This window comes from Candidatus Hydrogenedentota bacterium, assembly GCA_012730045.1.
Taxonomy (GTDB): Bacteria; Hydrogenedentota; Hydrogenedentia; order Hydrogenedentales; family CAITNO01; genus JAAYBR01.
The window spans coordinates 1-57,671 of sequence record JAAYBR010000002.1 but is presented as its reverse complement, the minus strand read 5'-3'; the positions used below and the strand labels follow the sequence as shown (position 1 = coordinate 57,671).

The 57,671-nt window shown below is 67.6% G+C and carries 45 protein-coding genes (1 of these 45 running past the window's edge); 20 read left to right on the top strand and 25 right to left on the bottom strand.

Going from position 1 to position 57,671, the window contains the following annotated elements:
- Positions 1-642, bottom strand: the beginning of a protein-coding gene (locus GXY15_00500; protein NLV39697.1) for a Gfo/Idh/MocA family oxidoreductase. Its footprint begins 684 nt before the window's first position; 642 of the gene's 1,326 nt are visible here — the first part of the coding sequence; the start codon lies at positions 640-642; the stop codon falls past the left edge of the window.
- Between the two features lie 758 nt (positions 643-1,400).
- On the opposite strand from GXY15_00500, the gene GXY15_00495 reads away from it, so the two are divergent.
- The 4 genes from GXY15_00495 to GXY15_00480 are packed head-to-tail and all read left to right on the top strand — an operon-like array spanning position 1,401 to position 5,072.
- Positions 1,401-2,012 (top strand): penicillin-binding protein activator LpoB, encoded by a 612-nt coding sequence (locus tag GXY15_00495; protein NLV39696.1) that lies wholly within the window; start codon positions 1,401-1,403, stop codon positions 2,010-2,012.
- A gap of 50 nt (positions 2,013-2,062) precedes the next feature.
- A complete protein-coding gene (locus GXY15_00490; GenBank protein ID NLV39695.1) occupies positions 2,063-3,775 on the top strand; it encodes a hypothetical protein in 1,713 nt (570 codons plus the stop codon).
- Between the two features lie 29 nt (positions 3,776-3,804).
- Positions 3,805-4,227 carry a YcfL family protein gene (locus GXY15_00485; GenBank protein ID NLV39694.1) on the top strand — a complete coding sequence of 141 codons (423 nt, stop codon included), beginning with the start codon at positions 3,805-3,807 and terminating at the stop codon, positions 4,225-4,227.
- Positions 4,228-4,238: 11 nt separating this feature from the next.
- Positions 4,239-5,072 (top strand): hypothetical protein, encoded by an 834-nt coding sequence (locus GXY15_00480; protein ID NLV39693.1) that lies wholly within the window; start codon positions 4,239-4,241, stop codon positions 5,070-5,072.
- Between the two features lie 310 nt (positions 5,073-5,382).
- On the opposite strand, the gene GXY15_00475 is transcribed toward GXY15_00480, so the two are convergent.
- Complete coding sequence (locus GXY15_00475) at positions 5,383-6,321, bottom strand: 1-phosphofructokinase family hexose kinase (protein NLV39692.1); 939 nt, start codon at positions 6,319-6,321, stop codon at positions 5,383-5,385.
- Between the two features lie 714 nt (positions 6,322-7,035).
- On the opposite strand from GXY15_00475, the gene rsgA reads away from it, so the two are divergent.
- From rsgA to rplL, 3 genes are all read left to right on the top strand, one after another.
- The gene (rsgA, locus tag GXY15_00470; GenBank protein NLV39691.1) at positions 7,036-8,064 is read left to right on the top strand and encodes a ribosome small subunit-dependent GTPase A; all 1,029 of its coding nucleotides are present in this window, start codon (positions 7,036-7,038) and stop codon (positions 8,062-8,064) included.
- A 361-nt stretch (positions 8,065-8,425) separates the two neighbouring features.
- On the top strand, positions 8,426-9,118 hold the full coding sequence (locus tag GXY15_00465; protein NLV39690.1) for a 50S ribosomal protein L10: 693 nt from the start codon (positions 8,426-8,428) through the stop codon (positions 9,116-9,118).
- A gap of 63 nt (positions 9,119-9,181) precedes the next feature.
- Positions 9,182-9,568 (top strand): 50S ribosomal protein L7/L12, encoded by a 387-nt coding sequence (rplL, locus tag GXY15_00460; GenBank protein NLV39689.1) that lies wholly within the window; start codon positions 9,182-9,184, stop codon positions 9,566-9,568.
- A 72-nt stretch (positions 9,569-9,640) separates the two neighbouring features.
- Here the strand turns inward: rplL and GXY15_00455 are convergent, their stop codons facing one another.
- The gene (locus GXY15_00455) at positions 9,641-10,951 is read right to left on the bottom strand and encodes an NYN domain-containing protein (protein ID NLV39688.1); all 1,311 of its coding nucleotides are present in this window, start codon (positions 10,949-10,951) and stop codon (positions 9,641-9,643) included.
- 205 nt (positions 10,952-11,156) lie between these two features.
- On the opposite strand from GXY15_00455, the gene aspS reads away from it, so the two are divergent.
- Positions 11,157-12,935 (top strand): aspartate--tRNA ligase, encoded by a 1,779-nt coding sequence (gene aspS / locus GXY15_00450; GenBank protein ID NLV39687.1) that lies wholly within the window; start codon positions 11,157-11,159, stop codon positions 12,933-12,935.
- 9 nt (positions 12,936-12,944) lie between these two features.
- On the opposite strand, the gene GXY15_00445 is transcribed toward aspS, so the two are convergent.
- Positions 12,945-14,936: a hypothetical protein gene (locus tag GXY15_00445; GenBank protein ID NLV39686.1), complete on the bottom strand. Its 1,992-nt coding sequence runs from the start codon at positions 14,934-14,936 to the stop codon at positions 12,945-12,947.
- A gap of 314 nt (positions 14,937-15,250) precedes the next feature.
- Here GXY15_00445 and GXY15_00440 point away from each other — a divergent pair, with 314 nt between their 5' ends.
- From GXY15_00440 to GXY15_00420, 5 genes are all read left to right on the top strand, one after another.
- A complete protein-coding gene (locus GXY15_00440) occupies positions 15,251-15,400 on the top strand; it encodes a hypothetical protein (protein NLV39685.1) in 150 nt (49 codons plus the stop codon).
- Between the two features lie 98 nt (positions 15,401-15,498).
- Positions 15,499-16,227 carry a glycosyltransferase family 39 protein gene (locus GXY15_00435; GenBank protein NLV39684.1) on the top strand — a complete coding sequence of 243 codons (729 nt, stop codon included), beginning with the start codon at positions 15,499-15,501 and terminating at the stop codon, positions 16,225-16,227.
- Positions 16,167-17,615 carry a tetratricopeptide repeat protein gene (locus GXY15_00430; GenBank protein NLV39683.1) on the top strand — a complete coding sequence of 483 codons (1,449 nt, stop codon included), beginning with the start codon at positions 16,167-16,169 and terminating at the stop codon, positions 17,613-17,615. The genes GXY15_00435 and GXY15_00430 overlap by 61 nt, the downstream gene beginning before the upstream one ends.
- 243 nt (positions 17,616-17,858) lie before the next feature.
- Positions 17,859-22,637 (top strand): hypothetical protein, encoded by a 4,779-nt coding sequence (locus tag GXY15_00425; protein ID NLV39682.1) that lies wholly within the window; start codon positions 17,859-17,861, stop codon positions 22,635-22,637.
- A gap of 165 nt (positions 22,638-22,802) precedes the next feature.
- Positions 22,803-23,741, top strand: coding sequence for an ABC transporter permease (locus tag GXY15_00420; protein ID NLV39681.1), 939 nt, complete (start codon positions 22,803-22,805; stop codon positions 23,739-23,741).
- Here the strand turns inward: GXY15_00420 and GXY15_00415 are convergent.
- From GXY15_00415 to GXY15_00340, 16 genes are all read right to left on the bottom strand, one after another.
- Complete coding sequence (locus GXY15_00415; protein NLV39680.1) at positions 23,731-24,483, bottom strand: rRNA pseudouridine synthase; 753 nt, start codon at positions 24,481-24,483, stop codon at positions 23,731-23,733. The two genes, GXY15_00420 and GXY15_00415, sit on opposite strands and share 11 nt — an antisense overlap.
- Positions 24,476-25,081 carry an SMC-Scp complex subunit ScpB gene (gene scpB / locus GXY15_00410; protein NLV39679.1) on the bottom strand — a complete coding sequence of 202 codons (606 nt, stop codon included), beginning with the start codon at positions 25,079-25,081 and terminating at the stop codon, positions 24,476-24,478. Before scpB ends, GXY15_00415 begins: the two co-directional genes overlap by 8 nt.
- 22 nt (positions 25,082-25,103) lie before the next feature.
- Complete coding sequence (aroF, locus tag GXY15_00405; GenBank protein NLV39678.1) at positions 25,104-26,108, bottom strand: 3-deoxy-7-phosphoheptulonate synthase; 1,005 nt, start codon at positions 26,106-26,108, stop codon at positions 25,104-25,106.
- Between the two features lie 114 nt (positions 26,109-26,222).
- A complete protein-coding gene (locus GXY15_00400; GenBank protein ID NLV39677.1) occupies positions 26,223-26,834 on the bottom strand; it encodes a class I SAM-dependent methyltransferase in 612 nt (203 codons plus the stop codon).
- Positions 26,807-27,757, bottom strand: coding sequence for a metal ABC transporter permease (locus GXY15_00395; protein ID NLV39676.1), 951 nt, complete (start codon positions 27,755-27,757; stop codon positions 26,807-26,809). Before GXY15_00395 ends, GXY15_00400 begins: the two co-directional genes overlap by 28 nt.
- Positions 27,646-28,389: a metal ABC transporter ATP-binding protein gene (locus tag GXY15_00390; protein NLV39675.1), complete on the bottom strand. Its 744-nt coding sequence runs from the start codon at positions 28,387-28,389 to the stop codon at positions 27,646-27,648. The genes GXY15_00395 and GXY15_00390 overlap by 112 nt, the downstream gene beginning before the upstream one ends.
- Positions 28,386-29,231, bottom strand: a complete 846-nt coding sequence (locus GXY15_00385; GenBank protein ID NLV39674.1) for a zinc ABC transporter substrate-binding protein — start codon at positions 29,229-29,231, stop codon at positions 28,386-28,388. The genes GXY15_00390 and GXY15_00385 overlap by 4 nt, the downstream gene beginning before the upstream one ends.
- Positions 29,231-30,187 (bottom strand): DUF1559 domain-containing protein, encoded by a 957-nt coding sequence (locus GXY15_00380; protein NLV39673.1) that lies wholly within the window; start codon positions 30,185-30,187, stop codon positions 29,231-29,233. The genes GXY15_00385 and GXY15_00380 overlap by 1 nt, the downstream gene beginning before the upstream one ends.
- Positions 30,188-30,339: 152 nt before the next feature.
- Positions 30,340-31,272 (bottom strand): diacylglycerol kinase family lipid kinase, encoded by a 933-nt coding sequence (locus GXY15_00375; GenBank protein ID NLV39672.1) that lies wholly within the window; start codon positions 31,270-31,272, stop codon positions 30,340-30,342.
- A 22-nt stretch (positions 31,273-31,294) separates the two neighbouring features.
- Positions 31,295-32,731, bottom strand: coding sequence for an adenylosuccinate lyase (locus GXY15_00370; protein NLV39671.1), 1,437 nt, complete (start codon positions 32,729-32,731; stop codon positions 31,295-31,297).
- Positions 32,732-32,793: 62 nt separating this feature from the next.
- A complete protein-coding gene (locus GXY15_00365) occupies positions 32,794-33,441 on the bottom strand; it encodes an IMP cyclohydrolase (protein ID NLV39670.1) in 648 nt (215 codons plus the stop codon).
- 95 nt (positions 33,442-33,536) lie between these two features.
- Complete coding sequence (locus GXY15_00360; protein NLV39669.1) at positions 33,537-34,781, bottom strand: glycosyltransferase; 1,245 nt, start codon at positions 34,779-34,781, stop codon at positions 33,537-33,539.
- An 81-nt stretch (positions 34,782-34,862) separates the two neighbouring features.
- Positions 34,863-35,378, bottom strand: coding sequence for a hypothetical protein (locus GXY15_00355; protein NLV39668.1), 516 nt, complete (start codon positions 35,376-35,378; stop codon positions 34,863-34,865).
- Positions 35,359-35,682 (bottom strand): hypothetical protein, encoded by a 324-nt coding sequence (locus GXY15_00350; protein NLV39667.1) that lies wholly within the window; start codon positions 35,680-35,682, stop codon positions 35,359-35,361. Before GXY15_00350 ends, GXY15_00355 begins: the two co-directional genes overlap by 20 nt.
- A 121-nt stretch (positions 35,683-35,803) precedes the next feature.
- The gene (locus tag GXY15_00345; GenBank protein NLV39666.1) at positions 35,804-36,946 is read right to left on the bottom strand and encodes an MFS transporter; all 1,143 of its coding nucleotides are present in this window, start codon (positions 36,944-36,946) and stop codon (positions 35,804-35,806) included.
- 481 nt (positions 36,947-37,427) lie between these two features.
- On the bottom strand, positions 37,428-38,744 hold the full coding sequence (locus tag GXY15_00340) for an MFS transporter (GenBank protein ID NLV39665.1): 1,317 nt from the start codon (positions 38,742-38,744) through the stop codon (positions 37,428-37,430).
- Positions 38,745-38,938: 194 nt separating this feature from the next.
- Here GXY15_00340 and GXY15_00335 point away from each other — a divergent pair, with 194 nt between their 5' ends.
- The gene (locus tag GXY15_00335) at positions 38,939-40,273 is read left to right on the top strand and encodes an MFS transporter (GenBank protein ID NLV39664.1); all 1,335 of its coding nucleotides are present in this window, start codon (positions 38,939-38,941) and stop codon (positions 40,271-40,273) included.
- Between the two features lie 73 nt (positions 40,274-40,346).
- Here GXY15_00335 and GXY15_00330 read toward each other — a convergent pair whose 3' ends face one another.
- Positions 40,347-42,866, bottom strand: coding sequence for a TolC family protein (locus GXY15_00330; GenBank protein ID NLV39663.1), 2,520 nt, complete (start codon positions 42,864-42,866; stop codon positions 40,347-40,349).
- 257 nt (positions 42,867-43,123) lie between these two features.
- Here GXY15_00330 and GXY15_00325 point away from each other — a divergent pair, with 257 nt between their 5' ends.
- From GXY15_00325 to GXY15_00315, 3 genes are all read left to right on the top strand, one after another.
- On the top strand, positions 43,124-44,266 hold the full coding sequence (locus tag GXY15_00325) for a hypothetical protein (protein ID NLV39662.1): 1,143 nt from the start codon (positions 43,124-43,126) through the stop codon (positions 44,264-44,266).
- A 487-nt stretch (positions 44,267-44,753) separates the two neighbouring features.
- On the top strand, positions 44,754-45,374 hold the full coding sequence (locus tag GXY15_00320; protein NLV39661.1) for a lytic transglycosylase domain-containing protein: 621 nt from the start codon (positions 44,754-44,756) through the stop codon (positions 45,372-45,374).
- 90 nt (positions 45,375-45,464) lie between these two features.
- Positions 45,465-46,613 (top strand): hypothetical protein, encoded by a 1,149-nt coding sequence (locus GXY15_00315; GenBank protein ID NLV39660.1) that lies wholly within the window; start codon positions 45,465-45,467, stop codon positions 46,611-46,613.
- An 18-nt stretch (positions 46,614-46,631) separates the two neighbouring features.
- On the opposite strand, the gene GXY15_00310 is transcribed toward GXY15_00315, so the two are convergent.
- The gene (locus tag GXY15_00310) at positions 46,632-47,903 is read right to left on the bottom strand and encodes a Gfo/Idh/MocA family oxidoreductase (protein NLV39659.1); all 1,272 of its coding nucleotides are present in this window, start codon (positions 47,901-47,903) and stop codon (positions 46,632-46,634) included.
- Between the two features lie 328 nt (positions 47,904-48,231).
- Here GXY15_00310 and GXY15_00305 point away from each other — a divergent pair, with 328 nt between their 5' ends.
- Positions 48,232-49,530, top strand: coding sequence for a DUF2157 domain-containing protein (locus GXY15_00305; protein ID NLV39658.1), 1,299 nt, complete (start codon positions 48,232-48,234; stop codon positions 49,528-49,530).
- Positions 49,527-50,117 (top strand): GDYXXLXY domain-containing protein, encoded by a 591-nt coding sequence (locus GXY15_00300; GenBank protein ID NLV39657.1) that lies wholly within the window; start codon positions 49,527-49,529, stop codon positions 50,115-50,117. The genes GXY15_00305 and GXY15_00300 overlap by 4 nt, the downstream gene beginning before the upstream one ends.
- A gap of 685 nt (positions 50,118-50,802) precedes the next feature.
- Here GXY15_00300 and GXY15_00295 read toward each other — a convergent pair.
- From GXY15_00295 to GXY15_00285, 3 genes are all read right to left on the bottom strand, one after another.
- The gene (locus GXY15_00295) at positions 50,803-52,632 is read right to left on the bottom strand and encodes a hypothetical protein (protein ID NLV39656.1); all 1,830 of its coding nucleotides are present in this window, start codon (positions 52,630-52,632) and stop codon (positions 50,803-50,805) included.
- A gap of 174 nt (positions 52,633-52,806) precedes the next feature.
- Positions 52,807-54,972 carry a hypothetical protein gene (locus GXY15_00290; protein NLV39655.1) on the bottom strand — a complete coding sequence of 722 codons (2,166 nt, stop codon included), beginning with the start codon at positions 54,970-54,972 and terminating at the stop codon, positions 52,807-52,809.
- A 59-nt stretch (positions 54,973-55,031) separates the two neighbouring features.
- Complete coding sequence (locus GXY15_00285; GenBank protein ID NLV39654.1) at positions 55,032-56,306, bottom strand: Gfo/Idh/MocA family oxidoreductase; 1,275 nt, start codon at positions 56,304-56,306, stop codon at positions 55,032-55,034.
- Positions 56,307-56,604: 298 nt separating this feature from the next.
- Between GXY15_00285 and GXY15_00280 the strand changes: the two genes are divergently transcribed.
- Positions 56,605-57,282: a discoidin domain-containing protein gene (locus tag GXY15_00280; GenBank protein ID NLV39653.1), complete on the top strand. Its 678-nt coding sequence runs from the start codon at positions 56,605-56,607 to the stop codon at positions 57,280-57,282.
- Positions 57,283-57,671: the final 389 nt, after the last annotated feature.

Below are 57,671 nucleotides of genomic sequence, written 5' to 3'. Positions count from 1 at the left end.
CCAGAGGTCCCAGTCGAGCGTCTCGGGCGCGTCCGAGTCCGGCTCGTTGCCGATGGCGCCGCGGTTCCCGTTCTTGTAGCCGAGGCCGCGGGCCATGTACAGCGGCCCGATGATCTCCCCCGACTGGAGCAGCGCGATGTCGCGCAGCCACTGCCTGTCCGAGCGCGACTGCGTGCCGTGCTGGATCACCACATTGTACTTCTCCGCCGCCGCCACCAGCTGCTGGCCCTCGTAGATGTTGTGCGTCGCCGGCTTCTCCACATAGACATGCTTGCCCGCCTGCGCCGCCCAGACCGCCGCCAGCGTGTGCCAGTGGTTCGGCGTGGCGATGCCCACCGCGTCCACATCCGGGTCCGCGAAGGCCTCCCGCATGTCGCGGTAGGTCTTCGGCTTCTTCCCGGTCTCCTTCTCCACCTGCTTCGCCACGCGCTCCAGCACCCGCGCGTCCACGTCGCACAGCGCCACCACCTCCGAATCCGGGCTCTTGCTGAACCCCTCAATGTGCGAGCCGCCGCGGCCGTTCACGCCCACGACGCACACCCCGATCTTCTCGTTGGCGCCCCAGACGCGCCCGTGCGCCATGACGCCCGCCGCCAGCACCGCCGCCGACGAGTTAAGAAAATGCCTGCGGGAAATCTCCATGTCCTGTGTCTCCTTGGGTTGTCCGGCGGAAACCCCCGCCGGAAATGGCCACCGGATGCCCGGTCCCTTGCACCCCCTATTCTGGCGCATGCGCCCGCCGATTGCAAGAGCGGCAAATCGGATGGGTCCAGGATCGTCGGATAAGCGATGGCCTATGTGTTCGCTCCAGGGCGCAACAAGTGGCTCCCCTGCAAGCGGGTTGCCCGGCGTTTTCGTGTGTGCCGAGGCATAGGCAGGTAAGGGCCACCGCTTGCCGCGCCCTCTTCTTTCCCGGCAGGATCGTCCTACCTGGCGGGTGAGGGGCATCCCTTTCTCGCCAGCATGAATTCCTCTGCGCGTTAACACAACGCGCCTGATTCCGTTCCCCGCCGTATCCGGCGGGAGGGATGGGCGTTCCCTATTGACATTGCGGATATATTCTGCTAAATTGGCGCGTATGGTGAGGTTCTTGGAAAAAGTAGCCGTCCCCGTGGGGCTGTGTGCCACTCACAGCGGATATATCGGTTCGCATTTCTTTCCCGGGGACTGCCGGTGCGCGGGGGAGCGGTCAGACGGGTCGCTGGCGGCTCCTTCTGGGAGGCCGAGGCTTTTGGGGGAGAGCCTCTCTGGAGACATGCCCGTTCTTTCCCCCTTGGCGGAAGGGGCGAATCGGGAGAGCACCCTTCCAGACGCAGAACAGCAGAAGCGAGCGAATCTCATGGTGAATGTCGCCATGTGTTGCAGGGAGTCCCAACTGTTTTAGAGGAGTGAATAAGGTCATGAGAAATTTGGTCGCGTTGGCGTTGTGTCTGGTTGTTGCGATGATATGCGGTTGCGCCACATCAGGGGTCGACAACCCCGGAGGCATAGGTCCGCGCAGGGTTGATCCGAGCCAGCCGAGTAAGGGTGAGGGCACTGGGGTGGGATCACAGGATCTTCAGGAAGTGAGCGACAAGATGGCTAGGTCTGTTCTTTCAACCCCCGCGATTGCCAACGCCCAAACTCCTCCGGTTATAGGATTGCTTCCGGTGGTGAACGACACGCGATTTCCAATCAACAAGGACATATTCAATAAACGTATAAAAGCCTTACTTAACACCCAATGCAGGGGGGCGGTTCAGTTTGTCGCACGTGACCGGATAGAGGCGGTGGAGAGAGAGCGAGAGATGAAGCGCGAGGGCATGGTCGGGTCTTCGGGTGAAGGTATTATGGCGGGAGTCGATTACTTTCTTACGGGAGAGCTTACGGGGCTTTCGCAAGCTTCTTCCACAGGTCAATCTGACTACATTCTCTATACATTTAGGCTGATTAATGCGGAAACGGGGATAGAGGAGTGGGAAGAGTTCTCTGAAATAAAAAAGGAAGGTGTTGAGGACGCAGCCTATAGGTAACGGCCCCCTCATAAATATTTGTGCGATTCATCACAAAAAGGAGATTAGAAATGGGTTCCACTTCAGCATTGAAGTCAATACTGTTTTTCATTATTTCGATCGCTCTTTTTTCGGTTTCAGCAATTGCCGATTCTGCGGACGACTATATGAAAAGAAATAAGCAAAAGAAGAAAGACGAGCAAAAGGCAGCTATAGAGCAAGTGCAGGACTGCATGCCGCCTAATCTTTCGGAGATGCCGCCAGAACTCCAAGCGGAATATAAATCTCTTGAGGAAGTCGGAAACCGCGGCGCTGTGCTAGTTCTCTGGCATATCTACCATCAGCAACTCGCCGCGAAAAACATGGAAGAGGCGACTCGCGTTCTTGATCTGATTCTGACACGAATAGGGGGCTCCAGTGCTGGCGATGAAAGTGCCAAGAAAGCCCGCTCCACTTTCAAAGGCGAGGATGAGAAGAACTTCCGCGGTGAACCATATGAGCAGGCCATGATCTACCTCCAGCGAGGGCTTCTATACATGTGCGCAGGTGATTATGAGAATGCCCGCGCTATGTTTAGGTCGGGTGCTCTTGTTGATCGCTCCTCTGAAGATGCCAAAAAGGATGAGGAGTATCACGATGATCTTGCTGAGATGGACTATTGCGAGGCGGTATGCAACACGATGCTCGGCTTGCAGGACCGTTCCGATGAGTGCCTAAAAGTGTCTCGGGAGCATGCGAGAAGTGAAAACGCCGTGTTGCCGATTCCTGATGGCGTTAATTCCCTTTTGGTTATTGGTCTTGGTGTCGGTCCAAAAAAATACGCGACAGGAGAATATGCCCAGTTTCTGCGTTTCAATTCGGGAAGTGGCGCGTCTGGTCCACTCGATGTCCTGATTAATGGAACTTCCGTTGCAACCATGGACGGTCCGCTGGACAACATGTCTTTTCAGGCCATGACGCGGGGGGGGAGGGCTGTTGATGCCATTCTCAAGGGAAAGGCCCAGTTCAAGAAGGGGGCCAGCGTGGCGGGCGACCTTGCTATCGTTTCCGGGGCTTTGGCCGCCGGCGTTGGGGACAGCGACTCAGCGCCGGGGGTGGGAGCGGGGTTAATGGTGCTAGGTCTGATTTCCAAGGGAATATCCGCCGCAGCCAATCCTGCGGCCGATATTCGAATGTTGTCTGTTCCAGATGATATCTACATCATACCACTGAACCTCTCCCCAGGCACCCACACTATACAGATAAAATGCACGGAAACGGGGACGGTCACTGATGGTCAGATTACACGAAGCGACCAGCCATTTGATGTCTTAACTGCATGGGATCCAAGTTTTGGCGTCCAGGTCAACAATGTGCGCTTCGCCAAATACACCGAAGAGGGCGCATCTCTGATTGGTAACGCGTCTGAAAGATGGACAGGCGGTTGGGGAAAGAAGAAAGAGCAGGTTAACATTGAACTGGCAGTCATTTCTAGGCAGGACGAGACCTTCGCTGGTTACGTCAAGACAACAGGTGGGGGGTGGCCTGAAGGAGTGTTTCCCTGTTCGGGTGCAATTGATAAAAAAGCCATGCGAATTGAATATCACTGCACCCCTGACAAGTCCATGCATCTGCTGTTGACAGGAAAGACATCGAAGAGTTCCACAGCCTCCACGGGGACAGCATACTTTGTAAGTGCATCAGGAATGTCCGAAATCGGAAAGTACAAGATATCTAAATCTGTTGGGAAGAACGACGAGAGCACTCCGAAGTCGTCTTCCAAAAAGTCGCGAGAAAAAACATGAACAACGTGAACACATCAAGGAGAATTACTATGAAAACTAACGTTCAATATGCGGTGATGACTCTCATTCTAATTGCATTCCTGCTGGTTGGAGTGGGATGTCAAACGCAAGGTCCCTACGCACCCCTTAAACGTGGGACAAGCCTAGAAGGAACAGAGTCTCTGGTTCTGCTTGACAAGCCCCTGCAGAAACTCATCAGCGTAGACGCCCAACGTGCCAGCTACACTACTGAAGGTCGGATTATCGCCGAGGCAATTCTCAGAAACAATTCCGACAATGCGGTGAACGTCCAAGCGCAGACAGTCTTCAAGGACGATGCTGGATTTTCTTCTGGTGATGAGACGGCCTGGGTGACACTCATTCTCCCGCCTAACGGCCAGTCCACTTACAAGGCGGTCGCTCTGAACGAAAGATCACAACAATACTCCATTCGCATCAGAATGGAGCGATAGGAGGTTCGGTCATGGTGGTACATATAAGGATGCTGGCTTTCATGGTCGTGTCGGTTTGCGCCTTCCAGGGCGTGGCCATGACGCAGTCTTCCAACACGGTGGTTGCTCCTTCAGCAGAACTACCCCAGAGGCCGCATGTGGTGCCTTCACCTGACCGCCCCCCACTTGCGCAGCAAATTGACAGGCGAACCCCGACCATGTCGGAAGAGGCGAGGGACGGAATAGAGGCATTCAGGACGGCATTTTCAGGGAAAAAAGCCCCACGAGTCATAGTCTTGGTGAACCGTGACATGCAGGATAACGATGATCGGACGATGCAGAAGGTGCTGAAGGTGACGGGAGCGGCATCGGTCACTGCGGAGTCAAGCCAAGAAGGAACCTTTAAGGCCCGTGGCGAGTCGGTGGAGGAAGTCTATGTTCCCAAGGGACCCGGCGCAAACGACTTCACGGAAGACGAGCTTGAATCTATTCAGCACAGTCTGGAGCGCCCCTTCATGGATGGCGGCGCGGTGCTGGTTGACCGGAGCGTGGCGATCGGCCTGTCAGGTATCGATGTGGACGCTGTTTTCGCTAATCCGGAGCTGCCACAGGCGCAACAGGCGCAGGTGGCGTCTGTAAAAGAACATGCGGACATTGTGGTTAGTGCCCGGGTGAAGAAGGGCCAAAGCATGGTGCGGAAAGTCTCCGGAGACTATGCGGTTGAAGTGCCCGTGATCATTGCCAAGGCCATTTCCCTTTCCGATGGGCGGGTCATGGCTTCGGCGACCACCGAGGAGGTTAAGCTTGGTTCAGCAACTGAGGTTGCCACCCGTGTGGCTTTGCTGCTGATGAGCCGGATTAACTAGCCGGACCGCATCTTGTATACAGGCCTTACGCAGGGCTAGCGATAGCGCGCAAGCAGGTAGTCAGATGCCCGCGCGGGGCGTGGGTCTCTGTCGATCAGGAGCACACCGTACACAAGTCCAGGGTACTCTCTTGCCTGGTGGGCCTTGCCTGATTACGAGCACGAAGAAACGCTCACTAGCGTGCGATTCGAGGTGGAAAAGGGTTCCTGTGGACAGACGGCGTCTTGTGGATTCGATGGGCCTGTAGTCGGTTCAGTGATGAGAGTGTTGCGGTCTGTCTATACCAACCTCTGTGTTGCGTCCAAGAGGCTTAGACTATCGCCGCCACCCGCACGCGGGCGGCGAGCTCCTCCACCTCTTTGGCGGTGAAGTGGCCGATGTCCCAGGAGAGGGCGTTGGCGGTGCCGCAGGCGACGGCGAGGCGGGCGGTTTCGTCGAGGGGGAGACCGCGCTCGATGCCGACGGCGAACCCGGCGACGAGCGCGTCGCCGGAGCCGACGGGGTTGACCTCCTCGATGGGGGGCGGGGTCACTTCGAGGCGGGTGCCGCCTTTCCGGGAGACGAGCGCGCCTTCAGCGCCCAGGGACAGGACGACGAGCGGCACGCCCATGGCGTGGAAGGCGTCCACGGCGGCCCAGCAGTCGGCGCGGGTCTCCAGTTTCCGCCCGAGCAGGCGCTCCGCCTCCTCGCGGTTCGGCTTGACCATGTCCGGCCCGGCGGCGATGCCGCGGCGGAACTCCTCGCCGTAGGAGTCGAGGATGGTGAAGGCGCCGGCCTCCCGCGCGAGGGGGATGCACCGGACATAGAGGTCCACGAGGGCGGGGTCGGGCACGGAGCCGTTGAACGTGGCGACGGCGGCGCCGCGCACCTCGCGGCCGAAGGCGGCCGCCACGGCGTCCCCCTCTGCGGCGGTCACGGGGGAGCCGGGGTCGAAGAGGGCGGTCTGGCGGTGGACGTCCGTCTCCAGCACCGTGGTGATGACGCGGGTCATGCCGGCTACCCACACGGGCACGCAGCGCACCCCGTCCTGCTGTTCGATCATGTCCACCACGTGGCGGCCCGTGTGCCCGCCCACGATGACCAGGGCCGCCGTGTCGCCGCCGAGGGCCTTCACGGCACGCGACACGTTGGTGCCCTTGCCGCCGGGGATGTGGGTGCATTTCGGGCTGCGGAAACGCCCGCCGGGCTCCAGGCGCGCGATGAAGACCGTCTTGTCCACGCAGGGGTTCGGGGTGACTGTGAGGATCATGCGGGGGCGTCTTTCTGCCGTTGTGCGGGGGCCATTTTACCAGACCGGCGGCGTGGGCGGCGTGTGGGACCGTGGCGCCCCAGTCACCGGACAAGCGACGGCTATCGTGCCCGCGCCCGGGCGCGGCAAGCAGCGCCCCTACGGGCGAGTGACCGGGTATTTGTCATGCACACAGGGCGCGGCAAGCAGCGCCCCTACGGGCGAGCGACCGGGTATTTGGCATGCGCACAGGGCACGGCAAGCAGCGCCCCTGCGGGAGGATGACCCGGTGTTTCGCGCATGCCCAGGGTACGGGCATGTAGGGGCGCCGCTTGCCGCGCCCTCTTCCTTCTTGCGCTTACAGTTTGCACCGCGCCCCCGCATGCACTACAATATCCCCCGTTGAATGAACCGGGGTCGCCCTTGTTGGAGGGCCCAACCAACCATGGAGGCGTTATGGATATTGCCGTGCAGTGTGCGATGCCGCGCTTCCGGTCCGGCCGCTGAGGGCTGGGGTAGTTTCCTTTCCCGCCTTTTCGCCGCCCGTCCGGGGTGGCTGTGTGTCTTCAGCCCGCGCCGTCGCACGTTTTCCGTTCTTTCCCTGATGAGAGAAGTGTGCCTTTTCAACGGAGAACAGCAATGAGCATCCCTCATGATGAGCCTTTCGGGGACGATTCCGTCCCCGTGTGTCCGGCGCTGGCGGCCCTTGGCTGGGACGCCCGGTGGGCCGGGCAGATGGAACCGTATCTGGGGCGCGGGTGGGAACCCGCGCGGGTGGTGTGCGAGCACCGCGAGGCGTATGTGGCGGCCGGGGCGTCGGGCGACCTCTGGGCGGAGCTTTCCGGCCGGTTCCGCCATGAGCACCCGGCGCGGGCGGAGTGGCCCGCCGTGGGCGACTGGGTGGCGGTGTCGCCGCGCGAGGAGGAGGACGCGGCGACGGTGCACGCGGTGCTTCCGAGGCGGAGCCGCTTTTCGCGCACCGCGGCGGGTGACCGCACGGAGGAGCAGGTGGTCGCGGCCAACGTGGATGTCGTGTTTCTGGTGACGAGCCTGGACGGCGACTTCAACCTCCGCCGTCTGGAGCGCTACCTGACGGTGGCGTGGGACAGCGGCGCGCGGCCGGTGGTCGTGCTGAACAAGGCGGACCTCTGCGGGGAGGTGGACGCCCGCGTGGCCGAGGCCGAGGCCGCGGCCCCCGGCGCGCCGGTGGCCGTGCTGAGCGCGGCGACGGGACGCGGTGTGGACGCGCTGCGCGCGCTGCTGCCGCCGGGCGCCACGGGGGCCCTTCTCGGGTCGTCGGGTGTCGGGAAGTCGTCGCTGGTGAACGCCCTGCTCGGCCGGGAGCGCCAGGCCGTGCGGGCCGTGCGCGCTGACGACAGCCGGGGCCGCCACACAACGACGCAGCGGGAGCTGATCCCGCTGCCCGGGGGCGGCCTGATCATGGACACGCCCGGCATGCGCGAGCTGCAGATCTGGTCGGACGACGACGGGCTGGAGACGGCCTTCGCCGACGTGGAGGCCCTGGCGGCGCAGTGCCGGTTTGCCGACTGCACGCATGAGAACGAGCCCGGGTGCGCGGTGCGCGCCGCGCTCGAGGGCGGCACGCTGGATGGGGGCCGCTTCCGCAGCTACGAAAAACTGCGGCGGGAGATCCGGTACCAGGAGCTGCGCCAGGAACAGAGCGCCCGCCAGATCGAGAAGACCCGTTGGCGGGGGATCGCGAAGGAGATCCGAAGGATTGAGCGGGACAAGGGCTGGCGGTAGTCCGGAAACCGCACGGACGGACACGGACGGACCCGGGGCTTTCCGACGAAGGGTTTTCGTGGCGGCCCGTAGCGTAGGTCGAGGCGTTGGCGGGAACGAGATTGCCGCGCTTCGCTCGCAATGACTGCGGAAATACGCGTCATTGCGAAGGCGCGCAGCGCCTGAAGCAACCTCGTTCCCGCCTCGGCGCCGGTTTTCACGATGTCTTGTCCGTGGATCAGGGGCGGTGCGTCGTTTGTCATCCGTCCGTGTCTTGCATCGGACGGCGTGTTTTTGGTATTCTTAGCCCTGTCCCCGCGAAGTTTTGCGGGACGCGTGTCGCAGACAGCCGGTGGCCGCAGGGCCTTAATACCCAGCCGAGATGCGGACTAGTCCATGCCGCAGGGCATGGCGGGGCGGAAACGCCCCGGCAGGTTTGGAATGCCAAGTCCCCGCGCTGTCACCCACGGCGCGGGGATTTTTTTACCTGGCGCGGCCGTTGCCGCGCCGCGCGCGCGAAAGCGCGGTTCTCTTGAAAGGAGGTGAATGCGTTTTGCCAACACAGCAGAAAATTGACGCGGTCGCCGAGATGACCCAGCGTTTGGAAGGCTGCCAGATTGCGGTCGCCGCGAAGTATGTGGGGATCAATGTGGCGCAGGCTTCCGAGCTGCGGAACCGCCTCCGGGCCGCCGGCATCGAGTTCAAGGTCTACAAGAACACGCTGGCCCGCCGCGCCCTGCGCTCGCAGGGGATGGAGGCCGCCGCGGACTTCATGGAGGGCCCGACGGCGTGGGCGTTCAGCAAGGACCCCGTCGCCCCGGCGAAGATCCTCAAGGAGTTCGGCAAGGAGGTTTCCTTTGTGTCCATGGTCGGAGGCGTGCTTGAGGGGAAGCCGGTCACGGCGGCCCAGCTCGAGGCGCTTGCCGGTCTTCCGCCGCGCGAGCAGCTCATTGCCCAGGTCGTCGGGACCATGGCGATGCCGCTCCGCAACACCGTCGGCGTGCTTGCCGCACTGCCGCGCAACCTGGTCAACGTGCTCGACCAGATTCGTCAACAGAAGGAACAGGCCGCCTAAGACGGCGGATGACAGAAAACAACACGGCCGCCCCGGGCGGCCATACAAGAGGAAAAGTGACCCATGTCTGAGAAGCTTGATGCGATTATCGAGAGCGTGGCCAACCTGACCGTGCTTGAGCTGAGCGAGCTGGTGAAGGCCCTTGAGGACAAGTTCGGCGTGACGGCCGCCGCCCCCATGATGATGGGCGCGATGCCGGCCGCCGAGGCCGCCGCGGCCCCCGAGGAGCCCTCCTCCTACGACGTGATCCTGAAGGACTTCGGCGCCCAGAAGATCGGCGTGATCAAGGTCGTGAAGGACCTCGGCGGCTTCGGTCTGAAGGAAGCCAAGGACCTGGTCGAGAAGGCCCCGACGCCGATCAAGGAAGGCCTGACGAAGGAAGAGGCCGACAAGTTCAAGACCTCCCTCGAAGAGGCCGGCGCCACCGTCGAACTCAAGGGCAACGTCTGATCCCCGCCCCGCAGACTCTTGCGCCGCGCGCGGTTTCACGCCGCGCGCGGCGTTTTTCTTTTCTCCGCCGGGTCAGAGGGACTGCTTGATCCAGGTCTTCAGCAGGCGCGTCTCCTTGTCGCTCAGGTTGAACTGCGCGCCGCTGCAGAGGGTCGCGGTGTTCTGGATGAAGAGGTCGGCGAGTTTCGCCGCCGTGTCCTGCGTCTTGCCGAAGCGGTGCCCGCCGAAGGTGATGCCGCGCACGATGAAGTTCACGGCCTGCCGCCCCACGGGGATGCCCGTCTCGCGGCACTTGTCCCGGACCTTTTTGGCCAGCTCGCTCAGGCTCTCGTAGGAGGGGCCCGTCTCCTCCGCCATGGCGCGCAGGACGAAGGCGTAGTCCTCCGGCATCAGGAAGGGGGTGTCCGTGAGCTGGCTGATTTTTCGGGCCAGCGGCTCCAGGTCGGGGTGCTTCGTCCGGAACGTCTCCTCGTATTCGGGCAGGGCGTCCTTGGGCGGCGCGTGCCGCGCCGGGTCATAGATGTGCCCGGGGGACGCGCTGGAGATTTCCAGGCCCGTCAGGTCCAGTCCCGCGAGAAACTGCTTGAAGGTGCTGTGGGCGCCCCAGGTGTCCCCCAGATCGGGGAACTGATGCCGGAAGGACGCGGCCAGCGTCGCCATGGCGATGGGCTCCGACGCCGCGTCCACGAGGACCCGCAGGTACTCGGAGAAGGGGTCCTTCTCCCGTTTGGCGGCGGGCTCGGCGGGGGCCGCCGGACGCGGGGCGGGCCTGCGGGCGGGCGGCGGGGCCGTCTCCCCGCCCAGGGGTTCCGGCGCGGGCGGCTTCGGGCGCGGGGGCGCGGTGCGGCGGGGCCGCTGCTCCCCCACCGCCTGGAGCGCCAGGTCCACAAAGACGTCCTGGTCCACGACAATGTCGGCCGCCGCGCGGTAGGCCGCCGCCGAGGGGCCCACGGCCACCACCACGGTGCGCAGGTCCCACTTGCGCAGTTTCAGGAGAACCGGCGTGAAATCGGCGTCTGCGGACAGGAGGATGACCTCCTCCGGCCGCACCTCATAGTTCAGCAGTTCCAGAATGTCCAGCACCATGTGGACATCCGCGCTGGTCTTTCCGTACGTCGTGAGGACGGGGCAGTCCACCGTCTCAAACCCGGCGCGGATGAAGTAGGGGCGGTAGTCGCCGAACTGCTTCGGGTTCAGGTAGCACCGGCGCACCAGAATGCGCCGCTGGCCCAGGGCCGGCGTGCCCTCGTGGAGGGGCAGTGATTTTTCAAACCATTCCAGCCACTTGAGCGGGGCCGTCGCGAAAGACCGCGCAAGCGCCTCGTCCTGGGCGTTCAGGCCGATGAAGACATTGTCGAAGTCAACAAATATCGCGCTGCGCATGGCGGGAACCCTCCGCCCGCCCGCCTGCCGGGGCAGGGCACCCCATCATAAGCCCGCAGGGAAGCCCCGCGCCACCTTCCGTCCCGCGCGGTTTGACATTTTTCGCGGGGATTGCTACCATTCCGAAAGTTCCGCGTGGACGCGGAAACGCCTGTCGCACTTGGAATAAGGGCCGGAAGGCCCGTTTTTCTTCTGGAGGCCCCCCATGCACCCCTTTCGCACCCATACCTGCGGCGCCCTGAGCAAGACGGACGCGGGCACGACGGTCAAGCTCTCCGGCTGGGTCCACCGCAAGCGGGACCACGGCGGGGTGGTCTTCATTGACCTGCGCGACCATTACGGCGTGACCCAGGTGGTGGTGAACCCCGGCAGCCCGTGCTTTGCCGAGGCCGAGCGCGCGCGCAACGAGTATGTCGTGACGGTGACGGGCGCGGTGGTGGCGCGTGCGGCGGAGACGGTGAACCCGAACATGGCCACCGGCGACATCGAGGTCGTCGCCGACGCCTTCCTCGTGGAGTCCACGGCGGAGACGCTGCCCTTCCCGGTGAACCAGGAACTGGACTGCCCCGAGGAGACGCGTCTCGAACACCGCTTCCTCGACCTGCGCCGCGACCACATGCACCGCAACATCCTCCTGCGCTCGCAGACCGCCGCGCTGGTGCGCCAGCACCTGGTCGAGCGGGGCTTCACGGAGTTCCACACGCCCATCCTCACGGCGTCGTCCCCCGAGGGCGCGCGCGACTACCTGGTGCCCAGCCGCCTGTACGCGGGCGCCTTCTACGCCCTGCCGCAGGCCCCCCAGCAGTTCAAGCAGCTCCTCATGGTCTCCGGCTTCGACAAGTACTTCCAGATCGCCCCGTGCTTCCGCGACGAGGACTCCCGCGCGGACCGCAGCCCGGGCGAGTTCTACCAGATTGACATCGAGATGTCCTTCATCACGCAGGAGGACCTGTTCCTGGAGCTGGAGAGGCTCCTGGTCCGCGTGTTCAGCGAGCTGTCGTCCAAGCGCATCCAGAACCCCGTGTTCCCGCGCGTGACCTACCGCGACGCCGTGGAGCTGTACGGCACGGACAAGCCGGACCTGCGCTTCGAGATGAAGATGACCGACTGCACCGACCTGTTCGGCGCCTGCGAGCTGAAGGTGTTCAGCGCCCAGGTCGAGACGGGCGGCGCGGTGAAGGTGCTCAACGCCAAGGGCGCGGCCGACCAGCCCCGAAAGTTCTTCGACGACGCCGAGCGCCACGCCCGGTCCGAGGGGGCCAAGGGCCTCGCCTGGCTGGCCCTGCGCGGCGGCGAGTTCAAGGGCCCCATCGCGAAGTTCCTCAGCGAGGACGAGAAGCGCGGCCTCATCGCGCGGACCGGCGCGGAGGACGGCGACGCCCTCTTCTTCGGCGCGGGCAAGCGGGCGGAGACCAACGGGCTCATGGGCAAGGTGCGCGCCTATCTCGGCCGCAAGCTGGACCTGATTGACCCGTCCCTCGCCGCGTTCTGCTGGATCGTGGACTTCCCCATGTTCGAGTGGAACGAGGACTTCAACAAGGTGGACTTCTGCCACAACCCCTTCTCGATGCCCCAGGGCGGCATGGACGCCCTGCTGAACCAGGACCCGCTGGAGGTGCTGGCCTACCAGTACGACATCGTGTGCAACGGCATCGAGCTGTCGTCCGGCGCCATCCGCAACCACCGGCCCGAGGTCATGCTGAAGGCCTTCGAGATCGCCGGGTACCCCGAGAGCGTCGTGAAGTCGAAGTTCCCCGCCCTGTGGAAGGCCTTCCACTACGGTGCCCCCCCCCACGGGGGCATCGCCCCGGGCCTCGACCGCATCGTCATGCTGCTGGCCGACGAGCCGAACATCCGCGAGGTCATCGCGTTCCCGCTCAACCAGCGCGCGCAGGACCTGCTCATGGGCGCGCCCGGCACGGTGGAGCAGCGCCAGCTTGACGAGCTGCACCTCGTGGTCAAGTACCCGCCCGACCAGGCCTGAGCCGCCGGGTCACAGGATCATGTCGCCCTCATAGTCCGCGGGCACCGACGCGCCCAGGGCGCGCAGCGCCGTCACGCCGAGGTCCTGGATGTTCGGCGCGGTCTTCGCCAGTTTGCGGTTGCTGAACAGCATGCCGGGGCACAGCGAGCACTCGGTCGAGGCGTGGTCCCCGCTCCACTTGTCCGCGTTCGGCTCGAACAGCTTTTCGCCCACGCCGCCCTTCGCCGCCGTCTTGTGGTTCTGGTAGGCCGCGGCGTAGCCCAGCACAAGGTCCGGCGCGTCGGCCATGGCCTCGCCCCGGTACGCCGACCCCGGGTGGACCTTGTCGAACACCTTCGCGCCCGTGTCCGGGTCCTTGACCTCCAGCAGCGCGGCGGCCAGCTCCTGGACCTGCCGCTCCGCGTCCGCCTTCGCCACGACGCCGCGCGTCTCGCGGCCCTGGAGGTTCAGGTAGACCGAGCTGAGGCCCACGGCGTAGGCCCGCGTCTTTGCCCAGTCAATCCCCTGGAGGAAGCCCTCGCCGGCCTTCGCCGGATCGGCCACGGCCAGCCAGCCCCGCTCCTTGAGCCACGCGTTCACGTCGAAGCCCGTCCGCCACGTGCCGAAGCCGTGGTCCGACAGGACGAACAGCGTGTCCTCCGGCGTGAGGCGTTCCATGACGCGGCCCGTGGCCTCGTCCGCGCGGCGGTAGGACGCCTCCAGCGCCTTGGCCCACTTCTCCGGGGCGTCCGGCTGGTAGAGCGGGTGTTTCGGGTCGCGGAACCGCCAGAACATGTGGCCCACCCGGTCCGTGGCGGTCCACGCGCTCACCAGCATGTCAAAGCCGCCCCGGTCCAGCTCGTCCAGCGTCAGCCGCTCGCGCCATGCCATGGTCTGGTCAATGTCCTTCAGGAAGGCCTCCTCGTCCAGGTCGCCCTGGCGCAGGGCGTGGGTGTCATAGGCCCAGCCGACGGTCTTGTAGAGCCCGTAGCGCTCCGCCAGCTCCGCCGAATACTCGCTCGGGTGCGTGAAGGGGGCGTAGGGCGCGCGTGGGTGGAACTGCACGCACCCCGCGTAGACGCGCACGGCCTCCCCGATCTCCATGGGGTAGAAACGCGTCAGCGCCTCCACGGAGAAGCTGTCCGACATCTTGAAGCGCAGCTCCAGCCACTCGGACCATTCGCCCCGCACCAGCTCCACGCGTTTCCCGTCCGATTCGGCGAAGCCTTTGCCCGCCTTGCGGTCCACCTGGACGCGCACGGGGACCGTGGTGTGCGCCCCCGGCTGGCCAAACTTCACCCGCCCGTCGCGCGGCCCCGGCAGGGCGACCTCCGCCGTGTCCGTGCCGTCAAAGGCCAGCTTCATGCGCTGGCCGCCCGAGAGGGGCTCGCGGAGCTGTCCGTCCGTGAACCGGTCCGACAGGGAGAAATAGGTGCTCGACGTGCCGCGCACGTCCGGCACCCCCAGGGCGCACAGCATCAGCCCGTTCTTCATCGGGTCCGCGGGGAAGATGAACGGCACGTTCAGGATTTTCGCGCGTTTGCCCTGCTCGTCCGCCACGGCCCAGAACGGCGTGCCCCGGCGGTAGTTGACCCCGCTTGCCGGTGCCTCCACCATGCCCTGCGGCGTCAGGCGGACGGACTCCAGCTTGCCCGTGCCCACCACGGGGAAGGGGCCCGTCGGCCCCTGCGGGTTCCGGCGGATGAAGTCGAAGATGTTGTGCCCGCCGGGGTTCTTGCACGTCGCGAAGGTGTTCCAAGCCACCGGCGACTGCGGCGGCACCGTCGAGCCCAAGTCGTGGAAGCCGCCCTGGTCCCGCAGTTTTGCCAGGTTGGGCAGTTCGCCCCGGCCCAGCATCTCCTCGATAATCCGGGGCTCCGCGCCGTCGAACCCGAGCATGACCACCCGGCCTCCCGCCTGCGCCGCCGCGCGACCGCCCGCCCCGATGGCAAACGCGCCCCCCGCCGCCACCGCGCCCAGAAACGCCCTCCGGGAAAGCCCGGCATTCTTCTTCATCTGCATGACAGTCACTCCGTAAACCGTTGCCCGGCGCAACACCCCGCCGGAGAGAGCATTCTAGCAAACACCCCCGGCACCGGTTCTCTTTCCGGGATTGGGCCAGGTCCATAGTGTCCGTTTAGTCCATTCCGTCCATTTGATGGACGATATGGACTGGATGGACGGTATGGACTGCGGAGCTGTGCCGCCGATGCAGGCCGCCCTCGCCGCGCGTTCTTCCCCCTGCGGGAATCCCAGCGTCGCCGAAAGGTTGACTTGCCGGGCGGGGGACGGTACCATTCCTGCGTGAAGTCGTTGTCCAAAAACAGGATGTGTCCATGGAAACATTGAAAGAACTCTGGGCGTTCATGCGGGTGCGCAAGAAATTCTGGCTCCTGCCCATCCTTATCTCCCTGGTGCTGCTCGCCTTCCTGTTCGCGTTTGCGGGCAGTGCGGGGGTGGTTTCCCCGTTTGTGTACATGCTTTAGGGCGTGCGTGGCCCCCTTTTTCTGCACCCCCCGCGGCCTTCGGTCCTGGCCTGCCGGCTGTCCGGGCGCGCGCCCACCTGTCTTGCTGAGGAGCCTACGTGACCACACCGTCAACAGCGTCCCCCGTCCCCGCTGACACGGATTCCGGCGTTCCACGGCGCGTCGCGCCGTGGGAATGGCGGCGTCTGGCGCTCATCCTGCTGCTGGGGCTAATCCTGCGGGTGGCCTACCTCGCGCAGGTGGCCCAGGCCCCGGATTTCGCCGCCCTCCAGCAGGATCCGCAGGTGCAGGACTATTTCGCCCGCGCGATCCTGTCGGGCGACTGGTCGGTGCCCGACGGCACGACGGACCCGGAGATGCGCACCACGCCGTTCTTCCGTCCGCCGGGCTACGGCTACCTGCTGACGGCGGTCTACGGGCTGACGGACGGGAGCTATCTCGCGCCGCGCCTGATGAACCTGTTCCTGGGGCTCGGCACCATCGTGGTGCTGTTTCTGCTGGGGCGCGCGCTCTTCTCCCCGGCGGCGGGGCTCTTCAGCGCGTTCTGCGCCGCCGTGCTCGGCATCTTCGTCTACTGGGAGGGCGAGGTCAACGACCCCGCGCTCTTTGTGTTCCTGTTTCCCCTGCTGGTCTACGTGCTGTTTCTGTGGTCGCGCAACTGCTCCCCCGGCTGGGCAGTTCTGGCGGGGCTGATCTTCGGCTCCTACGCCCTGATGCGCCCGAACATCCTCGGGCTGGGGCCGCTGGCCGCCGCTGGATGGTTTGGGTGGCGTGGCGGCGGGGCCGGCTGGCGCGGATCCCCGCGTCGTGGCTGCTTCTGCTCGTGACGACCGTGCTGGTGGTGATTCCCGTGACGGTGCGCAACTACGTCGCCTCCGGCGAGTTCGTGCCCATCGCCACCTATTTCGGCGAGAACCTGCTCATCGGCAACGACCCGGACGCCGACGGCGTGACGCCGTGGCTGCCCTATCTCCAGGAACTGGAGGGCACGGGCAACTGGACGGCGCAGGACTACATCAACGTGGTCAAGGGCGTGCGGAAGGAATTGGGCCGTCCGGAGATGACGCACACCGAGGTGTCATCGTATTTCGCCGGCCGCGCGAAGGCCTTCATGAAGGCCAACCCCGGCCTGACCCTCCGGCGCATGCTGAAAAAGGCCGTGCTGATCTGGAGCCCCGTGGAGATCACCTGCAACAAGGTGGTGCAGCGCGAGATGGCCTTCTATCCGCCCCTGAACCTCCTCCCCCGTTTCCCGCTGGTGGCGGCGCTTTTCTGGGCCGGGCTGGCGCTCGTGCTGTCGGACGCCCTGAGCGGGCGGCTCCGGCGCGACACCGGCGGCGCCACGGCGGGGCAGGTGCTCCTGCTCCTGCTGGTTTTCACCGGGCTGTACCTCGCCTCCTTCATCCCCTTCTTCGTGAACGGACGTGCGCGGGTGCCCGCGATTCCCCTGATGCTGGTGGTGGCCGGCCCGGTTCTTGCGCGCATTCTGGACGCCGTGCGGTCCCGCGAGACCGGGCGCGTCCTGCGGGCCACCGCGTTGCCCGCGCTGCTGGCGGTGTTCTTCTCCGTGCAGTGGGTGCCCTACCAGCCGGACCTTGCCCGGCGCGGCGAGTCGGAGGGGGTCATGCGCCACTACGAGGCCGCCCTCCGCATCGCGCCGCAGTTTGGCTACGTCCTCCACAAGATCGGCAAGCTCCTCGCCGAGCAGGGCCGCCAGGAGGAGGTGGAAAAGCGTTTCCAGGAGGCCCTCCGCCTGATCCCCGAGTTCCCCATCGCCCTCAACAACCTCGGCACCCTTGCCCTGGACGAGGGAAAACCGGACGAGGCCTTGGCCTGCTTTGACAAGGCACTCACCATCCATGCCACCGACCCTGCCGCCGACCTGAACCGGGGGCGCGCCCTGCTGCGCCTGAACCGGCCGGAGGACGCGCTGGCCGCCTTCGCCAGCGCGCTGGAAAAGCGGCCCGGCGACCCGGAACTCTGCGTGGAGGCGGCGAACGCACTGGTGGCCGCAGGCCGTGTGGATGACGCCTTCGCCCACTACGAGCGCCCGCTGGCGGCGAATCCGGACCATCTCGGGGCCAATTTCAACCTGGGCACGGTGCTTCTGGCCCTGGGACAGAGGGATCGCGCGCGCGAGTACTTTGAGAAGGTGCGCCTTCTGAACCCGGATTTTCCCCGTCTGGCTGAAAAACTTGAGGCCGTCCGGCCGTAGAAAACGCCCCCATCCTGCCTTCCGCCTGTTCTCCCATGCAACAGGAGAAAATAAAAGATTCCGCATTTTCCTTGACTTTGGAAACGATTGTATCTACAATTTAACAGGTATCCCTAGGACGCGGGCTTCTTGAGGGCAATCTGAGGTGGCGCGTTCGAGACTTGGAGTACGGTTAACCAACTCTTGGGAGAGTGAACAATGTCAGGCGTAATCGTATCTTTCTTCCGTTCACAGGTCAGGGGTGTGCCCCGGACCTCACTGGCGCCTCTGGCGGTCCTCCTCGTGGCCGCCGCGTGTGTCCTGGCGGGCACCGCGCAGGCCCAGGCCATCTACGGCAGCGACGGGTCGCTGGGCGACTGGACGGTCACTGCGGGCGCGCTCAACATCAACACCGACACGCTCATCATGCAATGGGGCGCGCAGTCCAAGACCGGCGTGGAGATTGACGGCGTCGCCGTCTTTCCCTTCGCCAATTTGACGGTGGGCGCCAGCGTTTCCGTGAACGTGACGGGGTCGAGACCTCTGTCCATCACCGCCACCGGCGACATCTTGTGGGGCCCCCACCTGTTTGTTCCCGCAGGCACGCTGGGCGGCGGCACGGGCGGCACGGGCGGCGCGGGCGGCGCCGGCGGTGTTGGCGGCTCGGGTGGTGCGGGCGGCGCGGGCGGTGCGGGCGGCGCGGGCGGCAGCGGGGTCTACGCTGGCGGAACGGATGGGTCGGCGGGTTTGCAGGGTGCTGACGGCACTGCCGGAGCGGGCGGACTTGCTGGCCAGCCCGGACTGAATGGCAATAGCGGTTCGTTGGGATATGCATCCCGTGGAACCGCCGGGAGTGGCGGTGGAAGTGGGGTTGTTGGTTCCGTGGGGACCGGTGGCGGCGCGGTTGCGGGCGGTAATGGCGGTGGCGGCGGGAGCAGTGGCGGGATTATTGGCGGCAACGGGTCGGCGGGCGGTACGGGTGCCGCCGGGTATACAGGCAACATTGGCAATCCGGGTGGAGACGGGGGTGTCGGCGGTGGGGGCGGGACGCCCGCATTCACCGCGCCTGCAGATGATCTGACATTGGCGGCCGGGCATGGCGGCGGCGGTGGTGGTGGTGGTGCGGGTGGCGCGGGCGGCGGCGGAGCATCCGGCGGCAGCGGCGCGGGCGGTGGCGGCGGCGGTGGAAGCGGTGGTTCAACAGCTATTGTTGTGCGCGGTGGCGGTGGTGGTGGTGGCGGTGCAGGCGGCGCGTCCGGCGGCGGTGCGGGCGGCGGCGGCGGCGCGGGCGGCGGCGGGGGTTCCTCCGGCGCGGTCCAGGGTTCGGGTGCTCCTGCCATGGGCGGCAACACGGCCCTCGCCGGAGCCAATGCGGTCATTCCAAGTCCTGACACCCGAAGGGGCGCGAACGGGTCCGGCATCAATGGCGGCACCTTCGGTACCGGCGGGCCGGGCGGCGCGGGCGGCTCCGGCGGTACCGGCGGCTCCGGCGCAGGTGGTGCAACAGGTGCCAGCGGCGGCGGTGCGTTTGTGCTGGCCGCTCAGGGCCTGCTGAACATCAGCGGCAGCACGTTTGACGTGAGCGCCGCGACGCGACAGACGAACGGTGGCCCGGGTGCCACGGGACAATCCGGCGGTGCGGGCGGTTCAGGCTACGCCGGTGGTGCGGGTGGCACGGGTGCGACCAATGGCGGCACCCGGGGCGGTGACGGCGGTTCCGGCGGCGCGGGCGGCCTGGGCGGCGCGGGCGGCAAGGGCGGCAACGGCGGCAACGGCGGCGCGGCGGGCTACGGCACGCCCGGCATGGCCAAAGTGATGGGGTCGGTGGTGCTCGCGGGCGGCCGGCTGGTGAAGGCGCTCAATGTCGCCGACAACGCGCCGGAGCACAATGGCCGGTTCACCTGGATTTCCAACATGAACGTGACGGCGCACAGCGCCAACAAGCCGCTCTTTGACACGACGGGCGGCGCGTCGGTGGTGCAGGGCACCACGGCGAATCCGGCGCTGCTCACGGCCGCCAACTCCTACACGGGGACCGACACGCCGAAGATTCCCGAACTGGACGGCGGCCCCGCGGCGGCCGGCTGGCTCAAGGCCGCCTTCTGGAACAAGGTGCAGGTGGACGCGCTGCTTCCGGACAACGGCCAAATGCGCGCCTGCGTGCTGCGACAGCCCCCGGCGGCGAACTACTCCGTGTACGAGGGCCACGACCAGCTCGTGGTGAAGAACACCTCCCTCCAGCCCATGGACAATGTGGCCGTGGTGGTCGGGTCGAATCCCCCCGTGCTGATCAACGGCGCGGGTGGTGCGCCGGGCGTGCTTCCCGCCGGCCGGGTGTGGACCACGACGGTGCCTGCGGGCGTGTTTGCCCTCGCGGTGCGCCTCCCGCAGGTGCAGCCTGAGACCCTGACGGCCAACGTTGAGGGCCCGGCGCAGTTCTCCGTGCTTGCCGGGGACTTCCCCGGCCTGGTCTACCAGTGGCGGCACGACGGGATTGACCTCTCGGACGGCGCCAAGTATGCCGGCGCCGCGACGGCCATCCTCACCATCTCCGACTGCGTGAACGCGGACGAGGGCCTCTATGAGTGCCTTGTGACCGATCCCTCCGCGGGCGGCGCCTCGTTCCTTCTCTCCGGCGGCGTGCTGACCGTCTCCGACCCGGCGCTGCTGACGCAGCCTGTGTCGCAGGTCGTGGATCCGCTGGCCGTGGTGGAATTCGCCGTGACCACGGCGGGCACCGTCAACGCCATCCAGTGGTTCAAGGACGGCGCGCCCCTCGCGGACGGCACCACGCCCGAGGGCACGGTGATCACCGGATCCACTGCGGAGACGCTGGTCCTCACCGGCGTTCGTGACGCGGACGAGGGCGTCTATGTGTGCACGCTCACGGGGCCCGACGGCGACCTGAGCTCCAACCCGGCCACGCTCACGGTCAACAACGTGCCGGTGATCGCCACCATGCCCCTGAGCCAGAACGTGCCGGTGGGCGGAAATTTCACGCTCGAAGTGGGCCTGTCCGGCGGCACGCCGGTGTTCGACTACATGTGGGTCAAGGAGGGCCAGCCCGGCGAGGAAATCCTGCTTCGCCTGACAACGGGGGCCGCGGTCTCGAACTCGATCCTGCTGCCCCTTTCGGGCACCGGCGCGCTCCTGTCCGACGCGGGCAGGTACCGCGTGAAGATCCGCAACTCGGCGAGCCGCGCCATTAACACCACCGGCGACCCCGACAACGACTGGGTCAACTCCGACTGGGCGCAGATCACCGTTTACGAGCCGATTCTGGTCGTTGCGCATCCGGTGAGTTCCGCCGTCAGGTACGGGGACACGGCCACGCTGATCTGCTCCGTTGTGGGCAGCCTTCCGGGCCTGCAGATGACCTGGCTGGACGAGGAAGACCAGGAGGTGACCGGAGTGAACCCGCGCGCGTCGGTGGACACCCAGGGCACCCTGTCCACCCTGACCATCACGGCCGCGGAAAACGCCGATGAGCCGCCTACTTGGCCGGCGGGCGGGTACCGCTGCCGCATCAGCAACGATTACCAGTCCGGCGCGAACGCCGTGTTCAGCAACCGGGCCGATCTGAACGTGCTCGACCCGGCCATCACCATGCAGCCGCAGAGTCAGATTGCGTCGCTTAACGGGTCGGCCACGTTCAGCGTGGGCGCCGTGGGCAGCGCGCTGTCCTATGAGTGGTTCAAGGATGGCGGCGCGACGGTGCTCAGCACGACGGACACCCTGGTGGTCTCCCCGGTGACCGAGGCGGAGGTGGGCGATTACTTCTGCCGCGTGACCAGCGCGGACGGTGCCGTGGACTCCGCCATGGCCAACCTGCGGATCAGCGACCCCTACATTGTCGGCCACCCCGCCAGCGTGATCGTTGACCCGGGCGAGCCGGTCACGTTCACCGTGACGGTGGGCGATCTCAGCACACTGCCGATCGGCTACCAGTGGAAGCTGAACGGTGTGGCGCTCACGGGTCCCGGCGCGGCGGGCACCCTCGCGGCGGCCCCGCTGGTGATTGAATACAACATCGCCTCGGCGGCCCAGGCCGATGTGGGCGTGTACACCTGCGAGCTGGACGGGACAGACGGGATCGTGGTGTCCAACCCCGCCACGCTCGCCCTGAACCTGGCGCCCGAGGTCTCCGGGATCACCCCGAACCCGAGCGACGGGGTCGCGCCCTTCGGCAGCCCCGCCACGCTCACGGTCCAGGTGTCGGGCGGCACCCCGCCGTTCACCTACCTGTGGACGAAGGATGGCGCTCCCATCGCGGAGGGCAACGTGACGGGCATCACGGAACCGGTGCTCTCTTTCACCAACGTGCAGGCCGCAAACGAGGGCCTGTACCGCTGCACGGTGACAAACACGGCCGGTTCGGACTACGCCGAACGCAACCTCTACGCGGGTCAGCTGATCACGTTCATCCAGCACCCGCAGGCGCGCCGCGCCTACTACGATGACAGCGTGTTCTTCCAGGTGGTCGTGGGCGGTGGCAAGGGCACGCGGTCCTTCCAGTGGAAGCGCCAGCGGGCGGGCGTCGTCACCAACGTGGGCGTGAATTCGCCCGTGCTCACGCTGAACAACCTGTCGGTGAACAACGCGGGCACCTACTGGTGCGTTGTGACGGACGACCGCGGCGCCTATCCGTCCAACGAGGCCACGCTCACCTTGGCCGCGCGTCTGGCCTTCACGCAGACGATTCCGGCGGAGGACACGGCGATCTTCGGCAAGGACTACCTGCTGCGCGTCCGCACCACGGGCGGGCATGACCCGGTGTTCTTCGAATGGCAGTTCAACGGGGTGCCCGTCGCGCCGACGGCGACCCTGCCGAACGGCTCGGACCTGCAGCTCACCAACGTGGCGTTTGAAGACGCGGGCACCTACGTGCTGACCGCCTTCGACAGCTACACCGACACCCTGACGGCCCAGTGCGAGCTGACGGTGGCGTATGGCACGCCGGTCGCCGGCCTGGGCGGTCTGGCGGCTGCGGCTGCGGGGCTGGCCCTGGCGGGCACCGCCGCACTGCGGCGCCGCCGCGGGTAAAACGCTGACATCTTGAACCCGGGGCCCGGTTCGCCGAGAGGCGGGCCGGGCCCCTTCGCGTATTCCGGGTTGCACCGCGCCCGGGGGGCGGATAGAATAGCCGGGCGCGGCTGCCCCCGCCGCGTTTCCGCCGCCCCAAGCCAATCGGACCAAAGGATTCCGTTCATGAAGCGCTTTCTCGCCCGGCATTCAGCCCTCTTCATTCTGGCGGGGCTCTGCGTGGTGCTGGCCGTCTATTCCCCGGACTTCCGGGGGACCGCCAATCTCAAGAGCGTGGCGCAGCGCACCGCCGTGGTGGGCGTCATCGCCCTGGGCGAGCTGCTGGTCGTGCTGGCTGCGGGCATTGACCTGTCCGTGGGCAGTGTGGCGGCCTTCGGGGGCATGATCGGCTGCCTCGCCGTGCAGCATGGCTGGCCGTGGCAGGCGGCCCTGCCGGTCGGCGTGGCCGCAGGGCTCGCCTGCGGCCTGTTCACCGGGCTCCTGACCACCCGGGGCCGCATCGCCCCCTTCATCACCACGCTGGGCATGATGATGGCGGCCCGCGGGCTGACCCTGGTGGTGTCCGGCGCGCGCCCTGTGCCGGTGCCGCCGCCGCTCATGATCCTCGGAGGCACGGGCGCGTGGGGGTGGTGGATGCCCGTGGCCGTGATGGTGGCGCTGGCGGTCCTGTTCTCCCTGGTCCTGCGCTACACCCAGTTCGGCCGCGCCCTGTACGCCGTCGGCGGCAACGCCGAGGCGGCGCGCCTCTCCGGCATTCCGGTTGACCGGGTGCGCGTCATCGCCTATTCAGTAAGCGGTGCCATGGCGGGGCTGGGGGGCATGATGCTCGCCGCGCGCTCCAGCGTCGCCTCGCCCACGGCGGCGGAAATGCACGAACTGTACGCGATTGCGGCCTGCGTCATCGGCGGCGCGAGCCTGGCGGGGGGGGAGGGCGGCGCGCTGGCGGCGATTGCCGGAGCGCTCATCATGAGTGTTCTCTACAACTTCTGCAATCTGGAGGGCATCTCTGTGGACTGGCAGCAGGTGCTCATCGGGGCGCTGCTGGTGACGCTCGTCTTCTACGACACCTGGCGCAAGCGCCGCGCGGGGCTGCTCAGGGAGTAGGGGGGGGCGGGGACCCTTCTTCGGCCAGGGCGCGCAGGCGCGCCACCTCGTCCGCCGTCAGGCAGCGCCACTCGCCCGGGCGGAGCCCCTCCACGGGCAGTCCGGCGAACTCCACCCGCCGCAGCGCGTGGACCGGGTGGCCCACGGCGGCGCACATGCGCTTCACCTCGTGCTTGCGCCCCTCGTGGATCGTGAGGCGGATGAGCGAGGTCTTCGGCCCGCCGTTTAGGACCGCCGCCTTCGCGGGGGAGGTCATGCCGTCCTCCAACCGCACGCCGCTTTCCAGCCGGCGGACCGCCTCCGGCGTCACGGCGCCCAGCACCCAGGCCAGATAGACCTTCTCCACCTCGAAACGGGGGTGCATCAGACGGAAGGCCAGCTCGCCGTCGTTGGTCAGGAGCAGCGCGCCCTCCACGTCGAAGTCAAGCCGCCCCACGGGGAACACCCGCGAGTTCAGGCCGCGCACGCACTCCAGCACCGTCCTGCGGCCGTGGGTGTCCCGGGCGGTCGTCACGCAGTTGCGCGGCTTGTTCAGCAGCAGGTAGACCTTCTCCTCCGTCTCCCCGACGGCCCGGCCGTCCAGCGTCACACGGTCCGCGCCGGGGGTCACCGTCTGGCCGATCCGCGCCGTCACGCCGTTCACGGCGACGCGCCCCTCCGCGATCAGCTCCTCCGAGGCGCGCCGCGAGGCGACGCCGCACTCGGCGAGGAATTTCTGGAGTCTGACGGCGTTCTCAGTCATGCACGCGCAGCTCGTCCAGGGAGGGGAGCTCCTTGATGCTTCGCAGCCCGAAGGTCACGAGGAACTCATCGGTGGTGCGGTACAGTTTCGGGCGGCCGGGCAGGTCCGATATGCCGGCCACTTTGACCAGCCGCTTTTCCTGGAGCTGGTCAAAGGCGTAGGACACGCTGACCCCCCGGATGGCCTCGACCTCCGCGCGCGTCACGGGCTGCTTGTAGGCGATGATGGCCAGCGTCTCCAGCAGCGACCGGGACATGCGGTTGCTCTTCTTCACCCGGAGCAGGCGGCGGATGAACGGCGCGTACTGGGGCTTGGTGAGCAGCTGGTATCCGCCCGCGATTTCCTTGAGGACATAGGGCACCAGCGCGTTGCCGTTGACCTGGTGGGCCAGTTCGGCGAGCAGGTTCGACACGATCTCCGCGTCTATGTCTCCCAGGGCCTCCGCCAGGCGGGAGGCGCTCATGGGGCGGTCGCTGGAGAACAGCATGGCGTAGAGCGCCTGCCGGGTCTCCTCCCGGCTAAGCATCTCCACCTGCTCGAGCTCCAGTTCGGACTCCTCGATCTCGGGGACGTCCTGTCCGGGGTTTTCTTCGGTCATGGTCAACGGATTCCCGCGGTTCCTAGCACAGTTCCTTCTTCATCACGGCGAGCAGGGGCCTGACGGCGTCCATCATCTGGACGAAGCGCTCCGGCTTGAGCGACTGCTGTCCGTCGGACATCGCCTCCGCCGGGTTGGGGTGCACCTCCACCAGGAGGCCGTCCGCCCCCGCGGCCACGGCGGCGCAGGCCATCGGGGTCACCAGCTCCCACCGCCCGGCGGCGTGGCTGGGGTCAATGATTATGGGCAGGTGGCTGATCTGCCGGATCACAGGCACCGCCTGGATGTCCAGCGTGTTGCGGGTCTCGGTCTCAAAGGTGCGGATGCCCCGCTCGCAGAGGATCACGTCGGGGTTCCCCTCGGACAGGATGTACTCCGCCGACATGAGAAACTCGTTGATGGTGGACATCATGCCCCGCTTGAGGATGACCGGCCTGCCCGCCCTGCCCGCCGCCCGCAGCAGCGCGAAGTTCTGCATGTTCCGCGCGCCGATCTGGATCATGTCCGCGAACTGGGCCACCACGGCGACCTGGTCCGGCGTCACCGCCTCGGTCACCACCGGCAGCCCCGTCTCCTGGCCGGCGGCCCACAGCAGCTTGAGCCCCTCCAGCTCCATGCCCTGGAAGCTGTACGGCGAGGTGCGCGGCTTGTAGGCGCCCCCGCGCAGCATGGCCGCCCCGGCGTCCCGCACCAGCCGGGCGCTCTCCTTGATCTGCCCCTCCGACTCCACCGCGCAGGGCCCCGCGACCACCGAGAAGAAGCCCCCGCCGAACCGGGCCTTTCCCGCCGACACAATGGAGGGGTCGCTCTTCACCTCCCGTCCCGCCAGTTTGAACGGCTTCAGGATGGGGAAGACCTTCTCCACATGGGGCAGCGCCTCCAGCGAGATCAGGCGCTCCTTGCCCCGCTCATCGCCCACCGCCGCCACCACCGTGCGCTCGACCCCCACGATGACATGGGCCTTGTAGCCCATTTCCTCGATTTTATGGACCACATGGGCCACGTCCTCCTTCTTGGAGGATGCCATTACAATAATCACCGGGCTGTAGTCTCCTGTTTCATCGTGTGCCCCCTCGCCTGCCTGCCCAAAGTATAGCCGTTTGGGCGGGAATAACACAATGGAAGGGCGCGGAGGACGCTGTCAGGCACGTTGCGCCAGGAAGAGGTACCCCTTCTTGCCGTCCAGGAGCAGCGAGGGGGTGAGCCCCGACCCCCGCGCCAGCAGGACCATCTCCCCATCCTCCGGCAGTTCATGCCCGCCGACCTGGCCCCCGGTCTGGCGGTGAATCTCGTTGATGGCCGCCCGGCTCTCGCTGTGGCACACCACCAGGGTGCCCCCCGGCCCCAGCACGCGGCACATTTCCGCCAGGGCGGCCCCCTGGTCCGTGAAGTGGGGGAAACAGCTGTTGCAGAAGACCCAGTCGAAGGCGCCGTCGCCGAACGGCAGCTCCTCGCCGTCGGCCACCAGCGGGGCGGCGGCGGCCGCCGGACCCTGTTTAAGCATGGCAGCCGACAAATCCACGGCGGCCAGCAGGGCAGTGGCATCCAGCCTCTCGCGCAGGATGGGCCACAGCACGCCGGACCCGGCCCCCACGTCCAGCACGCGCCGCGCGCCGTCAAACAGGACGGGGGACAGGAGTGCCCGGAGCCGTTCGGCGTGCCCGTCGGCGATGATGCCCTCCCACCGGGGGGCGAGGGCGTCGAAAAAGCCCCGCGTTTTCCGGGTCAGGCGGCGGCGTTCTTCTCGGTCCATCGGGCGGCCTTTCTCTTCGGGGAAAACACGGCGGCCGCGGCGAAGACCGCCGTGGACACCAGCACAATGACCGCGCCCGCGGGGAGGTTGAACATCCACGACAGGGCGAGGCCGGTCCAGCATGACAGGACGCCGAACACCGCCGCAAGCAGGAGCATGCTGCGGAAGCGCCAGGTGAGCTGGTGGGCGGCGGCGGCCGGGTTGATGACCAGGGTGTACACCAGCAGGCCCCCCACGCCGGGCAGGGCGGCGGCGATGACCAGCCCCGTGACGAGCAGGATGCCGTAGGTGACGGCCGCCGCGGGGATGCCCACGGCCCGCGCCACCTGGCGGTGGCACACCACGGCCTGGATTTCCTTGTAGAACAGCAGGAGGAAGGCCGCGAGGACGCCCGCCACCCCCGCCAGCACCAGCACGTCCCCCCGCGTGAGCGTGAGGATGCTGCCCCAGAACAGGCCCAGGGCCTCCGTCTTGGCCCCCGGCGTCAGCCCGAGGAACAGGAAGGCCAGCCCCATCATGAGGGAGAACAGGATGCCCGTGGCGGTGTCCGGGCCGAACTCCGCGCGGTCGGCCAGGGGCCCCACGGCGGCGGCGGTCACCAGGCCGAAGAGCAGCGCGCCGAACAGGGGCGGCGCCCCCACCAGCAGCGAGAACAGCGCCCCGGCGAAGGCCGCATGCGCGATGCCCACGCCCAGGAAGGAGAGGTGCATCGTCACGACAAACACCCCCACGACCGCGCACGCGGCGCCGCCCAGCAGCCCCGCCAGCACCGCGTTCTGCAGGTAGGCGTAGTGGAAAATCGCCCAGCCGCTCACAGACCCTCCTCCCCGTAGAGCGCGCGGAGGGTGTCCGCCGCCAGCATCTCCGCGCGCGGTCCGTCGCGCCACACGCGCCCCGCCCGCATCAGGGCCAGGCGCGCGCATACGCCCGGAACCGCGCCGGTCTCGTGGGTGACATAGAGCATCGCCGCGCCCGTCAACGCGGGCAGCGCGTCCACATGCGCCAGCAGCGCGCCGCGCGCGCCGGGGTCCACCGACGCCGTCGGCTCGTCCAGCAGCAGGATTTCCGGCTCCTGGGCCAGCGCGCGCGCCAGCGCCGTCCGCTGGAGCTCGCCGCCGGACAGGTGGCCCAGCGGCCGCCCCGACAGGTGCGCCACGCCCATGCGGTCCATCGCCTCCGCCACGGCGCGCCGGTCGGCCCGGCCCATGCGGCGCAGCAGCCCGATGCGGCCGTAGCGTCCCGCCGCCACCGTCTCGCGCACCGTCACGGGCAGGCGCGGGTCAATCCGCTGGGTCTGGGCCAGGTAGCCGATGCGGCGGCGGAGCCGGTAACCCCGCATCGCGCGGAAAGGCTCCCCGCCCAGCACGCGCACCGACCCCGACTGCGGGCGGACCAGCCCGTTGACCAGCATCAGCAGGGTGCTCTTTCCCGTGCCGTTGGGGCCGAGAATGCCCACCGCCTCCCCCGCGTTCACGCAGAGGGACACGCCGTCCAGCGCCACCCCCGAACGGTAGGCGACCACGGCGTTCTGTATCTCGACGACCGGCGCGCTCATTCCGTGCCGCCGGGCTTCAGCGCGTCCAGCAGGCGGTCCAGATTTGCATCCAGCGCCGCCTCCCAGGAGGATGCGTCCGGGTCCGCGCCCGGGAAATTGGACAGCGTCACCAGCGGCACGCCCAGTTCCGCCGCCAGTGTCTCCGCCGCCTTTGGGTTGCCGCTCTGCAGGTTGTTGACCACCGCCCGCACCCCGGCCTTCCGCGCGTCGCCCGCCAGGGCGGCCGGTTCCGCCGCCCCCGGCTCCTCCCCGCGGCCAAAGACCACGGGGGTCCTGAACCCCGCCCATTTCACGAACGGGGCCTGCATCTCGTTCACCGCCACGGGCAGGCCGGCGGCCCCCGAGGCGGTTACGCGTTCCCGCGCCGCCCGGGCGTGTTCCGCCACAGCCTGTGCGCGCTTCTCCGCCGCCGCGCGGAAGGCTTCCGCCCGGTCCGGGTGGAGGCGTGCGAGGATCTCAGCCACTTCCCGGAGGCCCGCCTGCTGCGTCTCAGGCACCATCCAGTTGCCGGGGGTCGAGACCGCGATGATCCGTTCCGGCGGCACGGCGGCGGCTGCAAGCGCGCGACGCACGTTGCCCATCGGGCGCTGCCAGTCGTGGAGCAGCACCACCCCGGCCTCCGACAGGCGGGCGATGTCGCCGGGGCGCGCGTCATAGTGGCCGGGGCACTGTCCCGGAGGCATCAGGACGAAGGGGGCCGCCTCCGCGCCCGTGATGTCCGCCACGGCGTTCGCCAGGTGGGCCGTGCCCGCCACAACGGTCTCCGGGGCGGCAAAGGCCCCGCAGGCCGCCAGCAACGCCGCCGCCAGAAGCGGTGGGAATCCCGTGTGTGCACGCGTCATCAGTAGAGCCCGAAATGGCCGTTTTCGCGGAGGATGCCCGCATCCTCCACCAGCGGGAAGCGGGTGGGGTAGCGGATGAACTCCACATGGCCGTCCATGTACAGCACATTCGACCCGCCCGGGATGTGGTTGAACACGGCGCTTCCGGCGGTGGACGTTCCCTCCGACGGATTGCCGAAAGTGTCCCACTGCACGGGGATTTCACTCTGCGCGCTGGCCGCCGCGCCGGGGTTGTTGATGTCCGTGATCAGGAAGCGCTCCACGCCCTCGCGCAGGCGGAGCATGTCGGTCCCGCCCGCCGTGCCCGTGGCCGCCGTGCGGTCCACCATGGTCGGCCACGCGCCATCGTCCAGCTTTAGGTCCTGGGTGAAATCTTTGATGCGCACCGGCGTGGTCAGGCCGGGTATGGAGACCACCGCAGTGAAGGGCACCGCGCCCATGGCGCCCCACAGCCCGTAATACTCCGCCAAGTTCGACGCCACATAGCCCTTGTACGCGTAGGAGCGGCCCAGCCGCGCGCTCTGGAAGAAGTTCTCCGCCACCCGGTCCCCGGCGGCGCGGGCGTCCGCCACCCACGAGTCAAAATCCCCCGTGTCCGGCAGGCGCGTGGCGACAAACTGCCCCGCCGCGTCCACCCCCGCGTCCGACGGGCACCTCGCCGTCTCCAGATCGGAGAGATACTCTGGATAAACCGCCTCCGCCGACGGAGAACTCAGCAGCGTCATGCCGTTCATGAACGGGTTGCCGAAGGGCGCGCAGGGGGGGAACTGCCCGCCGCCGCTCTCGTTCGCGTACATCTTAAACACCAGCCCGAACTGCTTCAGGTTGTTCTGGCAGGAGGCGCGCCGCGCCGCCTCGCGCGCGCGGGCCAGCGCGGGCAGCAGAATGGCCGCCAGTATCCCGATGATGGCGATGACCACCAGCAGCTCAATGAGTGTGAATCCGTTTCTGCGCATGCTCCCTGCTCCTTCCTTCATCGCGGGGCGGTATTACGAATGATCAGGAAAATAATACCACGCGCCGGAAGGGAAAACAAGCGCCCGGTGAAGGGACTTGCCGGGAAGGGACGGGCCGCCGCGGCGGGGGGAAACGGATGCCCGGCGTCCGGTCAGCGGCCGGTGACGACGGAGATGGCCCCGGGGAGGAGCTCGATGGCGGCGGGGAGGTAGCCGGGGACTTCGCCGTCCGTATTGATTTTGACCTGCTCGGGGGACTCGACTTGGATGAACTTGCCCCGGAGGAAGGTGACGACGTCCGGACGGGACTCGAGGCCGCCGCGGTAGATGAGGGGCAGGCTGACGAGGGCGTCGAACAGGGTGACCGGGCCGATGATGTAGATGTCGAAGAGGCCGTCGTCCAGCTTCGCGTTCGGGGCAATGTGCATGCCGCCGCCGTCGTAGCAGCCGTTGGCGATGATGATCTCCTTGACGACCTGCTCCCGGGTCTCGCCGTCAATGGTGATTTTCATGGGCTTGTCGGTGTAGGCGAAGAGGGCGCGCAGGGTGCCCCAGCAGTAGGAGACGAAGCCGCCCCATGCCTTGGTGTTGTGGTTCACCTGCCAGACAACCTCGCCGCCGATGCCGATGCGGCTGGTGTTGAGGAAGTAGCACATGTTCTCGCCGCCGTCGAGGCCGGCGCAGGTGATGCGGGCGACGTCGGCGCGGACCACGCGGTCGCTGGCGAGCAGGGGCAGCGAGCGGGCGCCGGTGGGGATGCCAAGGGTCCGCGCGAGGTCGGACCCGGTGCCGTAGGGGAGGATGGAGAGCACGGCGTCGGGGTTCACGGCCCGCGCGCCCTCGAAGAAGCCGTTGGTCACCTCGAAGTGGGTGCCGTCGCCGCCGACGCTGACGATGCGGGTGTAGCCGTTCCACAGGGCCCTCTGCGTCAGCTCGACGGCGTGGAAGGGCCGCTCGGTCACGAAGACGTCAAAGTTGGAGAAGCGCTTCTCCACGCTCTTGAGCAGGCCGGGCCAGCCGTGCCGGGTGCGACCCTGCGCGGCGTGGGGGTTCACGATAAACGCGGTTTTTTCCTCACAGACCATGCCGTTTATCCCGGCGGTTCCGTCACACGCGCACGTCCGACGCGACCCCGCCCCCGCCGTGGCGGGCGACCACCGGGGCGACCTCCTCCTCCAGGAACTCCACCACCTGCTCCGGCGCGCGGCCCACGAACTCGCGGAGGTTCAGCACCCCGTTGATCTCGCCGCGCGTCATGCCGATGGCCGGGTCGGCGGCGAGCCGGTCCAGCAGGTCGTTGTCCGCGCCCTCCTCCTTCACCCGGGCGCCCGCGGCCTGCGAGTGGCGGCGGATCACCTCGTGCAGCTCCTGGCGGTCGCCGCCCCGGCGCACGCAGGCCATGAGGATGTTCTCCGTCGCCATGAAGGGCAGCTCGGCCCACAGGTGCTTCTCGATGACCTTCGGGTAGACCTTCGGGTTCTCCATGACGTTCAGCCAGAGGTTCAACACGGCGTCGGCGGCGAGGAAGGCCTCGGGCAGGCTCAGGCGGCGGATGGCGGAGTCGTCCAGCGTGCGCTCGAACCACTGCACCGCCGTGGTCAGCCCCCCGTGGAGCGGTCCGACCATGAGGAAGCGCGACAGCGCGCAGATGCGCTCGCAGCGCATGGGGTTGCGCTTGTAGGCCATGGCGGAGCTGCCCACCTGCGTGGACTCGAAGGGCTCCTCGACCTCCTTCATGTTCTGGAGCAGGCGCATGTCCGTGCCGAACTTGTGGGCGGACTCGCCGATCCCCGCGAGGGCGTTCAGCACCCGCGTGTCCACCTTGCGTGTGTAGGTCTGGCCGGTGACGGTGAAGGCGCTGTCGAAGCCGAGCTTCCCGGCGACGAGGCGGTCGAGCCGCCGCACCTTCTCCGCGTCGTTGTCGAAGAGCGCCATGAACGACGCCTGGGTGCCCGTGGTGCCCTTGACGCCGCGGCAGCGGAGCCCGGCGCGGACGGCCTCCATCTCCAGCACGTCGAGGAGGAGGTCCTGCGCCCAGAGGCAGGCGCGCTTTCCGACCGTGACCACCTGGGCGGGCTGGAAGTGCGTGTAGCCGAGGGTGGGCAGGTCTTTGTGGGCGAGGGCGAAGTCGCGCAGCTTCGCCAGCACGGCGGCGGCCTTCGCCAGCAGCAGGTCGAGCCCCTCACGGATGAGGATCAGGTCCGTGTTGTCCCCCACATAGCAGCTTGTCGCGCCGAGGTGGATGATGGGCCGCGCGAGGGGCGCCACATCGCCGAAGGCGTGAATGTGGGCCATGACATCGTGGCGGGTCTTGCGCTCGTAGGCCTCGGCCGCCGCGTAGTCAATGTCGTCGAGGTGCGCCCGCATCTCGGCGATCTGCTCCTCCGTGATGTTCAGTCCCAGCTCGCGCTCCGCCTCCGCCAGGGCCACCCAGCAGCGCCGCCAGGTCGAAAACTTGCGGTCGGCGCTCCAGAGGCGGGCCATTTCCGCCGTGGCGAAACGCTCCACCAGGGGGCTCACATAGACACTCGTGTCCTTTTTCATGAATGGGCCTTCCCGTGTCGCGCGGGCTCCGGGGCCGCGCGGGAGAGGTTCCGGACGGGCGGTCAGACCGCCGGCGCGTCCTTCACGAAGATTTCATAGCCCTCGTACCCGGCCATGGCGGCCACCGCCGTCACCGGGTTGTCGCGCTGCGCGAAAATGCCGCCGCCGAGCAGGAAGTCACACGCGTCCTCCGGGGTCTCGGCGGGAAACTCGTCCCCCCGCGCCTCGGTGATGGTGTTCTCCTCATAGGTGGCCACATACCACAGGCGGCCCGGGTACAGCGGGATGCGCTCCACCTCCAGGCCGTCGTGGCGCACGATGGCCAGCCAGCCCGTGCTGCTCTTCTTGTCCACCACGGCGCTGATGCGCGGCGTGTTGTAGCTGTCCTTCTCGAAGTCCAGGGCCAGCGAGACCAGCGCGAGGGCGTCGCGCGGGGGCATGCCCTGGTCAATCTTCTCCGCGATGCCGTCGGTCTGGCTGCCGTTGGTCACCACCGCCACGTCGCCGTTGCGCACGATGCGCACGCAGTTGTAGGCGATGTAGGGGTTCTTGTACACGTCCATCTCGTGCCCCGGCTTTGGCACAATACTCACCTTGTTCTCCCCCGCCACGGCGGTGCGGTTGGGGAACGACCTGCTGGAAACGCGGTACGCCGCGCACAGGCGGTCGTCAAGGGTCCGGGCCACGCTCACGATGCGTCCGATGTACATGCGGATCCTCCTGTGATGTCCGCGCCCCGCGCGCGGACCGGTAGTATACCCGAACCGCGAACGCCCCCGCATGGCGGAATGGGTCGGCGGCGCCGTCAGCGGGGGGAGCCTTCCGGTCCGGCGGCGTCAGCGGGGGCCCCGTCCGGTTCCGGGGGCAGGGGCATGTTTTTCCCGTTGCGCATGAACTCGCGCAGCAGGGACAGCGGGTATTCCGTTCCGCGCCAGACGATTTCCCCCCGCCGGAGGGTCAGCGCGGCCGAGCGCAGCAGGGCAAACGACATCACGAGGACGGCGAGGGGGGAAAGCAGGGCGGGCAGGATGCGGCCGCGCGTCCACCGCGCCACCACCACCGACACCCCCACCTGCACGGTCAGGGCAGCCGCCCCCGCGGCCCGCAGCCAGGGCACGGCCGGCTGTGCCAGCGCGAGGAGGGGGGCCCAGTCCAGCAGAATCAGGAAAAGGCAGGCGGCCGCCAGCGCGGGCAGGTTGTACCGGGCGGCGGCGAAGCCGTTCTTTTCCAGCCCGCGCGTGAAGGCGCCGAGGGAGCGGTACCAGCACAACGAAACGCCGCCCGACCCGTTTATCACGGTGCCGCGCGCGCCGTAGGCCTTCAGCAGGTAGGCCAGCGCGGCGTCGTCTATGACCTCCAGCCTGAGCCGGGCCATGCCGGGCGTCCGGTCCAGGGCCTCCCGCCGCAGCAGGCAGAAAACGCCCCCTCCGGCGGCCACCTTCAGCCGCGGGTGCTCCACGGCCCAGACCGGCATGAGGGCCGCCGCGCTGCGGACCAGAAAGGCGTTCACCATGCCCATGCCCAGGTTTGCCGCCTCCAGGCGCGGCAGCAGCAGCACCTGGTCCAGGCCGCGCGTCTCGCACCACGCGACCACCCGCTCCAGGGTGCCCGGCGCCACATGCACGTCCGCGTCCATGAACAGCAGCCATTCGCCCGCGCTTTCCAGCACCCCGCGGTGCAGCGCGTGTACCTTTCCGAGCCAGCCCTCCGGCAGTTCTCGCACGTGCACGACGCGGAGCCGCGGGTCACTCCGCGCCAGGGCGTCCGCAATCTCCCCCGTGTTGTCGGTGGACCGGTCGTTGACGAGGATGATCTCCAGGTTCGGGTAGGTGCCCCGCAGGTGCTCCCGCAGCGCGGCCCCCAGGCTCTCCCCCTCGTTGCAGGCCGGAATCACGACCGACACCCGGGGCCACCCGGCTCGCTCCGGCAAGGGAACCGTCTCGACGCGCCGCATGCGGCGGAGGTTGTGCGCCGCCGTCAGGAGCACATAGATCCAGCATCCGCAGCCCGCCGCCAGCACCCCCGCCCCGATGCCCGCCAGAATGTCCATGTCAGTGGTCTCCTGCGTCCGGCGACGGCCGGCGGCATGTCTCTGCCTGGTCCACCATCCGGCGCGGCGCGCACCCGCCCCCTAAAGGACCCTGCGCAGCCTGGCCAGAAGGAGCCTGGCCTGGTCTTCTGGGAGTTCTCCGGCCAACTCACGGAGGGTGGAGGCTTCCACAAGGGTGTGCAGCAGCATGGACCGGACAAAGGCAATGTCCTTGTCCCGGCCGGCAATCAGCTTGGATACGGCCAAATCCGGGGGGGAAACGCACCATCCCACCACACCGGAAGTGCCCGGCCCCTCCACGCGCACGAGACGCTCCTTCCAGCCTGAAGGCAGGACGGCGGTCCCGGGCCCCACTCCGTGGGCATAGTATCCAAAGGTGTTGTGGAAAGGGGAGATTTCGCCGATGCTTCCATCAATCAGGTCCGCCAACTCCGGCGCCTCCAGCGGATAGACATCGGCTTCCATGGAAACCAGCAGCTCTTCGGGAGCGTTGGGAAAGGCCGCAAGGATAGCCTGGCTGCCCAGCACAACGATGTCCCGGCAGGAGGTGATGCTTCCAGCCGCCCGGATGAGGTGCTCAAGTTCTTGTCTGTTCATCTTCGAACCGCCGATAGATTTCCCAGCGTTCCCTCGGGGAGAGGATGCCGCAGAACGGACTGCTTTGCCGAAGGCGCGCCCCGGTTTCACTCTCGTCGAGAAGCGCCTGCCGCGCCGTTTCCCAGCCCCCTTCCAGGATCCGCCGCCACTCCTCCACGGCGGCGGACGGACTCCGGCGCAGCCACCGGGCGCAGTTGTCCCGGGCAAGGTCGAGTCCGCCGCGCCGGGGGTCGGCGTCTATCCGCACCGCCACGGCCCGGGCCAGCTCCAGACTCCGCCTGTCTATTTCCTGATGCGTTTTCATGGCGCTTGGGTGATCCGGTCAAATTATGCCCCAGCCTCTCCGAACAAGTCCATCCCGGTCCAATGACAGCGCGGCCCGGAGCCGGGAGGCTCCGGGCCGCGAAAAGCGCCTCAAAGAGGGATCACTTCACCATATCCGGAATGGCGTAGCTGAGGACGGCGGACATGACGATGAGCAGGACGGCGAGGCCGGCGAGGACCTGCATGCCCTTGCGGATGTTGCCGCCGGCGGAGAAGCCGCCCATGATCCGCGGGGTGACGATGCCGCCCAGCAGGCCGATGCCGAAGATCAGGCCGAAGACCTCGGAGCTGGCGCCGGTCTTGCCGAAGGTCACGCCGACGATGGTCGGGAAGATCGGGCCGATGGCGAAGCCGGTGACCAGCATGGCCACGATGGCAGGGCCGGCGGTCTTGGCGGTGGCCATCATCATGATGGAGACTGCGGCGACCAGGGCGAGCACCTGGACGTAGTGCGGGACGAATCCGGGGCGAACCGCCACTGCGGTGAACAGACGGGCGAACATGAGGCAGGCCCAGAAGCCCGCGAGCAGATTGTTGGCCTTGGTGCCGTCCACCTTGTGGTTGGTCAGATAGGTGGTGAGGAATCCGCCGAGGGTGGATTCCAGGCTGATGTAGCAGAAAAGCGCGGCGCTGGCGGCCAGCACGGCGGGGTGTATCAGAAAGCCGGCGGCCCGGCCGAAATTGAACCCGCCCTCAATGGCCGGAAAATCCGTGCCCATGACCGTCCAGAGGACCGGAATGCCCAGCATGGCCGCGATGATGCCCAGCGTGGCCTTGTAGCCGACCTTGCCCATCAGGTTGCCGATGATGAGGGGGGTCAGCAGCGAGCCCAGCCCGAAGAACACGTTCATCAGGTTGCTGGCCTTGGCCGGATTGTCGGGGAACAGGACCATGGGCCCGAGGGTGTTGCCGACGGTGTTCACGCACATGGCGGCGAATCCGAGGGCCAGGAAGGCGAGCATCGCGGTGCCGTAGGACGGCGCCATGGCCAGCAGGACCACGCAGACCGCGCCCGCGCCGAAGCCCAGGAGGCCGACGACCTTGAACCCGAGGGCCGGGGTGACCGCGCCGATGACGATGGAGAACACGAGGCAGCTGAACATCATGGCGGAGATGAGCTGGCTGGCCTTCGCGTCGTCAATGCCGAGCTTCTCCTGGAGCTTCAGCTTGACGCTGCCGAAGATGGCGAAGATGGCCCCCAGGGCGAACACCCCGGAAAAGGCGGTTAATGCGGCGATGGACATAGTCTCCTTCCTTTCTCTGCCCGGCCGGTCTCCCCCGTGTCCGGGCTGTTGACAGTTTTAAGTCACCACAAACATGACAGCGCGAGAACCTCCCCCCGGCGGCGCTGCCACGGGCGCACACCCCGGAGGACCCGCCATAGACTTGCGGGCTGTTGGCATTTTGCGCATCCGGCCGGGCAAAACGCAACTTTTGCCGCCGGTGCCTGCCCGCCGGGCAAGACACTGCGGGAATCGAAGCGGTGGCGGGCGCGAGATCGCCACAGCCGCTGCGCTCCTTCGCGATGACGTGCGTCTTTGCGGTCGTTGCGAGGCGGCCGCCCCGGGCCGCCTCGGCAACCTCTTGTCGGAAGGCCCCAGATTCTCCACCGCTTCCGGGTAAACCGGCCCCTTTCCCAGCGCCCAGGCTTTCAGCGCGAAATCCCAAGGTGTTCCTTCCCTCGAACACGTCCACGGCCGTCTCTTATCTGGCGATGCGGGGCCGTCAGAACTCCCTGAGGATGCCGTCCGCGCCCTGGCCCTTCTTCAGGCGCACCATGGCGACGAAGACGACCGCCGCCAGCGCGGGGATCACGGAGGCCGCCAGCACCACGGGGGTGAAGGACCAGCGCTCGGAGACCATGCCGATGAGCCAGGTGGTGATCAGGGTGCCCACGCCCGCGCTCGCCCCGGCCAGCCCCATGACCGTGCCGACGGCCCGCGACTCGAACACGTCCGTGGGCAGGGTGAGGAACATGGTGCCGCAGCAGTTGTAGGCGAAGGTGGCGTAGGCGAAGATGAGCAGCAGCATCGCGTAGGAGTCCGTGGTCAGCGCCAGCGCGACCACGGCCATGCTGGGGCCCGCAGTCATGAGGATGACGCGCCGCGCGGCGCCGGGCTGCCAGCCCCGGTACACCAGCCATGAGGAGATTCCCCCGGCGACGAAGTTGCCGAGGCCCGCGCTCAGCATGGGCGCCCACAGCCCCAGCGCGCTCTGCTGGAGGGAAAAGCCCTTCTCCTTGAGAAACAGGGAAAACCAGTAGGCGACGAAGAACCAGAAGGGGTCGAGCAGAAAGCGTCCGATCATGAGCCCCCAGGTCTGCCTGTACCGCAGCAGCGTCCCCCAGCCCACTTTCGGGGCCTCCGCGCCGTCCAGCCCGGCGTCGGGGCCGGGCTGGGGCAGCAGCGCCCGCTCCTCCGGCGACAGGCGCGGGTGCGTGGCGGGGGAGTCGTAGATGGCCCACCACGCGATGAGCCAGAGCACGCCGATAAAGGCCGCCATGAGAAAGGCGCTCTGCCACATGCCCGTGTACTTGTACACGGCCACGGCGATGAAGGGGGCCGCCGCCGCGCCGAGGGCGCAGCCGCAGTTGAAGATGGCCACCGCAATGCCCCGCTCCTTCGCGGGGAACCACTCGGAGATGGCCTTGGACCCGCCGGGGTTGTTCGCGGCCTCGCCCGCGCCCAGGAGGAAGCGCACCAGGCTGAAACTGCGCGCCCCCACGGCCAGGGCCGTGCACGCGCTCACGATGGTGTAGAAAACCACGCTGAACCCGACGCCGGCCCGCGTGCCGAACACGTCCAGCAGCCGCCCCGCCACCATCTGCATCACCGTGTAGGAGACCTGGAACGCGTTCACCACGAGGGCGTAGTCCTCGTTCGTCCAGTTGAACTGCTCCTTCAGGTAGGGCGACAGGGCGGAGAGCGTCTGCCGGTCAATGTAGTTGTTGAAGGACATGGCGAACAGCACGAGGGCTATCCACCAGCGCAGGTGGCGTATGGGCCTGCGGGTCCCTGAACGGCGTCCAGTGTCTGGGTCCATGAGGCGGACTCTCCTTGGCCGGTTTGGGCCGGCCGCGCCCGGGGGGCGTGGCCGAACCGTCCGCTAAAAGTACAGGTTGGCACGCCGCAATGCAAGCCCCGCGGTTGACTCCCCCGCGGGCCGCCGTGTATCGTAGGCGGGGCGGACCCGTTTCCCGGGGTCCGGTCACCTCAACCCAAGCAGGATGGCGCGCCATGACCGACACACTGCCCCCCCTCGAAAAGAAAGGCTTCACCGCGGGACTCACGGGGTACCACTATCTGGTGCTCGGGGTGGCCTGCCTCGGCTGGTCTTTCGACACCATGGACCAGTGGCTGTTCGTGTTCTCCAAGCAGCACGCGCTGGCCTCGCTGCTGGGGGCGGCGGCGACCAGGGAGGACGTCGCCTACTACACGAACATCTGCACCGCCGCCATGATGATCGGCTGGGCGGTGGGCGGTCTGTTCTTCGGCATGGTGGGCGACCGGCTTGGGCGCACCAAGACCATGGCCATCACCATCCTGATGTACGCGGGGTTCACCGGCCTCAGCGGCCTGTCGCAGAACTGGGAGCAGTTCGCGCTCTTCCGCTTCCTGACCGGCCTGGGCATCGGCGGCGAGTTCGCGGCGGGCGCGTCGCTGGTGGCGGAGACCTTCCCGGCGCACTCCCGCGCGACGGCCCTGAGCATTGTGCAGGCCACCTCGGCCCTCGGCAACGTTTCCGCTGCCATGGTGAACCTGGGGTTTGCCCACCTGTACTCCATGCCGGGGTCGGCCCTCAACACCGGCAACGGCTGGCGGTACCTCTTCACCGTGGGGGCGGTGCCCGCCCTTCTTGTGTTCATCATCTTCCTCTTCATCCATGAGCCGGAGCAGTGGGTGCAGTCCCGCGCCCGGGTCAAGGAGAAGAAGCAGGGGACCGGAAACATTCTGGCCCTCTTCACCGAGCCCGCCATCCGCAGGAACACGCTGGTGGGCGTGGCCCTGGCCGCCATCGGCGTCATCGGATTCTGGGGCATCAGCGTGTGGACGCCCGAGCTGCTGCGGTCCGTGCTGAACCCCGACGGGCTGGACGCGCTGAAGCCCACCGTGGAGAAGCAGATCAGCTACGCGGGGATGGCGCAGAATCTGGGCGGCTTCTTCGGCGCCCTCGGTTTCGCCCTGCTGGCCAACCGGCTCGGCCGCCGCGGGGCCTTCGCCGTCGCCTTCGCCCTTTGCCTTGCCGTGATCCCCGCGACCTTCTTCTTCACCACGTCCTTTGCGACCGGCCTGGTCTTCTTCTTCCTGATGGGGTACGCGCTGCTCTTCCTGCTCGGCGGGTTCGCGGTCTACTTCCCCGAGCTGTTCCCCACGCGCCTGCGCTCGACGGGCACCGGGTTCTGCTACAACGTCGCCCGGTTCATCACCGCCGGCGCGCTGTTCTTCTCCGGCTGGATGGTCAAGTCCTACGGCCTGCCCATGATGGTGCTGGGCGTGTCGGTGGTCTTCGTGCTGGGGTTCCTGGTCATCCCCTTCGGCCCCGAAACGAAGGGAAAGCCGCTGCCTGAATGATTCCCCCGCGCGCCGGGCTGCGGCGCGCGCCGGTCCAGTCTGCCCGCCCGCCGGAACTCCGGCGGGCGGTTTCTCATTCCTTCGGGGCGGCGGGAGCCCCGCCCGGGGCGAGCCCCTTTTCGGCGAGATGCGCGTCCAGCGCCGCGGCGATGCCCGCGCGGCTCTCCGGGGTTTCCAGGAAGGGGATGACCGCGACCGCGCGGTACAGTTCCATCATGTCGAGCAGGTGCTGGTAGACCGCGCCCGCCGCCGCCAGATCCGAGACCAGCGCGGCGGTCTGGGCGTCCACGAGGTCGGTGATCTTCAGCACGCCGCGGCCGTAGCCGTCGGACACGAGCTCCAGCCCCTTGCGGGCGGCCTCGGCGGCCTCGCGGGCCTGGCCGATATTAATGCGGGAGGCCCCGGCCATCTGGGCCGCCGTGCGGATGCGCTGCTCCAGTTTCTGGGCCACGGCGGTTCGCTTGAGCTTGAGCTGCTCCACCGTCTCGCGGGCCTGGATGCGCTCGGCCTTCCGCTTGCCGCCCGCGTAGAGCGGCAGGGAGGCGTTCACGCCGACGGTCCACGAGTATTCCGGCATGCCCGGCACCACCATCGTCTGGAGACCGCCCTGGGTGCCTTCGCCCCACGCGCCGAATTTGTGCCTGGTCTCCCACTGGAGCCCCACCGTCGGCAGGTAGTATTTGCGGAGGGTGGCCGTGTAGAGCCGGCCCTGCGCCTTCACCGCCTCGTCCAACTGGCGCAGTTCGGGCGCCTCCTCCAGCCCCAGGCGCACCAGAAAGGCGCGCACCTCCCCCGCGCGCGCCGTGTCGGCGAGCAGGGGGGCGAAATCCGCGTCGCAGGACAGCAGGAGCGCGTCGTCCACGTTCACCTCCTCCACGCCAAACAGCGACTCCTGCTCGCGGTTGAGCACGCGGTTAAACTGGATTTCCGCCGCGCGCCGCATGCTCCCCGCCTTCACCACCTCGGTGCGGTTTTGCGCCGCCTCGGCGTCCCAGCGGTACCCCTCCGCCGGCCCGGCGATGCCGGCGTCCCGGCGCAGCGTGGCGAGCCGCCGGTTTTCGAGGGTGCGCCGCAGGTTGCCCTTCTGGATGCCCTCATAGGTCTTCGCGCGCAGGACGTTCAGGTAGGCGTCCGCCGCCAGCCTCGCCACGTCCAGCTCCAGTCCGGCCTGCTCCTGCTCCAGCGCCGCCTGCAGGCGCTTCTGGATTTCCACGTTCGCGTGGGCCATCTCGTCGTAGATCAGCTGGACCACCCTGATGGAGCCGGTCAGCGTGCGCTCCGGCTGCATCGCAGAGGACAATTTCTCGTCCATGGCCGCGTAGGTGCCGTTCGCCGACACCTGCGGAAGCAGGTTCGCCCGCGCCGCGGGGATGTTCTGCGCCCCCGCGCGCACCTGGCGCTCCTTCTCGTCCAGGTCCAGATTCGCCTCCAGCGCCGCGCGCACGGCCTGCTCCAGCGAGAACCGCGCGTCCACCTGTGCCGGCTCGTCGTTGATCGTTTCCGCCTGCACCAGGGTTTCCCAGGGCAGGGTCAGCCCCAGTGTCCGCGCCGTCTCCAGATTGACCAGGAAATTCTCCGCCGCCGTCATGGCCGCGGGGAGCGACTCGGGGGCCTCGCCCGAAAGGATGCGGTTGGTGTGGTTGGCCAGGCGGCGGCCGATGCGGCGGGTCTCGTTCTCCGTCTGGAGCGTCGCCAGCACCCCCGCCCGCACGTCCGCCGGGCCGTTCAGCGAAAAGGACGGCAGACGGCGCTCGTTCACGCCGCGCGCCAGCGCCCCCACCTCTTCCGGCGTGTGCCCCGGGAGCGGGGCGAAATAGACCGCCTCGGCGTCCGCCGGAATCGCCGCCACCGCCGCCGCCGCGTCCGTTCCCACGGGCACCACGCTCACCTTAAGGTCCATGCTTTCCAGCAGGCGGGACAGGTCGGCCCCCAAGTCCGGGGCCGCCTCCGCCAGCCGCGCGTCCACCAGCACCGCCACGCGCGTGAAGGGGGCCAGCTCGCGGAGACGCGCCAGGTCGCGCGGCACCACGCCCTCAAAGGAGGCGCAGGCCAGGTTCTTCACGCCGCTGCCGCCGTCCTTCGAAAGCGTGAGCCCCGCCGCGGCGGGCTCCGTCAGCATGCCCGCGATCACCGGCTTCGGCGGCGCGCCCGCGCGCAGCGCGCGGAACGACCCCAGCGTCCCCGTCGTGATCACCAGGTCCACCCCGGGGTCCGCGAGCATCTCATGCAACGCGGCGTCCACGCCCGCCACCGTCTGGTCCGCCGCCTTGCGCACAAAGCGGATGTCAAAGGACTTGCCCGCCACCTCCATGATCTCCGCGGCGTGGCGGTCCACCGGGTCCCCCTCCGCGGGCGGGCCGTCCAGCACAAACCCCACGGTCTTCGGCGGACGCGGCGTCAGGAAGCCCCTGTACGACTCCGCGATCTCCTCCGCGGTCCGTTCCCGGCCCCGCTCCAGCACCACGCCGGCCAGTGGCGCGGCGTCCTCCACCGCGACAGGGGAGGGCGTCGCGGCGGACAGCTCCGCCCCGAGCACGGGGTCGGCGCCGACAAGCGCCACTCCCGCCAGAATCCAGCAGCAAAAAACAGACATGACTTGATCTCCAGAATGAGGCCCTTATCATACGTGGCCGGACGGAAAAAGTCAAACAAACGTTTGCATTAGCGGGTGATTCTCGGGGCATTGAGACGGGGAATCGGCCGCCGTTGAATGCACCCCACCGCATCCACCCTGCCCGTCAGGGGGGCAATGCTCAAAGGGGTGTTGACACGTTGTCATGTGGGGAGCATAATTCACAGGCGTTGGAGGACCGTTTCGTTGTGTTGTCAGAATCGAGGAAGGGAGAGGAAATGGACAGGCAGAGAAGGAGGCCAGCTTGGGGGACCGGGCGGAGTTGGGCCGCTTTCGGGCTCCTTTTTGCCGCGGTAATCTGCGTGCTGATCCTGCGTCCCGGCACGTCCGCCCCCACGCAGATCGAGTCGGCAACAGTGTTGGACGCGCTGCAAGAGATGGACTCCCGAAAGCCCCCCAGTTCCCAGGCAAATCCAGAAACGGATGTAGCCGTGGTTGTCCCGGATCCGGCGTTGCATCGCCCGAACGCCGCCCCCTTTGAAACTGCGGAATATCCGGAGAACACCTGGGTCATGCCGGAAGAAGGCGCTGTCTCTCAGCCGCCCGAAGACAACTCCGCAGAAACGCCGGACACCTTGATTCGGGCCCTTCAGAAGGAGCCCCTCCCCCCTTCCTACGACAAGCTTATCGGCTCCTCGTTTCCAACGCCGGAGTTTAGTTTCCTGCGCATACTGAAGGACAACCAAAGCTATCAGGCACTGCTTGAGTACGGTTGCCAGTGTTCTGCTGCCGAGAGAAAGGAATTGTGCGAACGCGTCCTTCGGGAGTTGGAGGAGTGGCATGATCACTTCGTTTCCCAGGGGGTACCGCCGGCTGAAACGGTGTTTCCGGGATTCGCACTGTCACTGCCGCTTCTGGTCGGAGAGTGGGATGACACCGGGCGGGCATTAAGCCGCTTCATTCCAATGATAGACGAGGACAGACAGCGCATCGCGTTTCTTCTTCCAGAAGAGAGTGTCTCTGGCACACATATCGTCCCTTCCTACATGCACCAGTTCATGGTGCAGGCCATGGATGAGTTCCTGTGGGGAGTTCTCCAGGAGCGGGGGGATGAGGCCTTTCCCTTCAGCAACTCACAGTGGCATGCCCTGTCCCGCTATGCGGACCTGAAGGGCCACGTGGGCGCGTTGGAGGGAGACTTGGAGGAGTATGTTGAGGCTTTGGGCATTGTCCCCGGGGAGGCACCTCCTGCCTTCTCGGAGATGGAGGGGTTCAGGCTGATCCTTAACGATGTGGCACAGTGGGTTCCAACGGAGGAGTTTCCTGAGTTCTCCCATGAGGAATCGGTATTGGCCATCTTTAGGGAGTTCGTGTCCGAGGGGCGTCCTATTGGCCAAGACGAGAACACTGGCGCTGAGTGACGAATGCCTGAACTCTTTTCATGAGATAGTCGAAACCTCCCTGCCCTTCCCGGCACGCGGATGATCGCGCGCGGGCGGGCGGCGGGTTTCGCCCCGAAATGACGGTCTTTGGAGCTTGCCAATTTACCCGGAAACCGGTATACTCTTGACAATGAACCGGTTGAAGCGAATACGCACACGGATGACCTGCACCTGCGTGCGGGCTTTCTTCCGCGCGGCGGGCGGGACGGGGGCCGTCCTGGCCGTGGCGGGGGTCGTGTTTTCCTGCACGGCGTGGGCGGAACCGCCCGCGAAACCGGCGACGCCGCGCACGCAGGTGGCCGAGCGCCCCAAGCCGCGCACGCTGCACCAGTTCACGGACAAGAACGGCGTGATGACCTTCACGAACCGCCCGGACAAGTACAAGCAGCGGCCGGGCTACAAGGAGGTCAAGATCACCTACGAGCGGATCCCCCTGCCGAAGACCTACAAGCCCGCCCAGCCGCCGATGGTGCCCAAGGTGGTGACGGACGAGACGCTGCTGGACATTGTGAAGCGGTACTCGCAGTATTACGCGCTGCCGGAGCCGCTGGTGTACGCGGTGATCCACGCGGAGAGCAGTTTCAAGCCGAACGCCGTGTCGCCCGCGGGCGCGCGGGGGCTCATGCAGCTCATGCCGGGGACGGCGCTGGAAATGGGCGTCACGGACATCTTCGACCCCGAGCAGAACATCGCCGGGGGCACGCAGTACCTGCGCAAGATGATGGACCTCTTTGGAGACAACAAGTCGCTGGCCCTCGCCGGCTACAACGCGGGCCCGGAGAACGTGAAGAAATACGGCGGCATCCCGCCGTTCGAAGAGACCCAGTCCTACGTCAAGATCGTGCTGGGCCTGGAGTCCTCCTACGCGGGCGGCGCGCCCGTGTCCTCCCTGCGCGTGGCCTCGGCCAAACCCCTCCACCGCATCCAGGCGGCTCCGTCCAAGGGCGCGTACACGGTGGTCTTCCACAGCGGCCTCACCCAGCCCGCGGACAAGGTGGAGGACAAGGAGCCGTACTGGTACATCGAGTACGCCAACCGCGTCTATCCCGTCCGCAAGGACCTGGTGAAGACCGTCGAAAAGGGCTGAGCAGGATTGGGTTCCGGTTGCACAAGTCTGACAAGTCGGACAGGTCCGACCGGTCCGACGGTTCCATGTGCCGCTGACAGGAGACCCGCCATGACCAAACACCTGCTTCTCTTCTGCGTGGGTTGTCTGTGCCTTTCGGGGCTTGCACTGGCCGAAGACACCGCGCTTCCGGACCCGGAGAAACCGGGCCCGTACCCCGTCGGGGTCACCACCATGACCTTTGTGGACGCCTCCCGCCAGGACCCCGCGACAAGCGGGCCGCGCACGCTGCCCACGGAGATATGGTATCCCGCGACGGAGGACACGCGCGGGCTGCCGCCGAACAAGCTCAGCGATTTCCTGCTGCGCAACCAGTCGCCCGAGCTGGCGCTGCTGCTCTATGCGGGGTTTGGCGTGGACCTCGCAGAGGCGGACCGCACCTTCCAGAACTTCGCCGTGCGCGACGCGCGCATCCGGGACGGCCTGTTTCCCCTGATCCTGTTCTCGCATGGAAACGGCGGGCTGCGCATGCAGAACGCGTTCTGGTGCGAGCATCTGGCGAGCCACGGCCACATCGTCATAGCGCCGGACCACACGGGGAACTGCGCGGTGACTTTCGTGGCCGGGGTGCCCGTGCCCATGCAGCAGGGGGCCGAGGCCCGCGACCGGTCCGCGGCGGACCGTCCGAAGGACCTCTCCTTCCTGATAGACCAGATGACCGGGATGGCCAAAGGGAACGACAGCCGCTTCCACGGGCGGGTGGACCTCGACCGCATCGCGGCGGCGGGCCACTCCTTCGGCGGGTTCACCAGTTTCTGGGTGTCCGACGCCGAGCCGCGGGTGAAGGCGATCCTCCCCATGGCGGGCGCCGCGCCGGAATGGAAACGGACCGACATCCCCCTGATGCTGTTTATTGCCTCGGAGGACGACACGCTGGGGCTGGACCGCATGGGCCACCTCCGGAACGCGTGGGCGAAAGCGGCCGGGCCGCGCTACCGGGTGGAGTTCCGAAACGGCGGGCATTTCTCCTTCACGGAGATGCACCAGCTCAAGCCCGACTTCGGCGACGGCGTGGGCGCCGGAAAGCGCATCACCAACGGCGAACCACTGACGTATGCGGCCCGCGAGGCCGTGTTTCCCCTTGTCAACGGGTACAGCACGGCCTTCCTCGGAAAGCACGTGAAGGGGCAGGAGGGCTACACCGCCTACCTCGCGGAGAACCACAACCCCGCCGAGCTGGACTACGAGCCCGTTCCCTGACGGCCCGTAGGGTATCCCCTACAGGACGAACTGCGGCCAGGGGGCGCGGTTTTCGCGGCCCGCGAGGGCCTGCGCCTCCGGGTCGTTGGTGATCTGTTCGGTCGCCGGGTCAAAGTCGAGTTTTCCGTTCCGGCGGGCGGCGATGTTCGCCAAGTGGCACATGGCGGCCGTCTTGTGGCCCTCGGTGACGGGGGCTATCGGTTTCGCCGTGCCCTGGATGGCGTCGGCGAAGTTGACCGCATGCGGCAGTTCCATCTCGCTGCGCCCGTGCTTCTCGGGCGCCCCCTCCTTCGGGAAGAAGGTCCAGCCGTCGCGGCCGACCACGAGGGAGCCCTTGTCGCCGTCAAATTCCGCGCCGCTACCCTTGCCGTTGATGCCAAAGGTGGTCCAGAGGCGCTGCTCCCAGATCACGGTGGTCTCGGGGAACTGGTAGATGGCCGTCTGGGTGTCCGGCGTCTCCTTGGCGTCCTTCACGACGAGCTGGCCGCCGATGCCCAGCACGGCGGAGGGCAGGTCCAGGTCGAGATACCAGCGGACGATGTCAATCCAGTGGGCGCCCCAGTTGCCCATCTCGCCGGTGCCGAAGTTCCAGGTGAAGTGCCAGTTGTAGTGCGTGAGCTCGGGGTTGTAAGCGCGGAAGGGCGCGGGGCCCACCCACAGGTCGTAGTCAAAGCCCGCCGGCGGGTCCGCGTCCGGGACGCGCGGGATGGTTTCGCGCTCGTGGGTGATCCACGCGCGGGCGAAGCCGACTTTTCCCAGGCCGCCGCCCCGGATGAAGTCGCGCGCCTCCTGGAAATGCGCGCCGCTGCGCTGCTGCGTGCCCACCTGCACCGCCAGCTTCGGGTTGCGCGCCGCCGCCGCCACCATGGCGCGGCCGTCCAGAATGTTGAACGACATCGGCTTTTCCACATAGACGTGCTTGCCCGCGTCCAGCGCCATCACCGTCGCCAGCCCGTGCCAGTGGTCCGGCAGGGCCACCACCACCGCGTCAATCCCGGGGTCGTCCAGCACCTTGCGGAAATCCTGCGTGAACGCGGGCACCTTCTCCAGCTTCCTGCCGATCTTGCCCACCGCCACGTCATACATGGCCCGGTCGCAGTCGCACAACGCGGCCACCTCGAAGCGGCCGCAGGCGTTCATGGAGTCCGCCACCTGGTTGCCCCGGTTGCGCAGGCCGATCACGCCGACCCGGACGCGCTCATTCGCCCCAAGGGCGCTCCTGCCGATGGTGAACGCCGCGGCGGCCGCAGCCCCGGTTTTCAAGAACACGCGCCGGTTCATGGGCTTCATGGAGCATCTCCCTGCGTTGGTTGCCTTGTCCGCCCATTATAGAAAACGCCGCGCGCGTCGGCAACCCCCCGGATCGCCGGATAGGCGGCCCATGCGTCCGCTCCAGGGCGCAGCAAGCGGCGCCCCTACGGGCGGGGATTCCCGCGCTGTTGTGTGGGCCTGGGTCCACGCATGTAGGGGCGCCGCTTGCCGCGCCCTCTTCCCGGGTGCGCCGCTTGCCGCGCCCTCTTCCCGGGTGCGCCGCTTGACGCATGATGGCTCGGGGGGTATGATGCCCCCAGCGGGAAGGGGGCCGACCCGCGCATGACAGACGCTTGGAGGGCGGACAATGGGCGGTCAGGGTGTCCGATGGTTGTGGAAGGAACTCCCCGGGCTCGTGGCGGCCGGGGTGATGGACGAGGAGACGGCCGACCGCCTGCGGCGGCATTACGGGCCGCCCGGGCAGGCGGTTGGCCGCAGTCTGCTCATGGGGGTTCTTGCGGGGCTGGGCGCGGCGTGCGTGGGGCTGGGGGTCATCCTGATCTTCGCGCACAACTGGGATTCGCTGCCGCGCTCGGCCAAGACGGGCCTCGCCTTCGCCCCCCTGCTCTTTGGACAGGCCCTGGCGGCGTGGGTGATCGTGAGACGGGGCGATTCCTGGGCCTGGCGCGAGGGGGCGGCGGCGTGGTGGGTGCTGAGCGTCGGTGCGTGCATCGCCCTGGTCAGCCAGACCTGGCACATCCAGGGGGAGCTGGACGATTTCCTCCTGACCTGGCTGGTGCTGGGAATCCCGGCGGCGCACCTGCTCAACTCCTCCACGGCCATTGTGCTGGCGCTGGCGGGCATCCTAAGCTGGACCGCCTATCAGGGCGCCAACGGCGCCTCCTCTCTTGCCCCCCTCTACTGGACCCTGATGGCCGCCGTGCTGCCGCACCTGTGGTGGGCCGCGCGCCGGGGCGTTGCGGCCCGCGTCGCCGTGGTGACGCCCGCACTGGCGGCCACCATGATCCCCGGCCTGCTGATCATTCTGGGGAAAACCGGGGTGCCGATGGCCGCTTTCGGCGTGGTGTCCGCCGTCACGTCGCTGTGGGTGTTCCTGCGTGTGAGCGCGGAGAGGGAAACACGCACCGGGAGCCTGCTGGTGGCGGTGCTCGCCGTCACGGCGCTCACGATGACCTTTCGCGACATGCACCGCACCCGCTGGTTCAACGCCGACCAGCTGGATGACGCCATGGTCACCGTCGGCGTGTGCATCGCGCTGGCGGCGCTCTCGGCCCTGACCGTCCGGAGGAACCTGTCCCTCTTCGGAAAGGCCGACATCCCCGTGCTTCTGATGGTCCCCGTGACGGCGCTCTCCTGGCCCTTCGCGGCCTATGATCTGGGCGAGATTCCCTCACTGGCCATGAACCTGCTGGTGGCCGCGGCGGGGCTGTCCTGGATCCTGCTCGGGTTCCGCGACGGTCTCTTTCTCCGCATGAACTCCGGACTGGCGCTGCTGGCGGCGCTGATGGCCTGCCGCTTCTTCGACTCGGACATCGGGCTCCTTGCCAAGGGGGTGGCCTTCGTGGGGGCCGGGGCCGCGTTTCTGGTGGTCAACCTGCTGGCGGGCCGCCGGACGGCCGAAAGGACACGGGAGGACGCGTCATGAAAACCCTGAAACTGGTGCTGCTGGGCGCGCTGGCCCTCGCCCAGCTTGCGGTCCCGGCACGCATGTTTCTCGACCAGCACGCCGTGCTGACACGGGGCGAGCGGCTCAAGATCCGGTGCGCGCCCCTGGACCCGGTGAATCCCTTCATGGGGCGCTATGTGCAGTTGAATTTGTCCGCGGAGGTCGCCGCGCCCGGGACGCGCCCGGCGCGGACGGGGGAAATGCATGACGCCTGGGTCACGTACACGTTGGACGAGGAGGGGTTCGTGAACCCCACCGCCCTCCACTGGGTCCGCCCCAAGGACACGCCCTCCCTGAAAGTGCGCACGTGGGGCCGTGTTGACGAGGGCAAGACAACCTTCTCCTATCCCTTTGACAGGTACTACATGAACGAGAAGAGGGCCCCGGAGGTGGACCGTTTGCTGATGAGGGGCCGGTTCAGCGCCCTGACCGTTCCCGCCCATGTGACCGTGCGTGTTCTTGGCGATACCGCCGTGCTGGAGGAACTCTTTCTCGACGACAAGCCGGTGCTGGAGTACCTCCGCGAACACGCCGGCAAAGCCGAACAGGCCCCTTCTGGGGGCTGAACCGCGCACGCCTCCACCGGCGGGGACGGATATGTCCCCGCCGTTTTCTTTTCCATGCCCCCCCTTGCAGCGTAACACCCGGCCCGGTGGCGGGTACTGTTGGGTGAGGACGGTCAAAGGGTGATCGTCACGGGAGACTGGCAAGGGTTTCAGCCGGTCTGAAACAAAAGGAGAAAGAAAATGGAAGCGTTGTGGGAGCAGATCGTCGCGTTCTTCGAGAGCATTTGGGCGTCCATCGTCGGCTTCTTCGGCGGCCTTTTCGGCGGCAACGAGGAGTGACACATTCCCCCGTGGCGGCGGCCTGACCGCCGCGCGCGGCATGGTTTTTCATGGCGCCATCGCTTAATCGCCTACCCCCCCTCCCCCTCTCAACCCGAGCGATGGCGCCAGTTTATTTAAATCCGCAGATGACGCAGATTCCCGCAGAGGGGGCCTTGCCAAAACGCTGTGCGAAGACATCAGGGCCATGGCCTGTGTGTCTACGACCCAGCATTATCCTATCCAGCACCCCTGACCGTCATTCCCGCGAAAGCGGGAACCCATCTTGTGGAAACGGGTTGCGCCGCGCGTTGAAGGCATGGACCCCCGCTTTTCGCGGGGGTGACGGAAGGGGGGCGTCCGTGAGTATCTGGTTGCCGCCTTCCCGTCAACGGTTTTCGGAAGACCCCAGAGGGAAAAGGAGCTTTCAGGGAATGTTGAGGCACTCCCCGAGGCCGACGGAAAACTCATCCTCGACCAGCGCGGGGTCCTGTGGGTTGGGCACCGTGAAGTACAGGTTCTCCAGGCCGGGATCGGCGTATTCGGTGAGGACGGCCTCCCGGGTGGGCGCGGTCGGATACCACGCGCCGGGTTCCCACACGCGGACCGTGCAGGACTGGCCGCCGGGCCGGACCGTCTCATCAGGGGAGGACACGATTTCCGCCGACGTGTCCAGCGCGAACAGGCGCGGCACCATTTTCTTGAAGCCCGGGTTGCCTTCGGGGTTGTACCCGAAAAGGACGGGGCCGCGCAGGACGGCGGCGCGGCCCTCCTGGGTGCGGCGTCCGCGCACGAGGCGGAACGGCATGTCGAACTCCGCGCTGACCGTGTCTCCGGGAGTCCACTGGCGGGTGAGGGTGAAGAATCCCCTCTCAAAGGCCTCGCCGCCGGGGGCCTGTCCGTTCAGGAGCCAGCGCGCGTTGGCGCACCAGGCGGGCTTGCGCAGACGGAGGGTGAAGGTGACGGGCTTTTCCGGCGCCACGCGCAGGGTTACCGTGTTTCCTGAGGGGTAGCCGGTTTCCTGGGTGACCGTGACGGCCACGCCGTCCTCCGTGTCAAAGCGGATCTCGGACGGGGTGTACAGGCTGACGGCCAGCCCGTCATGGGACCGATAGGCGATCATGGCGGGCAGTTCGGAGATGATCCGGCGGTAGTTGCAGGGGCAGCAGTAGGTGTCCCCGTCGAAATAGGCGCGCTTTGTCTCGAAGGGGGTGTAATAGCGGATGCGCCGCCCGTCGGGCGACTGCGCGGCGAAGAGGGCATTGTAAAGGGCGCGCTCAATAAGGTCGCCGTAGCCCGCCGCGCCGGAACGGCGGAGCAGCTGGTCCCAGAAGCGGACGAGATAGGCGGTGGTGCAGGTCTCGGCGAGGTTGGTTCCCCCGGCCTGCGTGTCGTGCCAGCATTCGTGGTCGCCGCAGGAGCCGGAGACCACCAGGCCGTCCTCGCGCAGGAGGAAGTGCATGACATTCTCGGAGGGCCCGGTAAGCGTGGGCAGATGGTCCGTGAGGTCGAGGCGGAGCTGGGCGAGGCACTTGTCCACATGCGCGTAGGCATGGCCCTCGACCACGCCGTGGCGGCCCAGCACGATGGGCCGGTTCCAGTCGGTCAGGGGCCGGTAGTCCCGCGCGAAATCGCGCCACGCCGGATCGCCCGTCTGGTCGGCCAGGGCCAGCAGCGCCTCCTCCAGCCCCGTGTCCGGCATGTTCGGCCCCAGTTCCCCGCCGCCCAGCACGGGCCGCGGGTCGCGCATCAGCCCCTCGCGCAGGTACCCGGCGAGGCGCACGGCGGCGTCCAGCGAGGGCTTCTCGCGGAAATAGGCGTAGTCCGTGCAGAGGCCGAGGAGCAGGTAGGCCATCTCATGCACGTCCCAAAGTTTTCCGATCCGGGCCTCCGGGGCCATCATGCCGATATAGCCGTCGGGCTCCTGCGCCGCCAGCACAGCGGCCACGGTCTTCCGGTGGAGGGCCGTCAGGTCCGCGTTCCCTGTGTGCGCGGCGAGCCGCGCCATGGCGTCCAGCGTCTTGCCCAGCCCCACATAGCCGCCGGGGGCGGCCTTCTTCTGGAACGGCTTGAGAAAATCCTTCTCCATGTCGAGCTGGAGCAGGTTGTTCTCCACCGTGACGGCGATGCGCCGCCCAATCTCGCCCCCGACCTTCACTGTCCGCACGTCCAGGGCCGAGAACTCCTGCGCCGCCGCCCCCGCCGCCAGCATCAGCACCAGCCCCGCCGTCCGCCATCCGCACGCACCGGTCTTCATGGCACACGCCTCCTGTCTGCCCCAGAACAAGTTGAGCGAAAAACGGCCCTTTCGTCAACACCCCGCCACGGCGTCGCCGAGGGGACGCGGGCTTCCAACCCGTGGTTTTCGGGCCGCATCCATGACCCAAATCACGGGCTGGAAGCCCGTGTCACCTCGGGGCGTTCCACATGCTTACTTGCCGGCGGCGAGATGCTTCTCGATCCGCTCCCGCACCGCCGCGTCCTGCGTCACGCCCTTCGCCTTCTCCAGCGCCGCCAGGCTGGCCGCGTCCGAAAGCCCCTTGTCCTTCTCGCCCTTCATGCAGGCGATGTCGGCCACCGCCGCCGCCGCGTCCTGCGCAACCTCCGCGTCGTCCAGCAGCATCGCCGCCGCGGACGCCGCGTTCGCGAGCCGCTTCGCCGACAGCGCCTTCAGTGCCTGCCGCTTTTCGTCCGCCGACCGCAGCCCGCCGTTCGCCAGCAGCGCGGCCATGGCGTCCACGAGAGGGGTCTGCTCCTCGGCGCGGGAGAACTGGCGGCACACCGCCTCCAGCACGGCCGGGTGGATTTCTCCGGCGGCGGCGTTGCCCGCCAGTCCGGCGAGTTCGGTCAGCGCCGACGGGTCGCGGTGGTCGCCCAGCAGCGCGGTGGCCTGGTTGCGCGCCTCCTGCGGATACGAGGCCATGGCATAGTCCGCGAGGTCGCGCGCCGCGCCCCGGGGTTTCAGATCAAGCATGAGCGCCATCAGGCGTCCCGCGAGCGCGGCGTCTGTCACCGCCTTGATATCCGTGCGCGCCATGGCGTGGTAGGCGTCCGCGACCCGCGGGAGGGACCGTTTCGCGGTGTCCGAAAGCGCCTTGCGTGCGGCGAGGGCCACAGTGTCCGAAGCGGCCCCCCGGAGTTCCGCGTACAGGCGCTCCAGGTGTTTCTCCTCCGCCATCGTGCCCAGAGCGGCCAGCGCGGCAAGGCGCACCGCCTCGTCCGTGTCCGCGAGCTGTTTCACCACCGTGTCCGCATGCTCCGGCATGGCCCGCGCCTGGAGCATCTCCAGCAGGACGGTCTTTGCGGGCGCGGACGCGCGGCCCAGGGCTTTGACGGCCCCATCGGAGAGCTCCGGCTCGGGAAGGCGCATGAGCGCGTCGCGCGCGGCCTTGCGTTCTTTGGCGTCGGAGGTCTTGAGCAGTGTCGAGAAGAGCGCCTTCCTGGCGTTCTTTGCCGTTGCGCCGTTCATGGTGGCCAGGGCCGCGCCGCGCACGGCGGCGTCCTTGTCGCCGGCCGCCGCCGCGACGGCCTTGCGCGCGGCTGCGTCGTCCCACCGCGCCAGCGCGGCCATGGTCTGGGCCTTTGCCTCCGGCGGCAACCCCTTGGCCTTCTTCACGAGAAGCGCGCAGGTCTTGGCGTCGCCCAGGCCCGCGGCGGCCTTCAGCGCCGCGCCGCGGACCTTCGCGTCCGGATCATCCAGCGCGGCGGCGAGTTCCGGCGCGGCCTTGGGTCCGCGCACGGCAACCCCTCCGCGCAGGGCGGCGATGCGCGCGTGCGTCTCGGGCTGTTTTCCCAGCGCGGCGAAGAGGGTATCCGCCTCCGCCGTCTTGCCGCCCGCCGCCAGACGCTCGCCAAGCTTCTCTGCGGTGGCCAGTAGCGCGTCGCGCTCGCCGGGGGAGACGGCGGGGCGGGCCAGGGCGTCCACGAGAGGCTGAACCCCCTCGGCCGCCCCGAGGTCCGCGAGGGACTGGAGCGCCGTGAGGCGCAGGGAGGTGTCCTCACTCGCGGCCAGGGCCGCGCAGGCGGGCACCGAGGGGGCGTGCCCCATGACACCCAGGGACTTGACCAGACGGGCCTTGCCCGCAGTGTCCGCCTTTTCGAGGGCGGCCAGCAGCGCGGCGCCGGCGGTCTCGCCGCCGATGGACTCCAGGGCGGCGATGGCGGGGTCCACCGTGGCGGGGTCTGCCAGCAGGGCGGTGAGCGCGGGGACCTCGTCCGGTCCGCCGATCCACTGCAGCTGGACGGCCAGGAAGGCCTTCACCGACGCGTCGGCGGCGGCGCCCAGGGCGGTGGCGATTCCTGCGGCGACGGCGGGGCGGCCCGCCGCATTTGCCGGGGTTCCGACCCATTTCACGAGGCCCGTGAGGGCGTAACGCGGCGCGATGTCGGCGTCCGCGGAGCCCTCCGGCTGGATGCGCCCGCAGAGTTCCGCGACCAGCGGCGCGCCGCCCGCCATGAGGGGCGCGCAGGCCGCGTCGAGCGCCGCGGCGTTCTGCGCGGGGAAGGGCGCGAGCAGGGCGTCGAGGTCCGCCGCGAAGAGAGGCGCGCACAGGAAAAGGGCGGCGCACAGGGCCGCGCGGAGCGTCGGGGATTTCATGGGCGGGGTTCCTTGTCTTTTCGCCGGGGCGGTTTCATTGCCGGGTTTCGCGGGCATGCTCACACCCTCCACGGGCCGCGCATGGGCTGGAAGACCATGCGGTTGGCTTCGGGGTCGTCCACGAACTCCTGCTTCACGGGGTCGTAGCGCAGGTTGCGCCCCAGGCGCGCGGCCGTTGTGCCAAGGTTGATGAGGGTGCAGGAGCGGTGGCCGTTGGCCTCGTTGAGGGCGAAGGTGCGGCGCGTGCGCACGCAGTCGTAGAAGTCGCCCTCCTGCGGGGCGTTGTCCGGCAGGCCGCGCAGCGTCTTCTCCTGGCCCTTGATCTCGAGGCGCAGGTTCTTGAAAAGTTTCCCGTTCGGCCCCTCAATGTAGGGCATGCCCTGCGAGAAGCCCTCGCCGTCGAGGACGATCTCGCAGCCGTCGGCGTAGCGCAGGACGATCTTCCGCCAAGAGCTGACGGCGTCCGGGTGCTGCTGCGGCGCGTCCACCTCCACCTCGACCGGGCTGGTGTCGTCCTTGCCCAGCAGGTACTGCACCGGGTCGAGGTAGTGCTGGCCCATGTCGCCCAGCCCGCCGCCGTCGTAGTCCCAGTAGCCCCGGAAGGTCTGGTGCGTGCGGTGGGGGTGGTAGGGCTTGTACGGCGCGGGGCCGAGCCACATGTCGTAGTCCAGCTCTTCGGGGACCGGCTGGGGCGTCAGGTCGGTGCGGCCGCTCCAGTAGAACTTGAAGTCAAAGCCCGTGCCCGCACCCACGACGACCCGCAGGGGCCAGCCCAGCTCGCCGCTGTCCACGATCTGCTTGATCGGGGCGACGGTGGACCCGTAGCCGTAGTAGTTGTCGCGGAAGCGGAACCAGGTGTTGAGGCGGAAGATGCGCCCGTTGCGCTGGACGGCCTCCACCACGCGCCGGCCCTCGCCGATGGTGCGGGTCATGGGCTTCTCGCACCAGACGTCCTTGCCCGCCTCGGCGGCCATGATGCTGATCAGTCCGTGCCAGTGCGGCGGCGTGGCGATGTGCACCACGTCCACCTCCGGCATGGCGAGCACCTCGCGGAAGTCCGTACAGCCCTTCACGCCCTTCTCCAGGGAGTCGAGCGCCGACTGGAGATGCTTGCGGTCCACGTCGCACACGGCGACCGTGCGCGCCCCGGCGTAGCCCAGGTGGCCGGTGCCCATGCCGCCCACGCCCACAACGGCGCGGGTGATCTCGTCGCTGGGCGCGGTGAACCCGGCGCCGCCCAGCACATGCCGGGGCACGATCGAGAAGGCGGACAGGGTGGCCGCCCGTTTCAGAAAGCCGCGCCGCGACAGGGCGCCCGGAGTCTCCTGGTGCATAATCGTCTCCCTCGGGCGGCGAAACCGGGGCCGCCCGTGTTGTGTCCGAAAGCCCTATTGTGCCGTTTTGCCCCTCCCGGGGCAAATCGGCCGGAGGGGGGGGCGGGAAACCGGGCCGCGCCGCCGGTGGTCTGAGTGAATAGGGGACGGGCGGCGCTCGTCCTGTTGTGCGGAGTGTCCGGTTGGGGCCGGCGGCGGGTTTTTGGTAGAATACCCGCCCGCCGTGGTCTGCGGCGGGCACACAAGAACTGAAAACCGGCTGTCCCGCACCGGGCCGGCCCCGAACAAGGAGTAAGCCATGAAGACCTTTTGCTGGACCCTGACGCTGGCCGTGATGACGCTGATGCTTGCGGTTTTCGCCGCCCCGGGCTACGCCCAGGACCAGGAGGAGCTGAAGTTCGAGCTGCCCGAGCCCTTCTTCGGCGGCACGCCGATTGACTACTGGAGCGAGAACCTTGAGAAGGAGGACTTCAAGGACCGCCCGGCGTTCATGGCCCCCAAGGGCACCGTCCTCGTCTCCAAGGGCAAGACGGTCACCAGCAGCGAGAAGAACCCGGCCCTCGGCGAGCTGAAGATGGTCACCGACGGCGACAAGAACTACGCCAAGAACAGCCTCGTTGAGCTGGGGCCGGGCACGCAGTGGGTGCAGGTGGACCTCGAGGCGGCCCACGAGATCTACGCCGTCCTCTTCTGGCACTTCCACGAGGGAAAACGCGTGTACTTCGACATCATTGTCCAGGCCTCCGACGACCCCGAGTTCAAGACCGGCGTCACCACCCTGTACAACAACGACATTGACAACTCCTCCGGCCTCGGCGTGGGCGAGGACAAGGAGTACATCGAGAACAACAAGGGCCGCCTGCTGGACACCAAGGGCGCCAAGGCCCGCTACGTCCGCTTCTACAGCAACGGCAGCACCGCCGACGAGAACAACCACTACGTCGAGATCGAGGTGTGGGGCCGTCCCGTGAAGTGACCCCCGCGCTCCGTCTGGTTTTTCCCGCCGTCCCGGACCTCCGGGGCGGCGGGTTTTTCTTTCCCGGCATTCCCGCCCTGGACCTGATCGCCGGATAGGCCGCGCCCCTGGGATCGCCAAGCTCCAGCTTGGCTTTCGGGGAAACACGGATCGAACAGGCCCGCGCGGAAGAACCCAAGAGGCCAAGCTGGAGCTTGGCGATCCCAGGGGGCGCGCGGTTTGGGCGATGGAGGGGGCCGAAGCCGTGGCGAGACGGGAGGGCCGCGCGGCGTCTCCTTTTGGAGTGCGGCGGCAACGACGCCGCTTTGGTTCCCGGGAAAGAGCTGCCGGGAGGGGTGCGGCATGGATCCTCCCCGGGCAAAGCGGTGTCGCCGCTTCGCTCTGCCACC

What these genes read in the sequence shown, in the direction of transcription:
- GXY15_00420 (NLV39681.1), top strand. Translation starts at nt 22,803, where the DNA reads ATGAAGCGCTTTCTCGCCCGGCATTCAGCCCTCTTCATTCTGGCGGGG.
- GXY15_00380 (NLV39673.1), bottom strand. Translation starts at nt 30,187, where the DNA reads ATGCGCAGAAACGGATTCACACTCATTGAGCTGCTGGTGGTCATCGCC.
- GXY15_00375 (NLV39672.1), bottom strand. Translation starts at nt 31,272, where the DNA reads ATGGTCTGTGAGGAAAAAACCGCGTTTATCGTGAACCCCCACGCCGCG.
- GXY15_00350 (NLV39667.1), bottom strand. Translation starts at nt 35,682, where the DNA reads ATGAAAACGCATCAGGAAATAGACAGGCGGAGTCTGGAGCTGGCCCGG.
- GXY15_00320 (NLV39661.1), top strand. Translation starts at nt 44,754, where the DNA reads ATGGTGCCCAAGGTGGTGACGGACGAGACGCTGCTGGACATTGTGAAG.
- aroF (NLV39678.1), bottom strand. Translation starts at nt 26,108, where the DNA reads ATGGCATCCTCCAAGAAGGAGGACGTGGCCCATGTGGTCCATAAAATC.
- rsgA (NLV39691.1), top strand. Translation starts at nt 7,036, where the DNA reads ATGGAACCGTATCTGGGGCGCGGGTGGGAACCCGCGCGGGTGGTGTGC.
- GXY15_00335 (NLV39664.1), top strand. Translation starts at nt 38,939, where the DNA reads ATGACCGACACACTGCCCCCCCTCGAAAAGAAAGGCTTCACCGCGGGA.
- GXY15_00310 (NLV39659.1), bottom strand. Translation starts at nt 47,903, where the DNA reads ATGAAGCCCATGAACCGGCGCGTGTTCTTGAAAACCGGGGCTGCGGCC.
- GXY15_00340 (NLV39665.1), bottom strand. Translation starts at nt 38,744, where the DNA reads ATGGACCCAGACACTGGACGCCGTTCAGGGACCCGCAGGCCCATACGC.
- GXY15_00370 (NLV39671.1), bottom strand. Translation starts at nt 32,731, where the DNA reads ATGAAAAAGGACACGAGTGTCTATGTGAGCCCCCTGGTGGAGCGTTTC.
- GXY15_00305 (NLV39658.1), top strand. Translation starts at nt 48,232, where the DNA reads ATGGGCGGTCAGGGTGTCCGATGGTTGTGGAAGGAACTCCCCGGGCTC.
- GXY15_00285 (NLV39654.1), bottom strand. Translation starts at nt 56,306, where the DNA reads ATGCACCAGGAGACTCCGGGCGCCCTGTCGCGGCGCGGCTTTCTGAAA.
- GXY15_00445 (NLV39686.1), bottom strand. Translation starts at nt 14,936, where the DNA reads ATGCAGATGAAGAAGAATGCCGGGCTTTCCCGGAGGGCGTTTCTGGGC.
- GXY15_00355 (NLV39668.1), bottom strand. Translation starts at nt 35,378, where the DNA reads ATGAACAGACAAGAACTTGAGCACCTCATCCGGGCGGCTGGAAGCATC.
- scpB (NLV39679.1), bottom strand. Translation starts at nt 25,081, where the DNA reads ATGACCGAAGAAAACCCCGGACAGGACGTCCCCGAGATCGAGGAGTCC.
- GXY15_00390 (NLV39675.1), bottom strand. Translation starts at nt 28,389, where the DNA reads ATGAGCGCGCCGGTCGTCGAGATACAGAACGCCGTGGTCGCCTACCGT.
- GXY15_00415 (NLV39680.1), bottom strand. Translation starts at nt 24,483, where the DNA reads ATGACTGAGAACGCCGTCAGACTCCAGAAATTCCTCGCCGAGTGCGGC.
- GXY15_00400 (NLV39677.1), bottom strand. Translation starts at nt 26,834, where the DNA reads ATGGACCGAGAAGAACGCCGCCGCCTGACCCGGAAAACGCGGGGCTTT.
- GXY15_00325 (NLV39662.1), top strand. Translation starts at nt 43,124, where the DNA reads ATGGACAGGCAGAGAAGGAGGCCAGCTTGGGGGACCGGGCGGAGTTGG.
- GXY15_00455 (NLV39688.1), bottom strand. Translation starts at nt 10,951, where the DNA reads ATGCGCAGCGCGATATTTGTTGACTTCGACAATGTCTTCATCGGCCTG.
- GXY15_00290 (NLV39655.1), bottom strand. Translation starts at nt 54,972, where the DNA reads ATGAAATCCCCGACGCTCCGCGCGGCCCTGTGCGCCGCCCTTTTCCTG.
- GXY15_00480 (NLV39693.1), top strand. Translation starts at nt 4,239, where the DNA reads ATGGTGGTACATATAAGGATGCTGGCTTTCATGGTCGTGTCGGTTTGC.
- GXY15_00440 (NLV39685.1), top strand. Translation starts at nt 15,251, where the DNA reads ATGGAAACATTGAAAGAACTCTGGGCGTTCATGCGGGTGCGCAAGAAA.
- GXY15_00315 (NLV39660.1), top strand. Translation starts at nt 45,465, where the DNA reads ATGACCAAACACCTGCTTCTCTTCTGCGTGGGTTGTCTGTGCCTTTCG.
- GXY15_00295 (NLV39656.1), bottom strand. Translation starts at nt 52,632, where the DNA reads ATGAAGACCGGTGCGTGCGGATGGCGGACGGCGGGGCTGGTGCTGATG.
- GXY15_00465 (NLV39690.1), top strand. Translation starts at nt 8,426, where the DNA reads ATGCGGACTAGTCCATGCCGCAGGGCATGGCGGGGCGGAAACGCCCCG.
- GXY15_00385 (NLV39674.1), bottom strand. Translation starts at nt 29,231, where the DNA reads ATGACGCGTGCACACACGGGATTCCCACCGCTTCTGGCGGCGGCGTTG.
- GXY15_00360 (NLV39669.1), bottom strand. Translation starts at nt 34,781, where the DNA reads ATGGACATTCTGGCGGGCATCGGGGCGGGGGTGCTGGCGGCGGGCTGC.
- GXY15_00490 (NLV39695.1), top strand. Translation starts at nt 2,063, where the DNA reads ATGGGTTCCACTTCAGCATTGAAGTCAATACTGTTTTTCATTATTTCG.
- GXY15_00485 (NLV39694.1), top strand. Translation starts at nt 3,805, where the DNA reads ATGAAAACTAACGTTCAATATGCGGTGATGACTCTCATTCTAATTGCA.
- GXY15_00395 (NLV39676.1), bottom strand. Translation starts at nt 27,757, where the DNA reads ATGCGCGCGCCTGGCCCTGATGCGGGCGGGGCGCGTGTGGCGCGACGG.
- GXY15_00330 (NLV39663.1), bottom strand. Translation starts at nt 42,866, where the DNA reads ATGTCTGTTTTTTGCTGCTGGATTCTGGCGGGAGTGGCGCTTGTCGGC.
- aspS (NLV39687.1), top strand. Translation starts at nt 11,157, where the DNA reads ATGCACCCCTTTCGCACCCATACCTGCGGCGCCCTGAGCAAGACGGAC.
- rplL (NLV39689.1), top strand. Translation starts at nt 9,182, where the DNA reads ATGTCTGAGAAGCTTGATGCGATTATCGAGAGCGTGGCCAACCTGACC.
- GXY15_00365 (NLV39670.1), bottom strand. Translation starts at nt 33,441, where the DNA reads ATGTACATCGGACGCATCGTGAGCGTGGCCCGGACCCTTGACGACCGC.
- GXY15_00280 (NLV39653.1), top strand. Translation starts at nt 56,605, where the DNA reads ATGAAGACCTTTTGCTGGACCCTGACGCTGGCCGTGATGACGCTGATG.
- GXY15_00475 (NLV39692.1), bottom strand. Translation starts at nt 6,321, where the DNA reads ATGATCCTCACAGTCACCCCGAACCCCTGCGTGGACAAGACGGTCTTC.
- GXY15_00345 (NLV39666.1), bottom strand. Translation starts at nt 36,946, where the DNA reads ATGTCCATCGCCGCATTAACCGCCTTTTCCGGGGTGTTCGCCCTGGGG.
- GXY15_00300 (NLV39657.1), top strand. Translation starts at nt 49,527, where the DNA reads ATGAAAACCCTGAAACTGGTGCTGCTGGGCGCGCTGGCCCTCGCCCAG.
- GXY15_00495 (NLV39696.1), top strand. Translation starts at nt 1,401, where the DNA reads ATGAGAAATTTGGTCGCGTTGGCGTTGTGTCTGGTTGTTGCGATGATA.